Raw genomic sequence first — 57,671 nt, forward strand, 5'->3', positions numbered from 1 at the left:
AGATCGACACGGCAGCGCCGCCCGATGTTGCCCGGGCGGATGTCAACCTGCGCGATCGTCGCGTCCTCCGGATAGAACTGGCGATACGGGAAATCCGTGCCGAGCATCAGCAGCGTGTCGCAATCCTCCATCGCGTGGTAGCCGGAACTGAAGCCGATGAGGCCCGTCATGCCCACGTCGAACGGATTGTCGTACTCCACGAATTCCTTGCCGCCCAGCGCGTGCACGATCGGCGACTTCAGCGCCTCCGCGAGCGCGATCAGCTCGTCGTGCGCGCCCGCGGTGCCGCGACCGCAGAGCAGCGTCACGCGCTTGCCGGCATTGAGCAGGTCGGCCAGCGCGTCGAGTTCCCGCTCGCCCGGGACCACCTTCGGCGCCGGGGGCAGCAGGCCCGCGGCCGGCGTCACCTTCTTCACGGGCGACTTGCGCATCGCGACGTCGCCGGGAATGACCACGACGGCGACACCGCGTTGCCCCACCGCCGCGCGGATGGCCGACTCCAGCACGTGCGGCATCTGCGACGCGTCCGAGACCATCTCGCAGTACACGCTGCACTCGCGGAACAGCTCGGTCGGATGCGTCTCCTGGAAATAGCCGCTGCCGATCTCGCCGCTGGGGATGTGCGCCGCGATGGCGAGCACCGGCGTGCGCGAACGATGGCAGTCGAACAGGCCGTTGATCAGGTGCAGGTTGCCCGGGCCGCAGCTACCGGCGCATACCGCGAGCTCACCGGTCAGCTGCGCTTCGCCGCCGGCGGCGAACGCGGCCGATTCTTCGTGACGCACGTGGACCCAGTCGATGGCCCCCCGCTCGCGCAGCGAGTCGGTGATGGCGTTGAGGCTGTCGCCCACCAGGCCATAGATGCGGCGGACGCCGGCTTCTTCGAGCGTCGCCGCGATGAGGTCGGCGAGATTGGAGATCGACATGGACAGGGGCTCCGGTCGGTGACGTGAAGCCCCATGTTATGCGCCTCGATCAGTCAACGACCTGTCGTCGGACCCGACCACTCGTACAGGTAATCCCACACACCGTGGCCGAGCCGCGTGCCACGACGCTCGAAATGGGTCTCGATGCGCCATGCCGGACGCTCGGCGACCGCGCCCGGCCCGATGCGGTTGCGCCAGCCCTCGGCGGCTTCCATCGTCTCGCGCATGTGCTCGGCGTACGCCTCCCAGTCCGTCGCCAGATGCAGCAGACCGCCCGGGGCCATGCGCGAGGCGAGCAGCTCCACGAAGGCCGGCTGCACGAGGCGACGCTTGTTGTGGCGCTTCTTGTGCCACGGATCGGGGAACCAGATGCGCACCTCGGACAGGGTGCCCGGCGGGATCTCGTTCTCCAGCACCTCGACGGCGTCGTGCTTGTACAGGCGCACGTTCGACGCGTCGCGTGCCGCGAGCGCGTTCATCAGGCGGCCAACGCCAGGACCGTGCACTTCCACGCCGATGTAATCGCGGGCGAGATCGTGCTCGCTCGCCCAGGCCAGCGCTTCGCCGTTGCCGAAACCGATTTCCAGCACGCGTGGCGCGCCACGGCCGAACGTCGCGTCGAGATCGCGCGCGTCGCCCGTGTAGTCGAGCCCGAAGCGTGCCCAGTGGTCGTCGAACGCGCGCTGCTGCGCGGGCGTCATGCGTCCCTCGCGCAGCACGAAGCTACGGATGCGGCGATGGAACGGGCCGTCGCCCGGGGTGCCTTCGTCGTGCGTCATCGTCAACGCTCCGACGAAGTGAAGAGGCGACCGACGAGCGAGCCGTCCGCGGCGGGGGAAGAAAGGGTCATGGATGGTTCCGGTCGAAAAGGCGCGGCTCGACGGTCGGCAGGGGGAGCAAGGCGCGTACTCGCGCGCTCCACGCCTCCGGCGTCATCGGCATCCGCGAATTGTACGACCCATGCCCGCTCCGGGCGACATCGCGATCGCAAGGGCAGCCTAGCGGCCGTTCCCACGCCACCCGCCGGGCCCGCCCCGCATCGGAATTCCCGTACCGGGCTGATTCCCGCCCGACATGCCGGTTCCCGGTTGAGGCGCGCGGCTGTTCGTCATGCCGGTGCCCGGCTGCGCCGGCCGCGGGTACCCGTAGACACCCTGATTCCAGCCGCGATCCCCGTGCCCGGGCCGATCGTTCGACCGATCCGGCGACAACCGGACACCGCCTCCCGTGGCCATGCCGTGGCCGCCACCGCCCGGCGGTGCGGCCAGCGTCAGCGACCCGTTGTTACGTCCCGGTCCGTGGTCGTGATCATGGTCACCGCCATGACCGCCACCCGGCCCGTCGTGATCGTGCCCGTGCCCCGGACGGCCCCGGCCATCGCCATGGCCGCCCCGGTCATACCCGTATCCCGGCGGATAGCCATCGCCGTAGTAGAAGCCGCTGTCGACGACGGAGCCGTTCTCGTAGCTGGTCCGCTCCTGATAACCACCGCCTCCGGTCGACACCTGGCCACCCACGTAAAGGCGCGCCGGTTGGGGCAGGGTGCCGGTGCTCACCGTCTCCTTGCGAACCGGCGCCGAGGGGCCGGAGATGTAACTCACGCCCGGCCTGGGCATGTCGGCGGTCGACACGCTGCGCGACTGCGCGGTTGCTCCCCCGGCGACGAGCACCAGGGAGACGGCGATGGACAACGAAGACGAACGACGCATGATCCGGCCCTCGTGAGGATTCCCCGCCCCGATTATGCGCCCGGCCCTCGCGCAACGCTCAGGCCCCGGCGGACAGGTTCAGCCAGCCGCCACCTTTCCCCCGGCACGCCCGGCGTATTACCATCCGAGCCCGACGCGGGTGTAGCTCAATGGTAGAGCTGTAGCTTCCCAAGCTACTGACGAGGGTTCGATTCCCTTCACCCGCTCCAGCTCTTGTCCCCGGAGCTAGACGCTTCCTCGGCAAAGTGTCTCTGGTCGGCACTCAAAGAGCGCCATGGGTCATCACAGGCCCTTGCGACGGCGCCTGCTGCTGCGCCACCTGCTGGCTTTGTTCCTGCTGTCGAGCCTGCGCCTGTTCGAACTGCTGCATGGCCAGCGGCCACTTGGCTCCGCTCTGTTCCATCGGCGTCATCGCTTCCGCCGTGGGGACACTCGTGCGCAGGTCGAACAAATGGTCCGTTCGCCCAGGCGGGGTCTGCACGCCCCATAGCCGCTGGCCGTCGGTCGACAGGGCCACCATGTCGATGCGCTGTAAGCCATCCGCCCGAGCTTGCACGGCGGCTGCGGACGCCAACTGGTCGCTGTGAACATCCGGGGTTCGGCCCAGGCTTTGGTCCAGCGAGACCACGTGCCCACGCGCTTGCTGGTAAAGCGCATGGTCCGGGTGCGACGGGTCATCCAGCCGCTGTGGCGCCACGGGCACGTGCTGGTACTGGTGCGGACCGTCCGCGGTGTGGTCGAAGGTATGCGGCACGGCCGGCTGCGAGCTGCTGTCGAGATACGGGATGGATTGCTGCGACGGCGCCAGGTTGAGACCTGCCTGTTCCATCATGTCCTCGTGCAACCCGACGTGCTTCATGTTGATCTGGATTTGCGGGGCAGGGCCTCGGCCGTGTGTGGCGGCACGTTCTTCCGAGCCAATGACGGCGATTGCCCATCCCGCGTAGTAATTCGGATAGTCCTCGATACCACCGTGGGCCAAACGCATGGCCTGACGGTTGTCTTCTGGCGCTGGATTCACTGGGCGGTCGAAGTAGTTGTAGCCCATGGCAGCTATGTTGGACGGCGTGTGCGCCATCGAGAGGTCGGCGTCGAGCTGCACATTGGCCCGCGGTACGAGTGCCCCGTTCCTGACCTCGAGGAAATCGGCGGCACGCGAGTGGTTCGCGCGGTCAATGGCCGCCAGACTCACGCTTCCGCGTTCATGCTCGACTCGACTGCGCAGCGCATTCCATCCGGAGATGTGGGCGCTCGCTTCATCTTCACGAGCAGCCTGAATGCGGCGCTCCACCAGTGCGGTGTAGTCATGTACGGGACCGGGTGTCGCAGCGAGCGCCCGCACGTCGGCGACGAAGCTCGCACGAGCTTGCGCCGCGGCTTGCGCATTGAACCCGTGCTGGACTTCGTGTCCGATAACGAACGTCAAATCGTAGGGGTCATAATGCCCCGTCCCGCCTGGAGGTGTGGCGCTCATCAACCGCTCGCTGACAAGATTCATCGAATGCGTCGGCGCGCTGAAACTGCCGCCCACCCCCGCACCGGGGGCGGCGAATGTGAACGACTCGAGGATGCGGTGCTGCGGTTGCATCGGGTCGACCGTGGTGGCCGCGCGCTTGATGTCGGCGGCCAGGGCTGGTGAACCGTTGAGCGTGTCTTGCAAGTTCTTCAACATGTCCGCCGTGACCGGATGCGCGGCACCCGAAGCATCGGGATAGGTCTTGCCGGCGAAGTCCACCACCATCGCTTGCACCCTCAACACCGATCGCAGGTCCGTGCTCTGTCCCGAGATCGGGAACGCGGACGCGGGCAGGGTCATCGTCCGGGTCGTGGAATCGTATTCACCCACGGGGCGGTCGGGCGAGCTGGGACCGGCAACGGCAAAACCGTGCAGCGCGCCGCGAGTCACCTCCGCGTCGAGACGTTGGTTCAAGCCCGGGTCCGACGACAGCGCTGCTCGGAGGGATGCCACGTGGGCCGGGGTAACGCCCGGCTGCTGCGCGAACTGGTCAACCGCGGCGTCAAGTGCAGGGTGAGGCGTAGCCATAGACAAGTCCTTTCTGATCAGCGCGCGTCTGCCGTTTGCAGCGACAGCACACACGCGGCGCCATGCACCTCCGCGCCATCGCGCGCGCTCAATGTCAGCACCATGTCGGCCTTCGCGAACTCGATGGCCTGGACACCGCCGATTTCCGAAGGAACGGACCGTTCAGCCCAACCATGCGCCGTCAAGGTGCTGCGTAGCTGCTCAAGAGGCAGTGCACACACCGGCGCGGCATCGGCAGAACGGTCGGGGTGGTCGAACCAGAAGCGGAACCCGGGTTTCAGGGTGGCCTCGCCTGCCGCGAACTGGACCCAATAGCTCCAGCCCTGACCCAGGTCGGGGCTGTGGTAAATCGCCCAGCCCGGGTCGTTGTTCGGGTCCGGCCCCAAGCTGACCCTCATAGCGTTCCCGATGCTCGCTGGCGTGAACGAGGCCGTCGACGAGACAGTCGACAGGAAGGCCAGTACGCGAGCCGCGGCGTCGCGCGCCCCAGGTAGCGCGTGGGCATCATCGGAAGGCGGCATGACGTGATCCTGGCTGGAAGAGTGAGCAGGGGTAACGGTGTTGCGCGGCGCGACTTGATGAGCCGGTGTGGCGCAAGCGACCAGGGTCGTGGCCAGAAGGCTAGCCATCAGGGTGGCAGGGTGCGTCATCGAAGCATCGTCCATGGCTCCTGTGGGGTGGGCCGCCTTGCGAGCGGCCGCTCCATCTTAGCGAACTGTCCGCACGCATTTGTATGGCATGGCGCACGGAAGCACCGCACGCTGATCACCGGACGCGACGCCTTATTCCAGCCGCACCGGCAACGACGCCTTGCCCGCCTGCGTCCACGTGCCGGTGAATCCGCCTTCCGCCGCCGCGGTCAGATCGAACGTCTCGAGCACGTCCTTCTTATCGTCCTTGCGCTCCAGCACCCAATGTCCCGGTGTCGTCGTTCGTGCGGTGAGTGCGATGGACTCGCCGTAACGGTCGTAGAGGTAGATGAGTGAGTCGTCTTGCGTGAGCAGCGAAATGGCTGTCTTGCCGATCGTGCCGCGCCAGACGCCGGCCGTCGGGCGCACGTCGTCCCGCTTGCAGTTCGCCTTACGATCGACGAGCAGGCAGCGCCCGAACGGGGTCATGCGATCCGCGAGCGATGCGTAGGACGCCGTCCACGTCTTTTCGCCGGCATCGTCGAGTGCCTGGATGACGTGGGGAAACATGCAGCCGCGCGAGACAGTGAGCTGGGCGCCCCACTGGAACGTGGTGTTCCAGTCGTGCCGCGCCATGTCGCCGATGCACTCGTCGTACTGCTCGCGCTGAGCGCGCATGTCGTCCTGCGCTTCGGTCGCGTTGTCACCGAAGCGTGCCGGATCCTGGTGATCGAGGACGTCGCGGATCCCCGCGCGCAAGGCCTTGTCCACGGCCTTCTGGCTTGATGCGATGCCGGTTGGCGTGAGCATGTCGGATGTCGCGATCGGTTGGCCGGTCCGTGTTTCGAACGTCATCCACGTGTGGCCCGACGACGGGTGCGCGCCCATGTACTCGCCCTGGATGTCGAGCGTCACGATCTGTTCGTCCGCGCGGACCACGGTGAACGAGAGGCTCGTGGTGCGGGCGGTCATCGAGTCATCCGGAAACATCGGCTGGCGATAACGACCGGGCACGATGCCGAGCAGCGGATACTGGATCGCGAGATTGATCCTGGCGGCCGCTCGTGGATCGACGCCGGAGATGACCGGCACCTCGAAGTCCTCGGCATGTTTCGTGCCGGACGGAAACGTGAGCTTGTCCACGCGGACCTGGGCGACTCCCGCCAGCGGCACGAGCATGGCGGCGGCAAAGACGAACGATCGCAACATCCCTGGTGATCCCCTGTCGAGTCGCGGCATCGTAGCAGGCTCTCGCGGCCCGGGCCCTCCCTGGCCCGGCCGATGCGCCCGGGTATCAGGCGACGTCGCAGGCGAGGACGACCATCGCGCGTGGAGGGCAGACGAAGGACGTGCCACTGCTGGCGGCGACGCCCGGTGCGAGTTCGGGCGCGGTCGAAAGAACGACTTTCCAAGCGTCGCAGCTCACGTCCCCGGGCAGCTGGAACGCCACGCCTTCCGTCCATGCGTTCAGCAGCACGAGAAGGCTGGTATCCGTTCCGGGGCGTTTCACGCCCGATTGCTGCGCGCGGCCATCGATGAGCGCGGCGATCGAGCGGGCGCTGGGATCGGTCCACTGCGCTTCGCCGGCCTCCGAGCCGTCGGGCGCGAGCCATACGATGTCCCTCGTGCCGCTCGCGTCGTCGTATCGGCCGTCGAGGAACCTGCCGCGACGGAGCAGGGGGTAGCGCTGGCGCAAGTCCGTGAGCTCGCGCACGAAGTCCGTCAGGCGGCCTTCGGTCGGGTCGCGCTCCCAATCGATCCACGCGATCTCGCTGTCCTGTCCGTACGTGTTGTTGTTGCCGCCCTGTGTCTGCGCTCGCTCGTCGCCCGCCAGGAGCATGGGCGTGCCCTTCGACAGGAAGAGGGTCGCCAGGAGATTGCGCATCTGCCGTTCGCGCAAGGCCCGGATGCCGGCGTCTTCCGTTTCACCTTCCGCTCCGCCGTTCCACGAGTGATTGTTGTCGGACCCGTCCTTGTTGTCCTCGCCATTCGCTTCGTTGTGCTTCTGGTTGTAGCTCACGAGGTCGTACAGCGTGAAGCCGTCGTGCGCCGTGATGAAGTTGACGCTTGCCCAGGGACGTCGGCCGCGCTTGTCGAAGAAGTCGGCCGAGCCGGTGAGCCGCTTGCCGACGTCGGCGAGCTTGCCCTCGTCTCCCTTCCAGAACGCACGCACGTCGTCGCGGAACCGGTCGTTCCACTCGGCCCAGCCCGGAGGAAAATGGCCAACCTGATAGCCGCCGGGTCCGCAATCCCATGGCTCCGCGATCATCTTGACCGCCGCGAGCACGGGGTCCTGGGCGACCGCGTCGAGGATGCCGCCACGCTGATCGAAGCCCGTCGGTTCACGACCGAGGATCGTCGCGAGGTCGAACCGGAACCCGTCGACGTGCATCTCGGTGACCCAGTAGCGCAGCGAATCCATCACCATCTGGATGACGCGGGGGTGACTGACATTGAGCGTGTTACCCGTGCCCGTGTCGTTGATGTAGAAACGCGGATCCTCCGCAAGGCGGTAATACGAGAGATTGTCGATGCCGCGCAGCGAAAGTGTCGGACCGAGCTCGCTGCCTTCCGCGGTGTGGTTGTAGACCACGTCCAGGATCAATTCGAGGCCCCGCTGGTGCGCGGCCTTGACCAGGTCGCGGAACTCGTCGCGATGTCCGGTCGAGAGGTAACGTCGCTTGATCGCGAAGAACGCGATCGTGTTGTAGCCCCAGTAGTTCCTGCGACCGGCTTCGAGAAGATGCCTGTCGTCGAGGTAGGCATGCATCGGCAGCAGCTCGATGGCCGTGACTCCCAGCGAGCGGATGCCATCCAGCACGGCCGGGGTCGCCAGGCTGGCGCAGGTGCCGCGCACTGCCGCGTCGACGGCCGGGTGGCGCATCGTGTAGCCGCGGACATGCGTTTCCATGATGACCGTCTCGTCCCACGGAACCATGGGCGGTCGGTCGTCGCCCCAGTCGTAATCGTCGCCGACGACCACCGCCTTGGGGACGAATGGCGCGCTGTCGCGCTCGTCGAAGCTCAAGTCCTTGTCGGGATGCCCGACGGTGTAGCCATAAAGCTCGTCGCACCACACCAGGTCGCCTGCGAGCTCACGGGCGTAGGGATCGATGAGGAGCTTGTTGGCGTTGAACCGATGGCCCTGCGTCGGCTCATACGGACCGTGGACACGGTAGCCGTAAAGCTGTCCGGCTTTCACGTCCGGAAGATAGCCATGCCACACCTCGTCGGTGTATTCCGGCAGATCGATGCGCGTCTCGTTGCCCTCGTCGTCGAACAGGCATAGTTCGACCCGGGTGGCGTGCGCCGAGAAGATCGCGAAGTTGGTGCCGCTACCGTCGAAGGAGGCACCGCGCGGAAATGGCCGGCCCTCCGTGATGCGGATGGCCGGGTCGGTGGGGGTCTGCGTCATGAGCGTGGCGCCGGAGAAAGGTGGCCAAGCATTCAGAGGCCGGGGTGGACGCGGCGTTGACGGCAGGCGATGCGGACGTGCAGCCCCCCGTGGCGTGTCGGGCGATCAGTGCCGGACCTTGGCGCTCGCATCCACCGTGAGCAGCCGTTGCAGCCCGCCCTGCACGATCTCCGGGAACTTCTTCGGGTCGTCGTACGCGCGGGCGGTGAGCATCGCGCCGTAGACGATCGACATGAACGCTTCGGCTTCCGCGCTCGCCGGGCCCATGAGGCGGAAAACGCCCATCTGCGCGCCGGTGGTGAGGATCGTCTCGAGCCAGCGCGACAGATCGCGGAAATGCGCGCGCACCGATTCGGCGAGGCTCTGCGGCAGCGACGGCAGTTCGGCCGCGAGCATGCCGGCGACGCAGAAGGGCGCCGTGGCGTCCGCGATGCACTTCTCCCAATAGCCGGTGTAGAACCGCAGGCGCTCGACGGGATCGAAGGGCGCGTTCGCGATCAGCTGCGTCTGCGCGAGGATGCCCGTCCGCGATTCCTCGACGACGGCCTGCGCGAGGTCCGCCTTGGTCGGGAAGTGGTGGTGGATGCTGGCCTTGCGCACCTTCACTTCCTCGGCGACGTCGGCATAGCTGAAGCCGTTGTAGCCGCGGGTCTGGATCAGGTAGCGAGCCGAATCGATCAGTTTCTGTTGGGTGCTCATGCAATCAGCCTACCATTAGGTAGGTAGCTGAACAATAACGACCAGATCCCTTGACGCGCCTATCTACCTACTAGTAGGCTGGTAGCACTTATCGAGGATCCAGCCCATGAATTCCCTCCGTCAGTTCTACTATATGCGCGCCGTCGTCGCTTTCGCCTGGGTGGCGCTCGTGGTGCTGGTGTCCAACCTCGGCGCGCCTTCGGTGGTCGGTTACGCCCTTCTGCTCCTGTACCCGGCTTGGGACGCGCTCGCCAATCTGATCGACGCCGGCCGCAACGGCGGTCTGTCGAAGAACCCGGGCCAGCGCCTGAACTTGGTCGTCAGCCTCGTGACGGTCGTGGCGCTCGCCATCGCGCTGGCGAGCAAGGGCAATGCCGGTGGCCTGCTCGTGTTCGGCGTGTGGGCGCTGCTTTCGGGTGCGCTGCAGCTGTTCGTCGGCATCCAGCGCCGGAAGCTGGGCGGCCAGGTCTTCATGATGATCAGCGGTGGCCAGTCGGTGCTCGCCGGCGTCTTCATGGCGATGCAGGCATTCGGCGACGCGCCGACGATCGACAAGCTCGCGCCGTATGCCGCGTTCGGTGGTTTCTACTTCCTGCTCGCGGCGCTGCGCCTTACCTTCCGTCGCGAGCCGGCGCTGAAGGCCGGTCGTCTCGCCCGCTAAAGGTGCGCGGACGCGCTATCGCGGGACCAGCAGCTTCAGCAGGCCCGCGACCAGCGTGACCGCGGCGACGCCCCCGAGGTACAGCGCGACGAACCACATCGCCCGCCGCGCGCGCATCAGTGGTAGCCCTCGTCGCCCTGGCGCACCTTGCCGCGGAACACCCAGTACGCCATCGAGTTGTAGGTCAGGATGATCGGGATGATGATCACCGCGCCCACCAGCGTGAACAGCTGGCTGCTGCGCGGCGACGACGCCTCCCAGATGTCGACCGACGGCGGGATGATGTGCGGGAAGATGCTGATGATGAAGCCGGTGTAGCCGAGGAACAGGATCGCCAGCGTCAGCAGGAACGGCGTGTGATCGCGCGCCTGGTCGCGGCGCAGGCTGAGGAAGATGCCGACGAGCGCGGCGACCACCAGCACGGGCACCGGCAGGAAGAAGAGCAGGTTGGGCAGCGAGAACCAGCGCTGCGCGATCGCCGGCTCGCCGAGCGTCGTCCACAGGCTGACGACGCCGATGGTGAGCCCCAGCAGCACGGCCAGCGGCCACATCAGCAGGCGCACGCGGCGATGCAGGTCACCCTCCGTCTTGATCAGCAGCCAGCCGCAGCCGAGCGCCGCATAGGTGACGAGCAGGCCGAGGCCGCAGAACAGATTGAACGGCGTGAACCAGTCGAAGGCGCCGCCGGCGTATTCGCCGTTGGTGACCGGAATGCCCTGGAGCAGCGTGCCGAGGATCACACCCTGCGCGAACGTCGCCACGGCCGAGCCACCCATGAACGCGAGGTCCCAGAGGTGCTGGGTGCGTCGCGCCTTCGCGCGGATCTCGAACGCCACGCCGCGGAAGATCAGGCCGCACAGCATCGCGATGATCGGCAGGTACGCGGCGGGCAGCAGCACCGAATACGCCACCGGGAACGCCGCGTAGAGCGACGCGCCGCCCAGCACCATCCATGTCTCGTTGCCGTCCCACACGGGGGCGACGGTGTTGAGCATCACCTCGCGGTCGCCGGGTTCGTTGAGCATGGGGAAGACCAGCCCGATGCCGAGGTCGAAGCCGTCGAGCGCGACGTAGAGGAACACCACGAAGCCGATGAGTGCCGCCCAGATGACCGGAAGATCGATGACCATGGCCGTTACTCGTCGATGGCGTCGGTGGGACGGGAAAGGGGACGGTGATCGAAGCGATCGCGCCCGATGCCCGTGTCGGCGGCCTCGCCTTCCGCGACGTCGCGAGGCAGGTTCGGGCCCTTCGCCATCAGCTTGAGCATGTAGTAGATACCCGTGCCGAAGACGAGGAAGTACACGATCACGAAGATCATCAGCGACGTGCCCACCTGGTCCACCGTGAGCGGCGACACCGCGTCGCGCGTGCGCAGCACGCCGTAGACCACCCACGGCTGGCGCCCCGCCTCCGTGGTGATCCAGCCCGCGAGCAGCGCGATCAGGCCGGACGGACCCATGAACAGCACGAAGCGCTGGAACCAGCGAGCCTCGTAGAGCCGCCCGCCGCGCCGCAGCGCGAGCCCGAGCAAGGCCATGAGCAGCAGGAGCATGCCCATGCCCACCATCGTGCGGAAACTCCAGAACACGATCGTCGAGTTGGGCCGGTCCTCGGCGGGAAACGATTTGAGGCCCTGGATCTCGCCGTCCCACGAATGGGTGAGGATGAGGCTGCCGAGGTGCGGAATCTTCACGGCGTACTTCGTTTCTTCCGCCTGCATGTCGGGCCAGCCGACGAGGTTGAGCGACGTGCCGCCTTTCTCCGTTTCCCAGAGGCCTTCGATGGCCGCGATCTTCGCGGGCTGGTGCTCGCGGGTGTTGAGGCCATGCGCGTCGCCCGCCTCGATCTGGATGGGCACGACGATGAGCAGCATCCACAGCGCCATGGAGAAGGACTTCTTCACGGCTTCGTCCCTACGTCCGCGTAGCAGGTGCCATGCCGCGCAGGCGCCCACGATGGCGGCGGCGACGATGAACGCGGCGAGCGCCATGTGCACGAGGCGATAGGGGAACGACGGGTTGAAGACGATCTTCAGCCAGTCCACCGGCACGACGCGACCGTCGACGATCGCATGGCCCTGCGGCGTCTGCATCCAGCTGTTGGACGAAAGGATCCAGAAGGTGGAGATCAGCGTGCCGGTGGCGACCATGCAGGTGGCGAAGAAGTGGGCGCGCGGGCCGACCTTCGTCCAGCCGAACAGCATCACGCCGAGGAAGCCGGCCTCGAGGAAGAAGGCGGTCATCACCTCGAAAGCCAGCAGCGGCCCGGTCACCGCGCCGGCCACGGACGAGAATCCCGCCCAGTTGGTGCCGAACTCGTAGCTCATCACCACGCCGGAGACCACGCCCATGCCGAAGCCGACGGCGAAGATCTTCGACCAGAAGAAGAACAGCTCCTTGTAGACCGCTTTGCGCGTCTTCAGCCACAGGCCTTCCAGCACGGCGAGGTAGCTCGCCAGGCCGATGCTGATCGCCGGGAAGATGATGTGGAACGACACGGTGAAAGCGAATTGCCACCGCGCGAGGAGTAGCGCTTGTTCCGTCGTGGTCACACCCAGCCCCTTCGCCAATGACACGGCACGAGCGTGGCATGGCGGAACGTGCCGTGGCTTGGCGAAACGCGCCAGCCCCTCAGGACAATGGCAGGATCAACCGGGCCCGCAGGCCGCCGCCGGGCGCCGAATCCAGCACCACGTCGCCGCCGTGGGCGCGTAGCGCCGATCGGGCCGCCGCGAGGCCGAGGCCGACGCCACCGGTGGCCCGGTTGCGCGACGACTCGATGCGATAGAACGGGCGGAACACCGCCTCGCGCAACTCGGGTGCGATGCCGGGCCCCTCGTCCTCCACCTCGATCTCCACCGACGCCGGCGTGGTGCGAAGGGTGACGGTCGCGCGGCCACCGTACTTGAGCGCGTTCTCCACCACGTTGCTCAGCGCCCGGCGCAGGGCAAGCGGCCGGCCGGTATAAGTGATCCCGGGCCGCTCCTCGAAGACCACGTCGTGCCCCTCGTCGCGCAGGTCGTCGACCACGGTGCTCACGAGCTCCGAGAGCTTGAAACGCGTCGTGGGCTCGCGGTCGCTGTCGTCACGGAAGAAGCGTAGCGAGGCGTCGACCATGGCCTGCATCTCGTCCACGTCGCGAAACAGCTTGCGCTGCTGCTCGGCATCGGTGATGAACTCGCCACGGAGGCGCATACGTGTGAGGGGCGCGCGCAGGTCGTGCGAAATGGCGGCGAGCATCTCCGTGCGCGCGGTGACGTAGCGCTGCACGCGCTCCTGCATCTCGTTGAACGCCTGCGCCGCGACGCGGAATTCGAGGGGGCCGGACAGGTCCATCTGCGGCGCGTCCACGTCGCGACCGAAGCGCTGCGCCTGCCGGGCGAAGCGTTCCATCGGCCGGGCCAGGCGCCGGCTGGCCAGCGCCGCGACGACGAGGCTGCAGATGATGACGAACGCGGCGATCAGGGCGAAGCGCGCGCCGGCCGAAAGGCCCCAGCTACGTTGCGGTGCGATGAACTGCACCCACGAGCGATCGGGGAGATCGATCGCGAGCACGTAGAAGGGGATCGGCCGGCCACCGATCCCCGGCTCGCCCGCCTCGTAGGCCAGCACGCGCGCATCCGGCCGGCCGAGCAGCTCGCGGACCTTCTTGCGGCCGGCGTGGAACGTGCCACCTTCGATCGGTATCGGCAGCGCCTTGTCGTCGGCATGCCACTGCACGATGAAGCCAGGGTTGCTGCCTGCTTCGGCGAGCCGCGAGCGCAGCGACGGCGGCGCACCCTGGATGACGCGCACCACGGCCGCCGCCTGATCCACGATACCGATGTCGAAGAGTCCCGGCTTCGCCCACACACCGGCGAACTGCACGAACGCCGCGTTCATGGCGGCCGCGACGACGACGGCCACGACGATGTTGATCGCGATCCAGCGGCCGATCGTGTCGCGTCCGAAATGCCGCCACCGCATCAGGCGGCCTCCACCTTCGCGGCGAAGATGTAACCCACGTTGCGCACGGTGCGGATGAGCTCGGGGTCGCTGGGGTCCTCCTCGATCTTGCGGCGGAGTCGGCTCACCTGGACGTCGATGCTGCGGTCGAACGCCTCGTAGCCACGGCCGCGGGAGAGGTCGATCAGCTGCTCGCGCGTGAGCACGCGCTGCGGATGCTGCGCGAACGTCACGAGCAGGGCGAACTCGCCGCCGGAGAGCGGGGTCAGCGTGTGGTCGGACGAGCGCAGCTCGCGCCGGATGATGTCGAGCCGCCAGCCGCTGAACGTCAGCGCCAGGTTCGCGTTCTCGGCCTTGCCGGTGCCGGCGCTTCGACGGAACACCGCGCGGATGCGCGCGAGCAGCTCCCTCGCGTCGAAGGGCTTGGTGACGTAGTCGTCCGCGCCGAGCTCCAGGCCCACGATGCGATCGGTGGTCTCCGTCGCGCCCGTGAGCATGATGATCGGCACCTTGTGGTTCGCGCGCAGTCGCCGGCACAGACTGAAGCCGTCCTCGTCGGGAAGCATGACGTCGAGGATGATCAGGTCGAACGTCGTGGTCGCGAGCCGCGCGTCCATCTCCGTGCCGGACGCCGCCGTCTCCGCCCCGAATCCGTGGTTCATCAGGAACCGACGCAGGAGCGCACGGATTTCGTCGTCGTCGTCGACTATGAGGATGCGCTGCATGGTGGTGCGAACCAGAGTCCAGGGCAGCCCGTTATAGACGGTCGCGGCGGGGAAGTGTCAATTGTTTCCAGGCTGAAATGTCGTTGCCGGGCCGTTACGAAGCGGACAAACGCAGCACGCAATGATCCCGCAGCCTCTGCCGGCATCCCCACCCGGAGTCCCGTCATGCCAGCAGTCCGCGCCGTTCCCCCGTTTCCGCCGCGCGAGTCCGTCGCGGGCACGTTGCTCGTCCAGGCCGGCCGCGCCGGCCTCATCCTGGGCGCGCTGGTCGTCGCGGGATGCGCTCAGCAGGCGAAGCCTTCCGGCGATGCCGGAGCGGTCGTCGCGCCCGCGAACGACGAGCCGATCAACCGCAAGGTCTTCGCCTTCAATCGCGGCGTGGACAAGGTGGTCCTTAAGCCCGTGGCGCGCGGTTACTCGCATCTGCCGTCGGGCGTGCGCCGGGGCGTGCGTCATTTCGTCTGGAACCTGCAGGAGCCGATCGTGTTCGCAAACGATCTGCTCCAGGCGAATTTTCTGCGTTCGCTCAACACCGCCGGGCGCTTCATCGTGAATTCCACCGTTGGCGTCGCCGGCATCTTCGATGTGGCAGGGAAGTGGGGCATGCCTCATCATGGCGCCGACCTCGGCCAGACGTTCGGTGTCTGGGGTATCGGCCCGGGCCACACGGTGGAGCTGCCGCTGTTCGGCTCGTCGAACGTGCGCGACACGGTGGGCCGCGTACTGACCGCCGGGCTGTACAAGCTGGGCGACAACTCCGACACGGTGCAGACGCTGGAGACGGTGCGCACCGTGGGTGGCATCGTCGACGGTCGCGCGCAGGCGCTTCCGCTGACCGATCGCCTCGAGACATCGCCGGACTACTACGCCGCGTTGCGCGACAACGCCGCGGCGCGGCGGGCGCAGCTGGTGGAGGAGGGGCGGCGCGGCGACGTCCATGTCGAAGAGTCACCCGCCGAAAGCCGCGCCGCGACCGGCCTCCCCATGAATCCGTGAGGAACATCGCGATGACGCAGTCGCAGGAGAAAGCGCGTGTGCTCGCGGCGGCGAGCGACATCGAGCCCGATGCCGGCCGGCGTCTCGAATGGTACGCGCACGTGCCGATCCGATGCTTCGGCGAGCGGACCGCCGCCGAAGTAGTGGCCGCCGGCGAAACCCGCCGACTCATCGAGATGATCCGCGATATCCGACGTGCCGAAAAAGAGTGGCGATAGTCGCCGCGTGATGGGTCGATGCGACCCATCTTTCTCACGCGGTTCACAACCGTGCACGCTTTTTCACGCGTGATCACGGGTTGACTCGCAACTTGCCTAGTTTGTGCATCGACGCCTTGAGGCGCTCGCTTAGTCTCAGGCCGCAGTTAAAACACCGTTCCCGAAACGTCGTCTGGCGAAACGCCGGACCAGCGAAGTGCGGCCCGCGTTTTTCGAACGCGATCCGCCGTGGCGGCGAAGGAACACCACCTGCGGCTTCTGGGGATGATAATGAGCAAGCGTCGTGTGGAGTCGGTTCGTCGCAACACCCTTACCCGTGGCATCTATCTCGCACTGACGTCGGTGCTTGCGACACCACTTCTTACAACGCCCGCCGAGGCCGCCTGCTCGCAAACGGGCGTGATCATCACCTGCCCGACCGGCTCTTCCACCACGAATCTCGTGGATGCCACGAACGGCGTCACCGTGAACGTGGAGAGCAACGCGCTCGTGAGCGTTCCCCTGCTCGCTGGCGGGACGGCCATGCGCCTTTCCGGCAACGGCATCACGCTGAACAACGCGGGGACCATCGATCCGTCGCTCACGGGTGGCCTCAGCGTCGCGGCCGCCGGTGCCTATCTCGGCAACGCGTCGGGTGCGGCGAACACGATCAACGTCAACAACCAGGTGGGCGGACGGATCGCCGGAGTGTTCAACCTCGCTTCGCTGCTCGGCGTGGGCGGTCAGGCGCTGCTGGTGCAGAACGGCGCGGGTGGTGTGACGAACATCCGCAACGAAGGCCAGTTCGACATGTCGATCTTCGGCACGGGGATCCTCACGGTGTCGGATACGCCGGCGATCATCAGCTACGGCGGAGCGCAGACCAACGTCGTCAACCTGCGCACGGGCGATCTCTCCAACCCTCTGAATAACACCGGCAAGATCCGCGGACGCATAGGCTTTGGCGGATCGGCCGCGGGCAACACGTTCGTGAACGCGGGCATCCTCGACGGCAGCCTGTACATGGGCAACTCGGCCGGCGCCAACGTCTACACCGCCGTCTCCGGATCGAGCGTGCTCAACACGGGTATCGGTGTCGACACGGCGCTCGTCGACATCGGCATCAGTCTCGCTGGCGCGGGTACCGTCAATGGCGGCACGGGTAGCCTGACCAATCGCCTCGTGCTGCAGAACGCCGCCACCGGTACCGGGTCGGGCGCGACCGGCACCGTCACCACGATCGATGGTGCGCGTTTCTTCAACTTCCAGAACCTGATCGTCAACAGCGGCACCTGGAATCTGGTCAACACCGTGGGCAGCGGCGCAGGCACGCTCAGCACCACGTTGAACGACGGGCAGATCAACTTCAGCAGCGCCGCCAATTTCGGCACGGGCCTGTTCACCGCGAACGGCGGCGCGCTGGCCGCGTCCACGGCGGGGCTCACGCTCGCCAAGGACATCACGCTGGGCGGCAACGGCAAGCTCACGCTCGCGGGCGGCAACGCGTTCTCGATGACGGGCGTGCTCTCCGGAACGGGCGGCCTCACCGTGACGAATCCCGGCGTCACGCTCTCCGGAAACAATACCTTCGCAGGAGGCGTGAACCTCAACGCGACGAGCCTCACGTTGACCAACGCGAACGCGTTGGGCACCGGCGCCCTGGCGGTGGGCGCCAACGCGACGCTCGCGACCAGCGCGCCGCTTACGCTGAACAACGCGATCAGCGTCAACGCGGGCAACACGCTGACGTTGCCCGGCGCGCAGGCGCTGACGCTCAATGGAGGTCTTTCAGGGGCGGGCAACCTGACCAAGGCTGGTGCAGCGACGCTCACCCTCGGCGGCGCGAGCACCCTCACCGGTGCATTCTCGATCACAGGGGGATCGGTGGCGCTCGGCGCCGCGGGCAACCTCTCACCCACGGCGGCGATATCGCTCGCGGCGGGATCGGCGCTCGACATCTCCGGCGCCACGGCGAACCAGTCGATCGGTTCCCTCGCGGGCGCGGGAGGCACCGTGTCGCTCGGTGGCCGCACGCTCACGCTCGGAGGTCTCGGCGACACCGCGTATGCCGGGATCATCACGGGATCCGGTGCGCTGGTGAAGAACGGGACCGGTATCCAGACGCTCACGGGCACCAACACGTTCACGGGTGGCGTGACGCTCAACGCCGGCGGACTTCGTCTGGGCAGCGGCGCGGCGATCGGCGGCGGCCTGCTCAACGTGGGCGGTGCCGCGTCGCTCGACGGCACGACGGCGGCGCTGTCGCTCGGCAACACGATCAACATCGGCACGGGCTCGTCACTGATTCTGCCGGGCACGCAGGACATCACGCTCGCCGCTCCGATCACCGGCGACGGCGGCATCGTCAAGAGCGGCGCCACGGCGCTGACGCTCAACGGCGTGAACACGTTCACCGGCGGCGTCGCGGTCAACGGCGGAACCGTGACGCTCGGCAACAGCAACGCGCTTGGCACGGGACTCTTCAGCGTCAATCAGAGCACGACGCTGACCGGGAGCGTCGGGCTGAACCTCGCGAACGCCATGAACATCGCCAGCGGCGCGAATCTCACCTATCTCGGGACGCAGCCTTCGACGTTCAGTGGCGTGCTCGCCGGGCAGGGCGGCCTGATCAAGTCCGGCACCGGGACGCTGACGCTGACCGGTGCGAACACGTTCACCGGTGGCCTCAACGTCGCCGCCGGTACGCTGGCCATCGGGGCGGGCGGAAGCCTCGCGTCGACCGGTGCCGTCAACCTCTCCGGTGCCGGGGCGGTGTTCGACATCGCGGGTGCGACGACCGCGCAGACCATCGGCTCGCTGGCCGGCGTCGGGGGAACGACGGTCTCCCTCGGTGCCAACACGCTCACCTTCGGCGACGCGACGAACCAGACCTTCGCCGGCACGATCGGCGGCACCGGCGGCCTGGTGAAGACGGGCACGGGCGTGCAGACCCTGACGGGTGCGAACACGTTCACCGGCGGCGTGAACCTCGCCGCGGGCGGCCTCGTGCTCGGCAACAGCGGTGCCATCGGATCGGGCACGCTGAGCGTGACCGGTGCCGGCACGCTGGACAGCACCGCGGCGCTCAATCTGGCGAACAACGTCGATCTCGCAGGCGGTGCCCTGAACCTCTTGGGCAGCCAGAACGTCACCCTCGGTGGCACGATCAGCGGCAGCGGCAGCCTGATCAAGAATGGCGGCACGCTGCTGACGCTCAATGGAGCGAACAGTTACAGCGGCGGCACCACGGTCAACGCGGGTGGGCTGCTGCTCGGCAACAGCGGGGCGCTCGGTACCGGCGCGCTGAACGTCGGTGGCGCCGTGACGCTCGACGGCTCGACGGCGCTCAATCTCGGTAACGCCGTGGCGCTCGGCACCGGTGCGTCGCTCAACGTGCTCGGCGGACAAAACGTGACGCTCGGCGGCATCGTGTCCGGCGCGGGCAACCTCGTGAAGAACGGCAGCGCCACGCTCACGCTCGATGGCGCGAATACGTACGCCGGCGGAACGACGGTGAATGCCGGCGGCCTGGTGCTCGGCAACAGCGGCGCACTCGGCACCGGCGCGCTCAACGTCGGCGGCGCGGTGACGCTGGATGGCTCAACCGCGCTCAACCTCGCCAACGGCATCGCGCTGGGCGCCGGCGGTTCGCTCAACCTGCTCGGAAGCCAGGACGTGACGCTCGGCGGTGTCGTCTCCGGCACCGGAAGCCTGACGAAGAACGGCGCGTCCGTGTTGACCCTCGGCAACGCGAACACCTTCAGCGGTGGCGTGAACCTCAACGCCGGCACGCTCGTGCTCGGCAACGGAAGCGCGCTCGGTACCGGTGCGCTGAACGTCGCCGGCAACGCGACGCTCGATGCGAACGCGCCGGTCGCGATCACGAACACGATCGGTATCGCGGCCGGTACCAACCTCGCGCTGGGCGGCAGCAACGCGCTGACGCTCAGCGGCGCGATCGGCGGCACGGGCGGCCTGGTCAAGAACGGCGCCGCCACGGTGACGCTCGGCGCCGCGAACACCTATACCGGCGGCACGACGATCAACGCCGGAACGCTCGCAGTGGGCGCGGGCGGCAGCCTCGCCGCGACCGGTGCCGTCAATCTCGCCGGCCCCGGCATCCTCGACCTTTCCGCCGCGACGAATCAGACCGTCGGCGCGCTGTCGGGTGTCGCGGGAAGCGGTCTCGTCCTCGGCGGCAGCACCCTGACCTTCGGCGATGCGTCCAACCAGACCTTCGACGGCGTCATCAGCGGTGGCGGCGGACTGGTGAAGTTGGGCGCCGGCGTCCAGACGCTGGGCGGCGCCAACACCTTCGGCGGCGGCGTGAACCTGGTCGGCGGCGGCCTCGTCGTCGGCAACGACGCGGCGCTGGGCACCGGCGGGCTGACCATCAGCGGCGCGGTCACGCTGGACTCGACCGGCCCGGTCACCCTCGCGAACGACATCCTGCTCAACGCGGGACTCACCGTGCTCGGCAGCAACGCGCTGACGCTCAACGGCCAGTTGACGGGCGCGGGCGGGCTGACGAAGGACGGCGCCGCCACGCTCACGCTCAATGGCATCAACAGCTACACGGGCGGTACCGACGTCGTCGGCGGCACCCTCGCGCTCGGCGCCGGTGCGAGCCTTTCGGCGGCCGGCATCGTGAACCTCGGGGCGGGTACCACGCTCGACCTTTCGGCAGGCAACGGGACGCAGACCGTCGGCACGCTCACGGGATCGGGCTCCGTGAACCTCGGTGCGAATTCCATCACCGTGGGCGATGCGATCGACGGTATCTTCAGCGGCTCCATCGCCGGTACCGGCGGACTCGTCAAGGTCGGTGCGGGCACGGAGACGCTCACCGGCACGAACACTTATACCGGCGGTACCCTCATCAACGCCGGCACGCTCGCCATCGGGGCGGGTGGCAGCCTTTCGTCCGTGGGCGCGGTCACGCTAGCGGCACCGGGCACGGGCTTCGACATCTCGGCCGGTGGCGACCAGACCATCGGCCTGCTCAACGGTGTCGCCGGGAGCACGGTGACGCTCGGCGGCAACACGCTCACGCTTTCGGGCATCGCCAACGGCGCGTACGACGGACTGATCGCCGGTACGGGCGGCCTCGTGAAGAACGGCGCGGGCATCCAGGAACTGGGCGGCGCCAACACGTTCGCCGGCGGCGTCACGCTCAACGCGGGCGGGCTGGTGCTCGGCAACGCGGGTGCGCTCGGCACCGGCGCGCTCACCGTCGGCGGCAACGCGTCGCTCGACACCACCGGCGCGTTAAACGTGACCAACGACATCGATCTCGCGGGCGGCGCGAACCTCGATATCCTCGGTTCCAACGCGCTCACGCTCGGTGGCGCGATCACCGGCGCCGGCGGTCTGATCAAGAACGGCGGTTCGGTCCTCACGCTCACCAACACCAACACGTACACGGGCGGCACGACGATCAACGCCGGCACGCTCGCCATCGGCGCGGGCGGCAGCCTCGCGTCGACGGGCGCGCTCAACCTCGCCGGCCCGGGTTCGTTCGACATCTCGGCGGGCGGTGCGCAGACGATCGGTTCGCTGGCCGGCGTCGCCGGAAGCACCGTGGCGCTCGGTGCCAACACGCTCACGCTGGGCGGCACGGGCGATGCGACCTTCGCCGGAACGATCGGCGGCAGCGGCGGCATCGTGAAGGACGGCGCGGGCGTGCAGACGCTCACGGGCGCCAACACGTTCAGTGGCGGCGTCACGTTGAACGCGGGCGGCCTCGTCGTCGGCAACGACGCCTCGCTGGGTACGGGCGCGCTGACCGTCGGCGGCGCGTCCACCCTCGACGCGCTCACCGCCGTCACGCTTGCCAACGACATGACGCTGAATGCCGGGCTCACCGTGCTCGGCACGAACGACATGACGTTCAACGGCGACCTCTCGGGCACGGGCAGCCTGACCAAGGAAGGCCTCGCCACGCTGACCTTGAACGGCACAAATACCTATACCGGCGGCACCTTCATCAACGCCGGCACGCTGGCTCTCGGCGCGGGCGCGAGCCTCTATGCGCAGGGCACCGTCAACCTCGCGACGAACGCGACGTTCGACCTCTCGGCGGGCGCCGGCACGCAGGTGTTCGGCACGCTGATCGGCGACGGCACCGTGAACCTCGGCGGCAACACGCTCACCATCGGTGGGCCGACCGACGGCACGTTCGGCGGATCGATCGGCGGCACGGGCGGCCTGATCAAGGAAGGCACGGGGACCGAAACGCTCACGGGCACGAACACGTTCACGGGTGGCACGACGATCAACGCGGGCACGCTCGCGATCGGCCCGGGCGGCAGCCTGTCGCCGGTGGGCGCGGTGACGCTGGCGAACGCGGGAACGACGTTCGACATCTCCGGCGGCGGCAACCAGGCGATCGGCTCGCTCGCGGGCGTCGCGGGAAGCGACGTCACCCTGGGCGCCAACACGCTCACGCTCAATGGCATCGGCAACACCAACTACGACGGCGTCATCTCCGGCACCGGCGGCCTGATCAAGAACGGTCCGGGCACGCAGGGCCTGGGCGGCGCGAACACGTTCAGCGGCGGCGTCGTTCTCAACCAGGGTGGCCTGCTCGTCGGCAACGACGCGGCGCTGGGGACGGGCACGCTCACCGTCGCCGGCAACGGCACGCTCGACGCGAGCACGCCGGTGACACTCGCGAACGCCATCGCGCTCGACGCCGGCCTGACGATCCTCGGCAGCAACGACCTGACGCTGGGCGGCGCGATCACCGGGGCGGGAAGCCTGACGAAGGACGGCGCCGCGACACTGACCCTGACGGGTGCGAACACGTACACCGGCGGCACGACGATCAACGGCGGCACGCTCGCGATCGGCGCGGGTGGGAGCCTGGCGGCGGGCGGGGCGGTGAACCTCACCGGTGCCTCGACCTTCGACATCTCCGCGGGCGGCGACCAGACGATCGGCTCGCTCGGCGGCGTGGTGGGCAGCAACGTGACGCTCGGTGCCAACACGCTCACGCTCGGCGGCGATACGGATTCCAGCTTCGACGGCGTCATCGACGGCACCGGCGGACTGGTGAAGAACGGCGCGGGCACGTTGGGACTCGGCGGCGCGAACACGTTCAGCGGCGGCGTGACGCTCAACGCGGGCGGCCTGCTCCTCGGCAACGACGCCGCGCTGGGAACCGGCGACCTCACCGTCGGCGGCGCGGCATCGCTGGACACGACCGGGGCGCTGACGCTCGCCAACAACATCGTGCTCAACGCGTCGCTCGCGCTGCCCGGAGGTAACGACCTCACGCTCGACGGCGACATCTCCGGCGCGGGTGGGCTGACCAAGGGCGGCGACGCGACGCTGACCCTCAACGGCGACAACAGCTACGCCGGTGGCACGACGGTCAACGGTGGCACGCTCGTGGTCGGCAGCGACACGGCGCTCGGCACCGGCGGCCTCGCGATCGACGACGCGGCCCTCGAAGCGGGCACCGCGGTCACGCTGGCGAACAACGTCGCGGTCGGGCCCAACGGCGTCACCGTGCAGGGTGCGGAGGATCTCACGCTCAACGGCAATCTTTCCGGCACCGGCCTGCTCGACAAGAACGACACGGGCAGCCTCACCCTCGGTGGCACGCTGGCCGGGTTCACCGGTGGCATCAACGTCAACGGCGGCATCCTCAACGCGAGCAATCCGTACACCGGCGGCATCTCGGTCGGCGCGAACGCGACCGCCAACCTCGACGGCACGGGCAACATCCTGAATCTGATCGGGCCCATCGCCGGTACGCTCAACATCGGTGGCGGCAGCAACCTCGATCTGGATTACGACGAGCTGCCCGATGTGACCGGCACGGTGAACGGCACCGGGCCGGGAACGACGCTCAACATCACGGGCGACGGCGAAGGCACGCTCGCGAACGGCGTCTTCAACGGCATCGACAACCTGACGACGGCGGCGGGTACGTTGTCCGTGAACGCGGGCACGTCCGTGACGTTCGCGGGCGGCAGCACGATCGGCGGCAACCTCGTGGTCAACGGCACGTTGGGCGGTCCGGTGACGGTGAATCCAGGCGGCGGTGTCGTCGGTGGCGGCACGATCGACGGTCCGGTCACCGTCGACGGCGGCACGATCGCACCCAGCGGCATCGACGGCGCGACGGGCCCGGCGGGCGGAACCGGCACGGCCGGCACCACGCTCACGACCGGCGGCCTCACGCTGAGCGGCGACTCGGTCACGCAGATCCGGGTGAACGGCACCGGCGCCGGCGACAGCATCACGGCGAACGGTCCGGCGACGGTGGGCGGCAGCCTGGTCGTCCTGCCCACCGGCAGCACGTTCGGTCCCGTGAACCGGTACACCATCCTCAACGCCAGCGGCGGCATCACCGGCACCTACGGAAACGTCACGCAGGGCCTGTTCCCGTTCCTCGACACGGGCGTCGTTCAGTCGGGCAACCAGCTGATCCTCACGCTGTCGCAAGCCGGTAGCGGTCTGGGGACGGGCGGTATCCGCTTCGACCAGTTCCCGGGCCTCAGTAACAATCAGGCCAACATGGCGACGGCGCTGCAGACCATCGCCACGTCGGGCGGCGACCCGCTGCCCACGCTCCTCGGCACGGTGCGCGGACTGCGTGCTGACCAGGTGGTGCGGGCGTTCGATTCGCTGACCGGCGAGACCTACGCCTCGGCGGCGACCGCGGAACTGACGGGGCAGAGCCAGTATCAGGACACGGTGTTCTACCGGCTCAAGCTGCAGCGCGATACGGGCGAGCAGGGCACGGCGGTATGGGCGGTGCCGTACACGTCGAGCAGCGACCTCGATCGCAACGCGAACGTCGCCCGCGCCGACTACCGGATCCACGGCGTCGTGGTCGGTACCGACGCCGCGCTGACACCGGACCTGCGTGTCGGTGTCCATGCCAACTTCGCGAATTCGCGCACGGAAGTCGACCAGCGTGGCGACTACACCGACGTCGACCAGTACGGCATCGGTCTGCACGCGCTCTACTTCAACCAGCAGCGGTTCTGGGTCGAGGGCCTGGCCTCGTACGGGCATCTCGACGCGGACAGCTCGCGCCGCATCAGCGTGGGCGCGTTCACGCCGCAGGCGACCGGGCGCTACGACGGCAAGGCCATCAACGCGTCGATCGAGGGCGGCTACCGCTTCCAGCTGAGCGACACGATGCATCTCGAGCCGTTCATCGGCGCGTACTACACGAAGGTGAAGTACGACGGGTTCACGGAGAAGGGGGCGGGCGACGCGGATCTTCGCGTGGGCCAGGCCGAGGCGCGCAGCATGCAGTACGGGATCGGCGCGCGGCTGGTGGGTGACGTCGATCTCGGCGTGCAGGGCACCAAACTCCATCCCATCGTGATGGTTCGCTACCTGCACAACACCAAGGACGAGGACATCTCGGTGAACAACGCGTTCGCCGGTGCTCCCGCGACACCGTTCACGGTGCAGGGCTCGCGCCCGATGCGGAACCACTGGCAGGCCGGTGTCGGCGTGAGCTTCGACATCACGCCGAAGGCCAGCACGTTCGTGTACTACAACGCGGATCGTGCCGAGCACACGAAGAGCGACTCGGTGAACCTCGGCGTGCGCTGGACGTTCTGAGGTAGGAGCGCGCCCTGCGCGCGACAGCGTCTCGCGATGAGCCACAGGGCCTGTGGCTCATCGCGAGACGCTGTCGCGCGCAGGGCGCGCTCCTACGTCGTGGGTCTTACCGCGTCTTCAGGTCGAAGCGGTCGAGGTTCATCACCTTGACCCATGCCGCGACGAAATCCTTGACGAACTTCGCTTCGGATCCCGCTTCGGCGTAGACCTCCGCCAACGCGCGCAGGATGGAGTTCGAGCCGAAGATCAGGTCGACGCGGCTCGCCGTCCATTTCAGCGCACCCGTCTTGCGGTCGCTGCCTTCGAACGATTCCCGCGCCGGCGACGCCGGCTTCCAGACCGTGCCCATGTCGAGCAGGTTCCGGAAGAAATCGTTCGTCAGCTGTCCGGGACGATCGGTGAAGACGCCTTGTCGCGTACCGTCGACGTTCGTTCCGAGGACACGCATGCCGCCGACGAGGGCCGTCATTTCCGGCGCGGTGAGCGTCAGCAGCTGGGCCCGGTCGATCAGCAGGTGCTCCGCGGGCACGCTGTAACGTGCCTTCAGGTAATTGCGGAAGCCGTCGGCCTTGGGTTCGAGCGCGTCGAACGATTCGACGTCCGTCTGTTCCTGGGTCGCATCGGTGCGGCCGGGAGCGAAGGGCACGGTGACGTCGTGTCCCGCATCACGCGCGGCCTTTTCGACGGCGGCGCTACCCGCGAGCACGATCAGGTCGGCCAGCGAGATATTCTTGCCGCCCGCCGCGGAGCCGTTGTACTCGTCGCGGATCGCTTCCAGCTTCGCCAGCACCCGCTCGAGCTGCTCCGGCTGGTTCGACTTCCAGCCCTTCTGCGGTTCGAGACGGATGCGCGCGCCGTTCGCGCCGCCGCGCTTGTCGCCGCCGCGGAACGTCGACGCCGACGCCCATGCGGTCGAGACGAGCTCGGACACCGTGAGTCCCGACGCGAGGATCTTCGCCTTCAGCGCGCCGATGTCCGCATCGTCCACGAGCGGATGATCGGCCTTCGGCAGCGGGTCCTGCCAGAGGAGTTCCTCGGCGGGGACCTCGGGACCGAGGTAGCGCGAGCGCGGCCCCATGTCACGGTGCGTGAGCTTGTACCACGCGCGGGCGAACGCGTCGGCGAACTGATCCGGGTTCTCGAGGAATCGACGCGAGATCTTTTCATACGCCGGATCGAGCTTCAGCGAGAGGTCGGTGGTCAGCATCGTCGGCTTGCGCTTGCCGTCGCCGAACGGATCGGGAATGGTCGCCTCGGCCCCGATGGCCGTCCACTGATTCGCACCCGCCGGGCTCTTCGTGAGTTCCCATTCGTTGTCGAAGAGGATGCGGAAGAAATCGTGGCTCCACTTCGCGGGGGTCCGGGTCCACGTGACCTCGAGGCCGCTGGTGATCGTATCGGCACCGACGCCGGAACCGTGCGCGTTGCGCCAGCCCAGGCCCATCTGTTCGAGTTCCGCCGCTTCGGGTTCGAGGTCGACGTTCTTGGCGTCGGCCGCGCCGTGCGTCTTGCCGAAGGTGTGACCGCCGGCGATCAGGGCGACGGTCTCTTCGTCGTTCATAGCCATGCGCGCGAAGGTCTCGCGGATGTCGTGCGCCGCCGCGATCGGATCGGGTTTGCCTTCGGGGCCTTCGGGATTGACGTAGATGAGGCCCATCTGCACGGCGGCCAGCGGGTTCTCCAGGTGGCGGCCGCCTTCGGTGCGATCCTGCTCTTCGCCGTGCAGGTGCGGATCGGCCACGAGCGTGCCGTCGCCCTTGTAGCGATGGTCGCCGCCGAGCCACTCTTTTTCGTTGCCCCAGTAGACGTCGTTGTCCGGTTCCCAGGTGTCCTCGCGTCCGCCGGCGAAGCCGAACGTCTTGAACCCCATCGACTCCAGCGCGACGTTGCCGGTGAGGATGAGCAGGTCGGCCCACGAGATGCTCTTGCCGTACTTCTGCTTGATGGGCCAGAGGAGGCGACGCGCCTTGTCGAGGCTGACGTTGTCCGGCCAGCTGTTCAGCGGCGCGAAGCGCTGCTGGCCACGCCCGCCACCGCCGCGCCCGTCGCCGATGCGGTAGGTGCCGGCGCTGTGCCACGCCATGCGGATGAAGAGGGGACCGTAGTGGCCGAAGTCGGCCGGCCACCATTCCTGGGAGTCGGTCATCAGCGCGCGGAGGTCTTCCTTCAGCGCCTTGTAGTCGAGCTTGCCGAACGCTTCGGCATAGTCGAAGTCGGGATCGAGCGGATTGGACTTCGACGAATGCTGGCTGAGCAGATCCACCCGCAAGCGGTGGGGCCACCAGTCGCTGTTGGTCGTGCCGCCTCCCGCGGTGTGTTTGAAGGGGCACTTCGCTTCGTTCGACATGCGTGCTACTCCTCTGGCTTGCCGGGGCCCGGTATGGGACCAGCGACTGGGACATCGACGCTTCTTCCACGGATCATAGACATCGGCGGCGGATAGCGGCAATCGATTGATCCTATGAAGTCCAGAGGCTCGATCTATCGTCCCGGTATTCGCATGCAAGCGTCGCGGTCGCTTGACCCTTCCGGCTCCGTGCCAGCTAAATAGCCGATGGCACCTCCGTCCTCCCCCACGAACGAACGCATGAGCACGACGACCGCAGACACCGATATCGCCAACCGCCGCACGCTCGGCCGGAGCGACGCGAAGACCCTGATCCTTTCCGCCCTCGGTGGTGCCCTCGAGTTCTACGATTTCGTCATCTTCGCGTATTTCGCCAAGACCCTCGGGCATCTGTTCTTCCCGCCGGGTACCTCGGACTGGGTCGCGCAGTTGCAGGCCTTCAGCATCTTCGCGGTGGGTTACCTCGCTCGCCCGCTCGGCGGGCTGGTGATGGCGCACTTCGGCGACCGCGTCGGGCGCAAGCGCATGTTCACGCTCAGCGTGTTCCTCATGGCGGTACCCACGCTGATCATCGGCGTGCTTCCGACCTACGCCACGATCGGCGTCCTCGCGCCGATCCTGCTCACGCTGATGCGCGTGGTGCAGGGCATCGCGATCGGCGGCGAAGTGCCGGGCGCGTGGGTGTTCGTCGCCGAGCACGTGCCGCCGCGCCGCGTCGGACTCGCCTGCGCGAGCCTCAGCTCGGGCCTCACCGTCGGCATCCTGATCGGCTCGCTGGTGGCGGCCGGCATGAACGCGCGCATGTCGCCCGAGGCGATGCTCGACCATGGCTGGCGCATCGCGTTCCTCCTGGGCGGGATCTTCGGGTTCCTCGCGGTGTACCTGCGCCGCTGGCTGAGCGAGACGCCGGTGTTCGCGCAGATGCGCGAACGCAAGGAACTGTCGACCGAGCTCCCGGCGTGGGTCGTCGTGCGCGATCACCTGCCCGGTGTCGCGCTGTCGATGGTCGTCACATGGGTGCTCACGGCGGCGATCGTCGTGGTCATCCTGATGACGCCGACGCTGATGCAGACGGCGTTCCGCATCGACGGGTCGCGCGCGTTCACCGCCGGCAGCCTCGCCGCGCTCACGCTCTGCATCGGTTGCGTGCTCGGCGGACTGCTGGTGGACTGGCAGGGCAAGGCGCGCGCCATGCTCGTCGCGTCCATCGGCCTGGCGGCGGCGACCTATGCCCTCTACGCCGACCTGAGCACGGGCGGCGTCCATCTCTACGTGCTGTATCCCATCGCGGGTCTGTTCGCCGGTGTCGCGGGCATCGTTCCGGCCGTGATGATCGCCGCGTTCCCGCCCGCGATCCGCTTCTCGGGCATCTCGCTGTCGTACAACGTCGCCTATGCGATCTGCGGCGCGGCCACGCCGGTACTCGTGGGTTATCTCGCGAAGTCGGCGGGTGGACTGGGTCCCGCGCACTACGTCGGCCTGGTCGCGTTGGTCGGCGTGGGCAGCGCGCTCTACATGATGGCCAGGGCGCGCCGCGCGGGCCGATCCTCCGCGACGCGTTGACGGATATTTCATCGGCGTGACGACGCCGGGGCGGCATCGGCCATCGCGGCAGTTGCACGCGCCCGGTACCTTCGGCATCCTTTTCCCATCGTGGCGAGCCGCCGCGAACTACGGGTCGTTCCCCGCGTCCCATCGTCGTCCCCCCACACCGTCGCTCCAGACCCATGACTGATGTCATCACCCTCGGCTGGCGCGAACGGCTCGCACTTCCGTCGCTCGGCGTCTCCGTCCTCAAGGCGAAGCTCGACACCGGCGCGCGCTCGTCGGCGCTGCATGTCGAATGGCTGGAAGTGGACGAACGCGAGTCGGGCACGTGGCTGCGTTTCCAGGTGCGCACGACCCGCCGCGGTGGCCTTTCGGCGCCTTGCGAGGCGAGGGCGACCGGCCGCAGGACGGTGACGGACTCCGGTGGGCACAAGTCGGTGCGCTGGTTCATCGAGGCCGAGGTCGAACTCGCCGGCCGCCGTTTCCTCGCGGAAGTGAACCTGACCGACCGGCGGCACATGCTGTTTCCCCTCCTGCTTGGCCGGACGGCGCTCGACGGGCGCTTCCTGGTCGACCCTTCGCTTTCCTACTCGCAGACGCCGCGCCGGGCCGTCCGGGACCCTTCATGAAGATCGCCATCCTGTCGCGCAACGCGCGGCTCTATTCCACCCAGCGCCTCGTCGAGGCCGCGCGCCGGCGCAAGCACACCGTCCGGGTGATCGACCCGCTGCGTTGCTACATGAGCATCGCGCCGGCGTCGTTCGCCATCCACTTCAAGGGCAAGCCGCTGGGCCCCGTCGATTGCGTGATTCCGCGCATCGGCGCGTCGAGCACGTTCTACGGCACGGCCGTGCTGCGCCAGCTGGAACTGATGGGCGTCTTCACGCCGAATCCGTCCGACGCCGTGCTGCGCGCGCGGGACAAGCTGCGCTGCCTGCAGATCCTGGCGGTGCAGGGGATCGACATGCCCGTGACCGCGTTCGGTGACAACCCCGACGACACGTCGGACCTGCTCGCGATGCTCGGCGAGCCGCCGCACGTCATCAAGCTCAACGAGGGCACGCAGGGCACCGGCGTCGTGCTCGCCGAGAAGCGCTCGGCGTCCAAGAGCGTCATCGAGGCCTTCCGTGGCCTTTACGCGAACTTCCTCGTCCAGGAGTTCATCAAGGAAGCCAACGGCCAGGACCTGCGCTGCTTCGTCGTCGGCGACCAGGTGGTCGCGTCGATGCAGCGCTCCTCGGCTCCGGGCGAGTTCCGCGCCAACATCCATCGCGGCGGCACCGCGGCCGCGGTCGAGCTCACCGACGAGGAGCGCAGCGTCGCCATCCGGGCCGCCTCGGCGCTCGGGCTGGAGGTCGCCGGCGTGGACCTGCTCAGGTCGTCGCGCGGGCCCTTGCTGCTGGAAGTGAACGCCTCCCCGGGCCTCGAAGGCATCGAGGGCAGCACCGGCGTGGACGTGGCCGGCGCCATCGTCGCCCATTGCGAGGCGCGCCTGGCCGACCGGCCGGTCGTGCCGAAGCCCCGCCGTGCCCGGGCCGTGAAGGGGTTAACGGCGATTTAAAGGGCGGTCCCCTATAAAGGTGCCACTGTGATTCCGCGACGCGGGGTGACGGTATCGGGGCAGTAGTTCTTTCGGCCCGGGCGGGGTTCCTCGCCCGGGCCTCTCTTTTAGGCGCCGCCCCGCCCGGTGCTGTCCGCTTCACGCATTCCCCGTTAAGCTTGCAGTCGCAATACTCATAAGACTCAAAGCGACCGCACAATCGGAGTGCCCCGCATGCGCGTTCTGGTCATCGAAGACAATACCGACATCGCGACCAACATCGGGGATTACCTCGAGGATCGCGGCCACGTCGTCGATTTCGCCGGCGATGGCGTCACCGGGCTGCACCTGGCCGTCGTCCATGACTTCGACGTGATCGTCCTGGACCTCACCCTGCCGGGCATGGACGGCCTGGACGTCGCGAAGAAGCTCCGCCACGAGGCCCACAAGCAGACCCCCGTGCTGATGCTCACGGCCCGCGACTCCCTGGAGCACAAGCTCACGGGTTTCGAGTCCGGCGCCGACGATTACATGACCAAGCCGTTCGCCCTGCAGGAACTGGCCGCGCGCCTGGAAGTGCTGGCGCGTCGCGGCAAGGGCCCGCAGAGCCGTGTTCTGAAGGTCGGCGGACTCACCTATAACCTCGACACCCTCACCGTCACCCGCGAAGGCAAGTCGATCCAGCTGAACCCCATCGGCCTGAAGCTCCTGCAGGCGTTGATGGAGGCCAGCCCGTCGGTCGTCACGCGCCAGGACCTCGAGCAACGGGTCTGGGGCGAGGAGCTTCCGGATTCCGACTCGCTGCGCGTCCATATCCACGGCCTGCGCGCGGCCATCGACAAACCCTTCGAGAAACCGCTGATCCACACGCGTCACGGTATCGGATATCGCATGGTCGATCCGGATGCGGTCCAGACGTAAGCTCCGTTTCCGCCTGATCGTCACGTTCACGCTGTTCGGCTTCGGGCTGAGCGCGCTCTTCGCGTACGCGGCGCTCAACATCCGCGAGCGCGTCGAGGAACAGCTGATCAACTCCGCGCTGCAGGACGAGGTCGATTCGCTCAACGCGAAGGTGCGCGCGAACCCGAACGAGCGACCGCCGTTCGAGATCGTCAAGGGCGCGACGTTCAGCGATCGCACGATCTACAAGGCGCCGCTCAACTGGCAGTCGCTGGAGACGGGCGTGCACGACCTGCACGAGACCGGTAGCGACGGCAAGAGCCATCACTACAAGGTGGCCGTGCGGCGCGAGGGCGGCATCATCAGCTTCCTGCAGTTCGACGTGTCGCGCGACGAACTCGGCAAGCGGCAGCTGCTCACCAGCGTCATCGCGGCGGTGTTCCTCTTCGGCCTGCTCTCGCTGGTGATCGGTGTCTGGCTGTCGTCGCGCGTGCTGCGTCCCGTCACCGATCTGGCGAAGCGCCTGCGCGATTTCCGCCGCGTCGGCAAGGCCGAGGCGCTCGCGCCGCATTTCGCCGACGACGAGGTCGGCGAGCTGGCGGTGGCGCTCGACGAGTACGCGATGCGCCTGACCTCGGTCGTTGAACGCGACCGCGAATTCAATTCCGACGTGAGCCACGAGCTGCGCACGCCGCTCGCCGTCATCGCGAGCACGACCGAGCTCCTACAGGGTTCGCCCGACCTCACGGACAAGCTGCGCGAGCGCCTGAAGCGCATCGAACGCGCGTCGCGGCAGGCGACCGAGCTGATCGAGGCGCTGCTGCTGCTTTCGCGCGCCGAGCGCCGCGGCCCGACGCGCGGTGAGACCACGGATGTGGCGAAGGTGGCCGCGGACGTGATCGAGAGCCAGCGGCCGCAGATGGGCGGCAAGCCGATCGAGATCGAACTCATCGCCGATGGCTCGGTCACGGTCAACGCGCCCGCGTCGGTGCTCTCCGTGGCGCTGACCAACCTGATCGGCAACGCGATCAAGTACACGATGGAAGGCATGGTGACCGTGCGCGTCATGGACGGCCGCATCGACGTCATCGACACCGGACCGGGCATCAAGCCGGAGGACGCCGAGAAGCTGTTCCAGCGCGGCATCCGCGGCGAAAGCGCCACGGGCGGCGGTGCCGGCCTCGGCCTCGCGATCGTGCGCCGCCTGTGCGAGCTGTACGGCTGGGACGTCTCCCTGCGCCCGCGCCCCGAGATGGCCGGCGCCATCTCGACGATCGATTTCCGCTAATCTGCAATTAATTGTCTGTATTGATTGACTTTTCTTCATCGCCTGCATCCTTCCGTCGGGCGCTGGCAGTGGGTGAGGGCTTGTCCGACAGCATGGGGCCTGGGCTGGTAGTACCATTTCGCCCTGAGCGCTCTCTGCGCTCAAGTCATCTGTGTATTTGTTCCTGCATCAAGGAGTGCCGTCATGGGTGCGATCAAGAAGGACACCAAACGCAGCGGTTACTTCGCGGCCACAAAGAACTCGTATGCGAGATTCGACGGGTCTGGCATGTCCGTAGATGTGGAGAGCTTTCTGCGCACGGAAGACGGCCGACGCCGGTTCAGAGAATTAACGAAGTCGGCATTTGGCTCGAAGGCCAAGCCTCCTGTGTCTAAGGCAAAGAAGTAGTGCGGCGAGGCAAGGACGCGTGCCATTCAACCAGCTGATCCTTCCGCTCCTCGGCGGATACATATTTGTAAATCATACCTATCTGACGTGTTACTGGGCTTCGCGCCATCCGAAAGAACACATGGTGTTCTTGTCCGCTGTAGCGGGTGCGGTACTGCTTGTCATAGCAAGGACGATCGCCTTCTTGCTCGCCCTCACCGAATTTGGCCAGGCATGCTGGGCTAAACTCCATAGCGTCGTGCCCTTTCCTGGTATCGGTACTGCGGTACTGGCGTTCATCCTTGGCTTCGTCCTTCGGCATTGGTTTAACAAGGCGTGGACGAAGTCGCGAGCACCACTCTGGCTGTACGCGGCTGGCCAATTCAACAAGCTCGAAGAGGTTCTCTTTAGGAGCGCCTATCCGGTCAAGCCGAGCCACGCGGTAAGGCGCCATCCTTGGCGACATCTCGCGCTAGGCCTTATTGGATGGCATAGAATTCAGGGGCTACTGTCACGGCTTCCGTTCGTACGAGTGCCATCTGCTTACTTGGTCGAAAGTGAGCATGTCTCGCCTCAGCCCGTGATGATCTGCATGAAGAATCGTAAGGTCTACGTGGGTTTTATTGAGTTCGCGCTTCCTATGCGCGCTGAAGTCAAGACGTTTATTACGCTGCTTCCAGCTTGGAGTGGCTATCGGGACAAGGACACTTTGGCGGTGATCCCGACTACCGACTACGAAGAAACCTATGACTACATTGTCAACGCGGCGGCGGGCGGAGACGCGCTCGATCTCGGCAAGTTCCTGAAGGCACTATGTATCGACGACGTTGAGACAGTGAATCTATACGACGATGACGCATTCGTTGCGTTCAGTCCGCCGGATGATAGCGAACCCGGTGATGCGCAGAATAATGCCCACGAGACTCCTGACTGGAGCGTCATGTAGGTCCGTGAATGGGACGGATTAATTGATCCCTGAAGAGAGCACCGGGCGCTCGGCGTCGCCCTCCGCCCCGCCGCCCGAGGTGGTCGCGATCGATTTTGGCTAGCGACAGCGAACCGTCATCCCGGCTGTCATCAGGATTTCATTTGGACGTCCGACCATGCACCGCTTCACGGCGCGTGTCGGGCAGGCTCAGGGGAGCGACGCCGCAGCGCGCCAGCGTGAGAAGGGACGTCGCTCTTGTTCAAGCCCACCATCCTGGCCGCCGCTCTCGGCATGGCCTTCGCTTCCGGCGCGTTCGCGACGGACACCGATACCACCGCCGACGCCTCGATGGCCAAGCGGGACAAGGCGCAGGAGCTCGACGCGGTCTCCGTGATCGGCACCGGCGAAACCCGCCAGGTGCAGCGTCTACGTCCCGCGGAGCAGAAGGTGCTTCCGCCCGGCACGAGCCTGCAGAAGGTGCTCAACACGCTGCCGGGCGTGAACGCGCAGTCGGTCGATGCCCTGGGCACGAACGAGCAATCGCTGACCCTGAGCCTGCGCGGCTTCAGCGGCACGCGTCTCGGCTACACGCTCGACGGCATGCCGCTCGGCGACAGCGCATACAACAACTACAACGGCCTCTCGATCAGCCGCGCGCTCATCTCCGAAAATTTCGGCGGCGCGGAGCTCTCGGAAGGCATCGGCAACCTCGGCACGCCGTCCACCAGCAACCTCGGCGGCACCATCGCGTACACGTCGAACGATCCGTCGAAGACGATGGGCGGCCGTGTCGCGCAGACGTTCGGCAGCGACCATAATCGCCGTACGTACGCGCGCTTCGACAGCGGTGAATACGACGGCTTCTCGCTGTACCTGTCCGGCGCGCGCACCGAGTCGGATCTGTTCAATCACCAGAGCGCCTACAACCAGTCCACCACGAAGCAGTTCAACGGCAAGGCCGTCTGGGACTTCGACTGGGCCCGCCTGACCGGCTTCGCGGACACCTCGCGAACCACGCAGGCGGACTATTTCTACCTGTCGAAGAGCGAGCTCGCGCGCGGCCTCGGCTGGGACTGGGGCGGCTACGCGCCGAACTGGCAGCGGGCGGTGGGCAAGGCGTACTGCAACAGCGGCACGTTCAATGCGCGCCTGTGCGATCGCAGCGGTCCGGACACCGACGCGGACGGCGCGTTCACCGCGGGCCAGATCCTCCGCGACGACGATCTCTACTACCTCGCCGGCGATTTCTTCCCCAGCGACGCGGTCACCATCCACGCCCAGGTCTACCACCACGAGGACGCGGGCGAGGGCCACAACTGGAACAGCGGCACGTATTCGTACCCGGGCACGGCCCGACAGCTGCCCATCATCTTCCGCAACACGCTGTACACGATCAACCGCTCGGGTGCGATCCTGTCGGCCGCATGGGACGTCGCCAACCAGCACATCGAAGGCGGCGTCTGGTACGAGCACAACGTCTCCAGCGCGTCGCGCTACAGCAGCTACGTGACCGGTCCGCGCGACCTCAGCGGCCGTATCGACGAGACGCCGAACATCGGCGTGTTCGACCAGCGCACCGTGTGGAACACGCGCCAGGCGTTCCTGCAGGACACGATCCGCTTCCTCGACGACGCGCTCACCGTCGACGTCGGCGTGAAGAGCCCCCACGTCACGTCGCAGGCGACGGCGCTGCCCGGCGTCGCGCTGACCCCGATCAGTCCCACGTCGAACAACCAGTTCGCCAGCGGCAAGCTCAGCGCGAGCAAGGCGCTTCTCCCGCAGTTCGGCGCGCGCTACAAGCTCGCCGAAGGCCAGGAAGTGTTCGCGAGCTTCGCCAAGAACATCGCCATGTTCCAGGGTGGCTTCAAGCTCGGTCCGCAGGCCGTGAGCCAGGCCATCTGGAATGCGCAGGGCGACCTGAAGCCCGAGAAGTCGCGCAGCCTCGAAGCGGGATATCGCATCGAGAGCGGCCCGGTGGCGGCGTCGCTCGCGGCGTACAAGGTGCGTTTCGACAACCGCCTCCTCCAGTACAACCCGTGCGACTCCCGCCAGCCGGTCGGTCCGCGTTGCGGGAACCGCTTCTACAACGTCGGCGGCGTGGACAGCCACGGCGTGGAACTGACGTTCGTCTGGACGCCGACGGATCACCTGCGCTGGTACAACTCCGCCTCGCTCAACCGCTCGACCTATGCGAGCGACTACACGCAGGCCGGTGTCGTCCAGCCTACGAAGGGCAAGATCCAGACGGACACGCCGAAGAAGCTCTTCGCGACGCAGATCGACTGGACCCAGGGCGCGTGGTTCGCGTCGCTTCGGGGCAAGTACACCGGCGAGCGTTTCTACACGTACACCAACGACCGGGGTTTCGGCGGCTTTACCGTGTGGGATCTCTCGGGTGGCTACGACTTCGGCGCGACCTCGTTCGCGAAGAGCGTCCGCCTTTCGCTCAACGTCACCAACCTCGGCGACAAGCGCTACGCGAGCAATCTCGACTCCAGCGTGTTCGCGCCCACCGACCCGACCGGCACGATCTACGTGTTCCATGCGTCGGCACCGCGCCAGTACTTCGCCACGCTGGACGTGCGCTTCTGATGCGGCGCGTCCTCGCCGGGCTCGCCGCCATCGTCGTGATCGGCAGCGCCTCGGCGCAGGCCATCGAGGTTCGCTGGCCGGATATCGCCTCGACGCCGCTACCGCGGTCCGTCGAGGCGGGCGGCACGGTCTACGTGGATCGCGGTCTCGTCGCCTCGGGCTCGCTCGCGGCCGGCACGGTGGATCTCCTCGGCGACACGCTAGGCTCGTTCTCGTCGCTGAGCATCGAGCCGGGCACGTGGAAGCGTGAGGGCGACACCTATACCGGCGTGCTCTGGACGCTTCCCGATCGCGGCCGCAACGATCCCGAGCACGACGTCTTCTTCGATTACCGCGGACGCATGCATCGTTTCCGCGTACGCCTGTCGCTCGCGAGCGACGGCAAGGGTCGTTTCGACCTCGTGCCGGAGGGCGGCACGGTGTTGCGCGATTTCAACGGGAATCCGTTCACCGGTGCCGAGCCGCGAGGCGGTACCCTCCGCGAACGTGGCATCGTTCTTCCCGCGCCGGCCAGCGGCATAGGCGCGGGCAAGGTATCGCTCGACGCGGAATCGCTGCAGTTCACGCGCGATGGCGGCTTCTATGTCGGCGACGAGTATGCCGCCAACGTGTACCGCTTCGGTGCCGACGGTCGGCTCGACGGCGTGATCGTTCCGCCGCGTGCCGTGCAACCGCTCGATGCGAACGGCAAGCCCGACTTCACGTCGCTGCGGCCGCCCGCCACGGGTCGTCGCAACAACCAGGGCGTCGAAGGCATGGCGATGTCGCCCGACGGCACGCGTCTGTTCGTCGTGCTGCAGAGCGCGCTCGTGCAGGACAGCGCTCCGGGCGATGCCTCGGGGCGCGCGCTGACTCGCGTGCTCGTCTACGACACGAGCCGGAACGCCGTGCCCTCGCGCCCGATCGCGCACTACGTCGTCCGACTCCCGGTGTACGACGACAAGGGCGCCGGCGGCACGCCGAACCGGACCGCCGCGCAGAGCGAGATCCGGGTGCTCGACGACCATCGCTTCCTGATGCTGGCTCGCGACGGGGCGGGATGGGGTGCCGAAGGCGATCGTCCGATCGTGTTCAAGAGCGTGCTGCTCGTGGATACCTCGGGCGCGACGAACCTCGCCGGCACCGCATACGAGACGGCGACCACGTCGGTGCGCGTCGCCGGTGGCGACCTGCGTCCGAATATCCGTCCCGCCAGCTCCACGCCGCTGGTCGATCTGCTCGATCCCGCGGACCTGGCGCGGTTCGGCCTCGCGATCGACGCCGCGTCGCCGGGCAAGGCGCTTCTGTCCGAGAAGTGGGAAGCGATGGACCTGGTGTCCGCGCTCGATCCCGCACATCCGGACGAGTGGTTCCTCATCGTCGGCAACGACAACGATTTCGTCGCGAAGCACTGCGTCATGGATGGCCAGCGCTGCGACTCGGCCATCGACAACGACAACCGCATCCTCGTGTACCGGCTCACCTTGCCGGGCATGCGTTCCACCGCCGCCTCCCACCACCACTGAAGGGTCATGCGCATGATGAAACGTACGGTTCTCTCCCTGCTGTCCGCCACCCTGCTCCTCGGCGCGGCCACCAGTCACGCGAACACCCCGGCCTATGTCGACAGCAAGGAGTACAAGGTGCTCCTCGACGCGTCGCGTTTCGCGTCCAATCCGTCGACCGCCGCGGCGCAGCTGCTCAAAGACGTGTCGACGCGCCTGACGGCGCTGAAGTTCGACAAGACGATCTCGGGCAATTTCAGCGCGGGCGATCGCGACACGCTGGCTTACTACGACACCGCGCACAGCTGCTCGCTCTACGGCCGCGGCTACACGGTGCGCACCCGTGCGGGCGATCATTCGGACATCCAGTTCAAGTTCCGTCATCCCGACGAGGAACTCTCGTACTGGACCGACGTGTCGGGTGCCGGCAAGAACAAGTCCACCAAGCTCGAAACCGACGTGACGCCGGGCAGCCTCGTGCTCGCGCACTCGACGAAGCAGGATGCGACCACGACGCCGACGACGGTGTCGGCGCTGATCAAGCAGTTCCCCGGCGCGTCGGCCCTATCGGACATCTCGACCGCCACGCTCTCGCCGGTGGCCGGCGTGACCGTCACGCAGCAGGAGTACGACGGTCCCGAGGCGGATATCGGTCAGTCGGTCGCCGAGTTCACCCTGACGCTGTGGTACATCAACAACGCGTCGACACCGTCGGTGGCGGAGCTGTCGTTCCGCGTCGACGCCGACGCCGACGACTACTTCACGACGCCGGTGCTCACGCGCTCGCAGACGCTGAACACCGCGATCGGCTCGATCGGCAACGGCTGGAACATCGCCAACGACGGCGGCAAGACGAGCTGGCTGTACGCCTATCGCTCGTCGTCGTACCCGAACGGGTTCTGCAACTAAGGTCGTTGGAGCGGACCTGGCCGCGACGGCTTTTCGCGAAGAGCGACAGTTCCTGCCCCTCTTTCGCCAACGGCGTCGCGGCCAGGGCCGCTCCCACGTGCTGCCTGCGGTTACAGCGGTTCGAGCCAGCCCCAGCGGTCGGCCGTCTTGCCGTTGAACAGGCCGAAGAACAGTTCCTGCAGGCGGCGGGTGATCGGACCGGCCTGGCCGCTGCCGATCTTCTTGCCGTCCACCGAGCGGATCGGCGTGACCTCGGCGGCCGTGCCGCACATCAGGATCTCGTCGGCGAGGTAGAGGTATTCGCGCGGCAGGTCGCGTTCGATCACGTCGATGCCTTCCTCGCGGGCGAGCGTCATCAGCGTGTGGCGCGTGATGCCCGTGAGGATCGAGGCGCTGGCCGGCGTCGTGTGCAGCGCGCCGTCGAAGACGAGGAACAGGTTCTCGCCCGCGCCTTCGCTAAGGAGGCCCGTGTTCGCGAGCGCGATGCCTTCGCCGAAGCCGAGGCGACGCGCTTCGCGCGCGATCAGCTGGCCGGAGAGGTAATTGCCGCCGGCCTTCGCGCCCGCCGGGATCGTGTTCGGAGCGAAGCGCTGCCAGCTCGACACGCAGGCGTCGATGCCGTTCTGCAGGGCCTCGGGTCCGAGGTACGGGCCCATGGGCCAGGTGGCGACGGCGACGTCGGTGGGGCAGTCGGCCGAGAGGCCGAACCCGCCGAGACCGCGGAACGCGACCGGGCGCAGGTAGGCGGCCTTGAGCTTGTTCCTGCGGATCACCTCGCGGCAGGCTTCCGCCAGCTCGTCCATCGAGTAGGGGATCTCGATGTCGTAGATCTTCGCGGAGAGGTACAGGCGCTTGAGGTGGTCCGTCAGGCGGAAGATGGCCGCGCCGTCGGGCGTTTCATAGCTGCGGATGCCTTCGAACACCGACGAGCCGTAATGCAGCGCGTGCGCCATCACGTGGACGGTGGCATCGCGCCAGGGCTTGATCTGCCCGTTCTGCCAGATCCATTCGGGGTAGTTCTGCGACATGGGTACGCTCCGTAGGGGACCGCCCATGATACCGGGTACGTTGGGGCGCCACATGGCGCGATGCAGTATGTGGGAAGCCCGCTGGCGGGCATCCCACAGTGTTTCCGGCAGGTAGACCTGGCTCAGCCCGGAGGGCGCAGCCAGAGGCAGCCGGCATCGCGGACCACCGCGAAATGCGCGCGGCGGGTGGGGCCTTGCGCGCCGGGAGGGGCCGTCACGGCGTCGATGCCGGAGCCCTCGCCGCCTTCCAGCGCCACGAGCGATTGCCGCACCAGGGACTCCATGGCGCGCAGGTTCTCGACGGTGCCCGCGCTCCCGTAGCCGTTCCAGAGCACGAGGCCGCCGATACGGTTGGCGCTGCGGGCGGCAAACGCCTGGGCCATGCCCTCGCGCAGCTCACCGATGTCCTTGGCGCAGAGGAGGCCCGCGGTCGGCACGCCCGGCGTGCTCGCGGCGGACGAGGGGGTGGGCAGGAGGGACGCCGCGCCCACCGCGCTGCACGGCTGGTCGCTGAACACCGGCCGCCCGTCCTGGCCGACGCATCGATGGATCGCCGTTTGCGCGGCGGCGGGCAGGGCGAGGCAGAGCAGGAGCAGCAGGGCGATGGCGCGGATCACGGGGGCGGCGCGGTGGCGAACGGTGCGCCATCATCCCGTTCCGCGCATGCGCGGAGGGTGACGGCGCGCACGTTCTCAACGCGCGGCGAGGCGCTCCAGCACCGACGTCGTCGCCCGCGCACGGTTGATCGTATAGAAGTGCAGGCCGGGCGCTCCGCCGTCGAGCAGCCGCTGGCAGAGTTCGGCCACGACATCGGCCCCCAGTTCGCGCACCGCGCCCGCGTCGTCGCCGTGGGCCTGCATGCGCTTGACGATCCAGCGCGGGATCTCGGCGCCGCACTGATCGGAGAAGCGGCGCAGCTGGCTGAAGTTCGCGATGGGCATGATGCCCGGCACGATGGGGATGTTCACGCCGAGCTTCGTGACGTCGTCGACGAAGCGGAAATAGGCGTCCGCGTTGAAGAAATACTGCGTGATCGCGCCATCGGCGCCGGCATCCACCTTGGCCTTGAAGTGGCGCAGGTCGGCGAGGGCGTTCTCGGCCTGCGGGTGCATTTCCGGATAGGCCGCGACCTCGATGTGGAAATGATCGCCGCTGTGCTCGCGGATGAAGGCGACGAGCTCCGCCGCGTAACGGAAGTCGCCCGGCGTGGCCATGCCGGACGGCAGATCGCCGCGCAGCGCGACGATGCGTCGGCAGCCGGATGCTTTGTACGCGTCGAGCAGGGCGCCGATCTCCGCGCGGGTGCCGCCCATGCACGAGAGATGCGGCGCGACGGAAAGCGCGTGCTCCGAGCGCAGCCGGCGCACCGTTTCGTCCGTGTAGCTGAGCGTCGAGCCACCGGCGCCGAACGTCACCGAGACATAGTCGGGAGCATGGCCCTTGAGGCGCCCCACGGCGCTATCGAGCTGCTGGCGCTGCTCGTCGGTCTTGGGCGGGAAGAACTCGAAGCTGATGGCGGGCATGGCGCGACCTCGGAGGGATGGCCAAAGTATATATCTTTCCATCCAGATGGAAAGATGGCTAGCCGTCTCCGTAGGAGCGCGCCCTGCGCGCGACAGCGTTTCGCGAAGCGCATCAGGCCGTGTGGCTCCTCGCCTCAAAACATGTCGCGCGCAGGGCGCGCTCCTACGGACGGCGAAAAAAAAGGGCGCCCCGAGGGCGCCCTTGTCGATCCGGGGAAATCCCCTCGATCAGTAGCGGTAGTGGTCGGCCTTGTACGGGCCTTCCACCGGCACGCCGATGTAGTCGGCCTGGTCCTGCGTCAGCACCGTCAGCTTCACGCCGATCTGCTCGAGGTGCAGGCGGGCGACTTCCTCGTCGAGCTTCTTCGGGAGGCGGTAGACCGTCTTCTCGTAGGCGTCCTTGTTCTTCCACAGGTCGATCTGCGCCAGCGTCTGGTTCGAGAAGCTGTTCGACATGACGAAGCTCGGGTGGCCGTGGGCGCAGCCGAGGTTCACCAGGCGGCCTTCCGCCAGCATGTAGATGCTGTTGCCCGTGGCGCCGAAGGTGTAGCGGTCGACCTGCGGCTTGATCGTCTCGCGGCTGACGTCCTTCGCGTTGTTCAGGCGGTCGATCTGGATCTCGTTGTCGAAGTGGCCGATGTTGCAGACCAGGGCGTTGTTCTTCATCTTCGCCATGTGTTCCAGCGTGATGATGTCCTTGTTGCCCGTGGTGGTGACATAGATGTCGCCGATACCGAGGGTGTCTTCGACGGTGGTGACCTGGAAGCCTTCCATCGCGGCCTGCAGGGCGTTGATCGGATCGATCTCGGTCACGATCACGCGGGCGCCGAAGCCCTTGAGCGAATGCGCGCAGCCCTTGCCCACGTCGCCGTAGCCGCAGACGACGGCGGTCTTGCCGGCGATCATGAGGTCGGTCGCGCGCTTGATGCCGTCGGCGAGCGACTCACGGCAACCGTAGAGGTTGTCGAACTTGCTCTTGGTGACCGAGTCGTTGACGTTGATCGCGGGCACGAGCAGCTTGCCGGCCTCGGCGAGCTGGTACAGGCGATGCACGCCGGTGGTGGTCTCTTCCGACACGCCCTTCCATTCGGCGGCGATCTTCTTGAACCAGCCCGGACGCGCGGCGGCGGTCTTCTTGACGAGGTCCTTGATGACCTGCTCTTCGTGATTGCCGCTCGCGGTGTTGACCCAGTCGCTGCCGTCTTCGAGTTCGACACCCTTGTGGATGAAGAGGGTGGCGTCGCCACCGTCGTCGACGATCAGCTGCGGGCCGAGCTCGCCCGGATGGGTGAGCATGTCGAGCGTGCACTCCCAGTACTCTTCGAGCGTCTCGCCCTTCCACGCGAAGACCGGCAGTTCGCCCGCGGCGAGCGCGGCGGCGACGTCGTCCTGCGTCGAGAAGATGTTGCAGGAAGCCCAGCGCACCGAGGCGCCCAGCTCGCGCAGCGTCTCGGCGAGCACGGCGGTTTCCTTGGTGACGTGCAGCGAGCCCGAGAGGCGGACGCCCTTGAGCGGCTTCTCGCCGGCGTAGCGGGCGCGGATCTGCATCAGGCCCGGCATTTCCTCTTCCGCCATGCGGATGCGGCGGCGGCCGAGGTCGGCCAGCGACATGTCGCGGACCTTGTAATCCTGGAAGGCGGTGTCTTTGGTGACGGCGTTCATCTGGCGTAGCTCCGGAGATTCACGGGGGCGCCGTTTGGTGGGACGCCGCGCCGAGCCTGGCCTATGGGTCGAACCCACGGTCGCAGCGCCCCTCGGCGGGCAAAACGGTCCGGCGATTGTATCGCGGAATCCGGATGCAGGGATGAACACATCTTTTTCGGTACTCTCGGGGTTTCGATACCACGTGAGACACCGATGGAAGCCGCACGCGATCCCGAGTTCCTGCCCCACGACGGTCCCCTGCGCGAGGACGTACGCCGCCTCGGCGCCCTGGTCGGCCAGATGCTCGCGGAGCAGGGCGGCCAGGCGTTTTTCGAGCGGGTGGAGCACGTCCGGACCGCCGCCATCCACCGCCGGCGCAGCGGCGCCGCCGTGGATGCCCTGGCGGACTCGCTGACCGGGCTGGACGCCGCCGACGCCGAATCGCTGGCCCGCGCCTTCGCCACGTATTTCCAGGCGGTGAACACGGCCGAGCGCGTGCACCGCATCCGCCGCCGTCGCGACTACCAGCGCGAGGGCGGGGCACCCCAGCCCGAATCGCTCGCCGCCGTGCTCGCCCTGCTGAAGAAGGACGGCGTCACGAAGGAGGAGCTATCGCGGCTGCTCGACCGCCTGGACGTCGAACCCGTGTTCACCGCCCATCCGACCGAGGCGGTGCGCCGCTCGCTGCTGGAGAAGGAACAGGAGATCGTGCGCGCGCTCGTCGACGAGTTCGATCCGACGCGCACGCCGCAGGAGCTCCGCGACGACGACGCCCGCATCCTCATGGCGCTGTCCGCCGGCTGGCAGACCGCCGAGGCGTCGCCGGTGCGGCCGAGCGTGCAGGACGAGTTCGACCACGTCGGTTTCTACATCTCCCGTCCGATCTACCGCGTGCTGCCCGCCCTCTACGAATCGATGCAGCAGGCGATCGCCGATACCTATGGCGAGGACGTCGTCGTTCCGCGACTCCTTCGCTTCGCCACCTGGGTGGGCGGCGACATGGACGGCAATCCGAACGTCAACGCGGAAACGATCGCGGCCACGCTCGCCGCGCAGCGCACGCTGGTGCTGGAGCGCTACGTCGAGGACATCGTCGCGCTCGGTCGCCTGCTCAGCCAGACGCAGGATCGCGTGACGCTCGACGACCGGCTGCAGCGCCGCATCGAGGACTACCGCGAGCGCCTCCCCGAAGCAGCCGCGCGCATCCGGCCGCGCCATGGCGACATGCCGTACCGCGCGTTCCTCACGTTCGTCGCCGCGCGCCTCGCGGCCACGCTCGACGAAGGCGAGGAGGGCTACGCCACCGCCGCCGAATTCATCGACGACATCGCGCTGATCGAAAGGAGCCTGGTCAACCACAGCGGCCGGCACGCGGGTGCCTACGCCGTCGGTCGCCTGCTCTGGCGCACCCGCACGTTCGGTTTCCACCTCGCGCGCCTCGACGTGCGCCAGGATGCCCGCGTGCACGACGAGGCGCTCGCCGCGCTGCTCGATGACGCCGACTGGCAGAACCGCGACACCGCGGCGCGCGTGAAGACGCTGCGGCCCTTCGCGGCCGGCGAGCGCAGCTTCGTGGCGGGCGAGGGACACGAGGCGGCGGGGATGCTCCGCGACGTGTTCGCCACGCTGGCCGACTCGCGCAAGCGCTACGGGCACGAGGCGACCGGCCTCTACATCATCAGCATGGCGGAGACCGCCGCCGACGTGCTCGCGGTGCTCGCCCTCGCGCGCCGCGGCGGCCTGCTCGAAGACGGCCGCGTGCCGCTCGACGTGGCGCCCCTGTTCGAGACGATCGACGACCTCCGCGGCGGCGCGCAGACCCTGCAGGCGTTGCTCGACGATCCTGTCTACCGCGCGCACCTGAAGGCGCGGGGCGATCGCCAGTGGGTGATGCTTGGCTACTCCGACAGCGGCAAGGACGGCGGTACCGTCGCCTCGAAGTGGAGCCTGCAGCGCGCGCAGGTGGAACTGCTCGAGGTCGCGGCGAAGGCGGGCATCCGCGTCGCGTTCTTCCACGGGCGCGGCGGGTCGGCGAGCCGCGGCGGCTCGCGCATCACGCCCGCGCTGATGGCCTCGCCGCGCGGCTCCGTCGCCGGCACGCTCCGCGTGACGGAGCAGGGAGAGGTGATCCATCGCAAGTACGGCATCCGCGCGCTAGCGGTGCGCAATCTCGAGCAGACGCTCGGCGCCGTGATGCGCGCCTCGCTGCGTCCGCGCGACGCGGAAGCGCGCGAGGCGGGCTGGAAGGACACGATGGCGCGCCTGTCGGACGAGAGCCGCAAGGCCTACCGCGCCTTCGTGGATACCGAGGGCTTCGTCGACTACTTCCGCGGCGCCACGCCGATCGACGTGATCGAGCGGATGACCCTCGGCTCCCGTCCCGCGCGCCGGCGCAGCATGAAGGGCGTCGAGGACCTCCGTGCCATCCCCTGGGTGTTCTCGTGGACGCAGTGCCGCGCGGTACTCACCGGCTGGTACGGGCTGGGCTCGGCCCTGGACGCGGTCGCGAAGGACTGCGGCGAGGACACTCTGGTGAAGATGGCGCGGGACTGGCCGTTCTTCTCCACGATGCTCGACGACGTCGAGATGGTGCTGGCGAAGGCCGATATCGACATCGCCGAGGCGTTTTCGGTGTTGGCCGGGCCGCTCCACGAGCGCTTCTTCCCGATGGTCCGCGCGGAATTCGAGCGCACCGTGCGCTGGGTGCTGAAGCTGAAGGGGGCCGACGAACTGCTGGCCGGCGACCCCCGGCTGGCGACCTCCATCCGCCTGCGCAACCCGTACGTGGACCCGATGAGCCTGCTCCAGGTCGACCTGCTCCGGCGCTGGCGCGCCACGGGCGGCAAGGACGAGGCCCTGCTCAAGGCGCTGGTCGCGTGTGTGAACGGCGTCTCACAGGGGCTTCAGAATACGGGCTGAGGCCTAAAGACCGGCCCGGACCTGCCGTAACAGCCGGTTCGGGGCACCGTCGCGTGCCCGTCTGGTCTGAAGGCTTTCCATGAACGAGAACGGTGATCGCGCCCTCCGGCGCGGCATGAGCGTCGGCGCGCGGCTGAACCTGCTGGTGGTGGGCATCGTCGCCGTGGGCATCGCGCTGCTGACGGTGGTGACCACGACGATGGCGTCGCGGGAACTGGAGGCGCGGGCGCGCGAAGACCTCGCGCGCGGCAACCGGGCCATCATCGCCCTGGTGAACACGTTCGGCGGCGCGCTGCTGGCCGAGTCCGACCGTTTCCTCGACGTCTACAAGAGCTACTACCCCGGCCGCTTCACGGTGGACGACACGCACCGCGTGACCATGGCCGGCCATACGGTGCCGCAGCTGTTGCATGACGGGAAACCGCTGAACAACGACTTCACCCTGACGGACGAATTCTCCGCGCGTGCGCATGTGGTCGCGACGCTCTTCGTCCGCGACGGCAACGACTTCATCCGCGTGACGACGTCGCTGAAGAAGGAGGACGGCTCACGCGCGGTCGGCACGTCGATCGACCATGCGCATCCCGCCTTCCCGCTGCTGCTCACCGGTGCGTCGTACGGCGGCCCGGCGGTGCTGTTCGATCGTCCGTTCGTCACCCGCTACGAGCCCATCAAGGACCAGGCGGGTCACGTGCTCGGCGCGTTCTTCATCGGCGTGGAGATCGGCAAGGAGATGAAGGCGCTGCAGGACGAGATCGCGGGGATCCGCATCGGCCGCAACGGTTACTACGCCGTCGTCGACGCCGCGGCGGGCAAGCGCTACGGCACGTTCGTGGTGGATCCGTCGCTCAAGGGCGCCCCCGCGGTGCCGGGCGCCGCGCTGAAGGTGCTCGATGCCGAGGGTCAGCCGGTCTTCGGCCGGATGCTGTCGGGGAGTACCGGCGAGCTGCGCTACAGCCTCGACGCGGACGGCACGCGCGTCGAATGCCTGGCCGTCTACGCGACCGATCCGGCGTGGCACTGGCTGGTGGCCGGCATCGCCGACATGGACGAGCTGTACGCGCCGGTGCGTCGCATGCGCGGTATCGCCGCCGCGACCAGCATCGCGCTCGTCGCCGTGCTGGCGGTGCTCGTCTTCGTCGCCATTCGCCGTCGGGTCACGCAGCCGCTCGCGCAGGCCGTCGAAGCGGCGCGCCGGCTCGCGGAAGGCGACCTCACGGCACGGCTCGACTCCACGCGGCGCGACGAGATCGGCCAGCTCATGCGTTCCATCGACGGCATCGGCGACGGGCTTGGCGACATCGCGCGCTCCGTGCGCAAGGCGGCGGCCAGCATGGCGGGCAGCACGTCCGAAATCGCGGCGGGCAACGCCGATCTGTCGACCCGCACCGAAGCGCAGGCCCACGAACTGCAGCTCACCGCGGCCAGCCTGGATCAGCTGACGCGCACGGTGCGCGACAACGCCGGCCATTCGGCGCGAGCCAGCGCGCTGGCGACCGACGCGAGCGTGGCGGTCCAGCAGGAGGCCGGTGCCATGCAGGAGGCGGTCGACGCGATGAACGGCATCCAGGCGTCGTCGCAGCGGATCGCCGACGTCGTCGACATCATCAACGGCATCGCCTTCCAGACGAACATCCTCGCGCTGAACGCGGCCGTGGAGGCCGCGCGCGCCGGCGAGCAGGGCAAGGGCTTCGCGGTCGTCGCGGAAGAGGTGCGCAACCTCGCGCAGCGCAGTTCGTCGGCGTCGAAGGAGATCGCCTCGCTCATCGGCGAATCGGTCGGCCGCGTCGACGCGGGCCACGGCCTCGTGACGGAGGCCGGACGGAACATGGCGATCGTGATCGGCCGCATCCGCGATGTCGCGGAGCTGATGGGCAACATCAGCCGCGCGTCGGGCGAGCAGTCCGAACAGATCGGCCGGATCAACCACGCGGTGTCGCGCATGGACGATTCCACGCAGCAGAATTCCGCGCTCGTGGAAGAAGCGGCCGCGGCGGCGAAGAGCCTGGAAGACCAGGCGGCCGAGCTCTCGCGGGTGGTCGAGGTGTTCCGCCTTTAGCGCGAAACCCGTAGGAGCGCGCCCTGCGCGCGACAGTTTTTCGCGAAGAGGATCAGGCCCTGCGGCTCCTGGCCTCGAAACATGTCGCGCGCAGGGCGCGCTCCTACGAAAGCCTGCCGCCTCAGCCCTCGAGCTCTTCCCAGCGCGCGAACGCCGCATCGAGTTCGGCCTGCAGCTTCGCCAGCTCGTCGTTGCCGCGCGTGATGGCCGCGGCGTCCTGCTGGAAGTATTTCGGATCGTTCATCGCCTCGGTCCGGCGGGCGATTTCCGATTCCAGCGCTTCCAGCTTCGCGGGCAGCAGCTCCAGCTCGCGCTGTTCCTTGAACGAAAGCTTCTTCTTCGCCGCGGCCACGGCCGGCGCGGGAGCCGGAGCGGGCGCCGGCGCGGCGGCCTTCGCCGCCTGGCGGGCCGCCGCCACGACGGGCTTCTGTCGCAGCCAGTCGCTGTAGCCGCCGATGTACTCGCCGACCTCGCCGTCGCCCTCCAGCACCAGCGTGCTCGTCACGACGTTGTCGATGAAGTCGCGGTCGTGCGAGACGAGCAGCAGCGTGCCGGTGTACTCGTTGAGCAGTTCTTCCAGCAGCTCCAGCGTCTCGACATCGAGGTCGTTGGTCGGTTCGTCCATCACCAGCAGGTTGGACGGCTGCGCGAACAGCTTCGCGAGCAGGAGACGGTTGCGCTCGCCACCGGAGAGGCGCGTGATCGGCGCGCGGGCGCGCTCGGGCGAGAACAGGAAATCCTGCAGGTAGCCGATGATGTGCTTGCGCTGTCCGTTGAGCTCGATGTATTCGCGGCCTTCGGCCACGTTGTCCAGCGCGTTCATGCGGTCGTCGAGCATGGAACGGTGCTGATCGAAATACGCGATCTGCAGGCCCGTGCCCAACGTGACCTCGCCGTCCTGCGGCACCAGCTCGCCGAGCAGGATCTTCAGCAGCGTCGACTTGCCGGCGCCGTTCGGACCCATGATGCCGACGCGGTCGCCGCGCATGATGGTGGTCGAGAAATCGCGCAGCAGCGTGCGGCCGCCATAGGCCTGGGTCACGTGCTTCGCGTCGATCACCTTGCGGCCCGACGCCTGCGCGGTGGCCAGCGTGATCTTCGCGTTGCCCGCCTGCTCGCGGCGCTCCATGCGCTCGCGACGCAGCGCCTTCAGCGCGCGGACGCGACCCTCGTTGCGGGTGCGGCGTGCCTTGATGCCCTGGCGGATCCAGACCTCTTCCTGCGCCAGCTTGCGGTCGAAGTGCGCGTTGGCCTGGGCTTCGGCGTGCAGGCGTTCCTCGCGCCGGCGCAGGTAGTTGTCGTAGTCGCCGGGCCAGCTGGTGACCTGGCCACGATCGATCTCGACGATGCGCGTTGCGAGCGAGCGCAGGAAGCTGCGGTCATGGGTGATGAAGACGATGCTGCCGCCGAAGCTCTTGAGGAAGCCCTCGAGCCAGGCGATGGCCTCGATGTCGAGGTGGTTCGTCGGCTCGTCGAGCAGGAGCAGGTTCGGATCGCGCACCAGCGCCTGGCCGAGCAGCACGCGACGCTTCATGCCGCCCGACAGCTCGGAGAAGTCGCTGTGCGCGGGCAGCTCCAGCCGCTCGATGACCTGCTCGATGCGCGAGTCCAGATCCCAGGCGTTCTGCGCCTCGATCTTCGCCTGGACATCGCCGAGGGCGTCCATGTCACCCTGCTCGATCAGGTGGTGGTAGCGCGCGAGCAGATGGCCGAGCTCGCCCAGGCCGTCCGCCACCACGTCGAAGACGCTGCCCGTGGTGTCCTGCGGCACTTCCTGCGTGAGCCGCGCGATGCGCGTGCCGCCCTGCAGGCGGATCTCGCCGTCGTCGGGATGCAGCTCGCCCGCGATCAGCTTCAGCAGCGTGGACTTGCCGGCGCCGTTGCGGCCGACGATACAGACGCGCTCACCGGTATCGAGGGAAAGATCGACCTGTTCGAGCAGGAGCGGGCCGCCGACGCTGAAGTCGACGTTGAGCAATTGGATTAATGACATGCGGGCATTGTAATGCCCGCCGCCGCCCGTAGGAGCGCGCCCTGCGCGCGACATGTTTTGAGGCCGTGACCCCGAGCTGGCGCGCCAGCTCGCAGCTTCCGCGAACACATGTCGCGCGCAGGGCGCGCTCCTACGAGGGGGCGATCAGGGCGTATCGACCCTGTACCGCGTGTGCTGGCGCCAGACCACGCCCGGCCGCAGGATCGCGCCGTCCGCGTCCGGCCCGTTCACCTGGTCCGGGAACGCCTGGGCTTCGAGCGCGAATCCGGCGAACGGCCCGTACGTGTCGCCATGGCGGCCCGTCTGGCCGGTCAGCTTCTGCCCGCTGTAGAACTGCAGGCCCGGGCGGTCGGTGTCGATGGTCAGGCGGCGTCCGCTGGAGGGCTCGGTGACGACCGCCACGGTGCGCAGCGTGCCCGCCGGACCCCGCGGGACGTAGCAATGGTCGAAGCCGCCCACGAGGCGCAGCTGCGGGTCGGGCCAGTGCAGCCGCGAGCCGATCGGCGCGGGCTCACGGAAATCGAACGCCGTGCCGGCCACGTGTTGCCTGCCGACGGGAATGGCGCCGGCGTCGATTGCGAGGAACTCGTCGGCGTCGATGCGGATCACGTGATCGCGGATGTCCGGGCGCCGGTCGTTGAGGTTGAAGTACGGGTGCGCGGTGAGGCTAAGGGGCGTCGGCGCGTCGCTGGTCGCCTCGTAGCGCAGGTCCAGCGTCCCGTCGTCCTCGAGCCGGACGCGCAGATCCACGCGCACCTCGCCCGGAAAACCGCCGTCGCCCTCGGGCGACACCAGCCGCAGGACCAGATCGTCGCCATCGGTATCGGCGTCCCAGCGATGGCGATGGAACCCGTCGTGGCCACCGTGCAGGTGATTGCCGCCGTCGTTGCGGTCGACCTTGTAGTCGATGCCGTCCAGGCGGAATCGGCCGCCGCGGATGCGGTTGGCCCAGCGCCCGACCACGGCGCCCATGTACGCGTTGGAATCGAGGTAATGCTGCGCGGTGGGGTGCCCGAGCACCACCTCGCCCAGGCGGCCATGGCGATCGGGCGATTGCCACGAGAGCAGCGTGGCGCCGAGGTCGCTTATCTCGACCTGGCCGCCGCGCGCGTTGCGCAGGGTCCAGCGGTGCAGGGGTGTGCCGTCGGGAAGCTGGCCCCAGGCGGTGGCGGTGGAAACGGGCATGGAACGATCCGTGGAGGCGGTCAGGTGGCCGCCGCCTTGCGATGGAGGTCGAGGTACTGGCGCGGCGTGCAATCGTACTCGCGCCGGAATACCGCATACATGTATTGCAGCGACGTGAAGCCGCAGCGCAGCGCGACGTCGGCCAACGGTGTGTCGGTGTTCGCGATGAGGTCGCAGGCGGTGTCGAGCTTGTGCTTGAGGATCACCTGGTGGACGGTCTGCTTCAGCTCCCGCTTGAAGTGCTCTTCCAGCACCGTGCGCGAGACGCCGACATAGTCCGCCACCTGCTCGGTCTTGATGCCGAGGCATCCGTACTGGCGGATGTAGTGGCTGGCGCGCATCACGTGCGGGCTGCGCATCGGCTGGTAGCGGCTCGAGACCTGCACGTTCATGCCGACCGGGGGCACGAGCACGCGCGTGGTCGAGCAGTCCACGCCACGCAGCATCTGGTGCAGGAGGTGCGCCGCGGTGCGACCCATCTCTTCCGCGCCCTGGATCACCGAGGTGAGTGGGATGCGCGTCAGCAGCTGCGCCATGGGATCGTTGTCGATGCCCACGATCGCGATCTGTTCCGGCACCGCGAAGTCGCCGATCACGCAGGCCTGCAGCAGCTGGCGGGCGCGCGCATCGGTGGCCGCGACGATCCCGATGGGCTTGGGCAGGGCGTCGAGCCACGCGACCAGCGCCTCGACGGCCTCGCCCCAGCCGCCGGCGCTGGTGGACGCGCCGTCGTAGACCACGGCGTCGACGGCTTCCTCCGCGACGATCGCGCGGAACGCGTGCTCGCGTTCCTGCGCCCAGCGGCTGCCGGGATGCGGGGGGATGCCATAGAACGCGAAACGGCCGAGGCCCTGCTCGATGAGGTGATCGTAGGCGAGCCGCACCAGCCGGGCGTTGTCGGTGGCGATGTACGGAATGCCGACCGGGTACGCGGACGGGTCGTGGTAGGAGCCGCCGACCGCGACGACCGGGATGTGCAGGTCGCGCAGGGCTTCGGGGGCTTCCGGATCGTCGAAGTCCGCGATGATGCCGTCGCCGCGGAATTGCTGGATGTCGCGCATGCGGGTGCGGAAATCCTCTTCCATGAAGAGGTCCCATTCCACGCGCGTGCTGTTCAGGTAATGGCCGATGCCGGCGATCACCTGGCGGTCGTAGACCTTGTTGGCGTTGAACAGCAGGGCGATGCGGTGCGGTTTCATGACCGATGAAAGTAGCAGGGATCGCCGCCGCCGACCATGACGCAGCGCGGCATTGAAAATGCTTTTCGCCCCAGCGGAAATCGCAATTGCGCGCGCAGGCCCCGGATCGTCAGGATCGTCGGGATTCGTCCCCACGTTCGTCAAGGAATTGTTATGTCGTACTTTTCCAGCATCGCCCCGATCCGTTACGAGGGCACCGGCAGCGAGAACCCGCTCGCCTTCCGCCACTACGATCCGAAGAAGGTCGTGCTCGGCAAGACCATGGCGGATCACCTGCGCCTCGCGACCTGCTACTGGCACACCTTCGTGTGGCCGGGTTCGGACGTGTTCGGCGCCGGCACCTTCGAGCGCCCGTGGCAGCAGGCCGGCGAGCCGATGGCGAAGGCGCGCGAGAAGGCCGACGCCGCGTTCGATTTCTTCACCCGTCTCGGCACGCCGTTCTACACCTTCCACGACACCGACGTCGCGCCGGAAGGTAACGGCCTGGCCGAGTACCGCGAGAACTTCGCGGCGATGGTCGACGTGCTGGAGCGCAAGCAGTCCGAGACCGGTGTGAAGCTGCTCTGGGGGACCGCCAACCTGTTCAGCAATCCGCGCTACGCCGCGGGCGCCGCCACCAGCCCGCAGCCCGACGTGTTCGCTTACGCGGCCACGCAGGTGCGCCACGCCATGGAAGCGACGCATCGCCTCGGTGGTGCCAACTACGTGCTGTGGGGCGGCCGCGAGGGCTACGACACGCTGCTCAACACCGACCTGAAGCGCGAGCGCGAGCAGATGGGCCGCTTCTTCCGGATGGTGATCGAGCACAAGCACAAGATCGGCTTCAAGGGCACGATCCTCATCGAACCCAAGCCGCAGGAGCCGACCAAGCACCAGTACGACTACGACACGGCGACCGTGTACGGCTTCCTCAAGGAGTTCGGCCTCGAGAACGAGGTGAAGACGAACCTCGAGGCGAACCACGCGACGCTCGCCGGCCACTCGTTCCACCACGAGGTCGCCACGTCGATCGCGCTCGGCGTGTTCGGCTCCATCGACGCCAACCGCGGCGATCCGCAGAACGGCTGGGACACCGACCAGTTCCCGAACAGCGTCGAGGAACTCACGCTCGTCACCTACGAGATCCTGAAGGCCGGCGGCTTCACCACCGGTGGCTTCAACTTCGACACGAAGGTGCGCCGCCAGAGCCATGCGGCGGAAGATCTCTTCCACGGCCACATCGGCGCGATCGACGCGCTGGCGCTGAGCCTGGAGCGCGCGGCGAAGATGATCGAGCGCGACGCGCTGGCCGACTTCAAGGCGAAGCGTTACGCCGGATGGGACGATGCGTTCGGCAAGAAGATCCTGGAAGGTGGATTCACGTTGGCTTCGCTTTCGGACGATGCGGTCGCGCGCGACATCCACCCGAAGCATGTGTCGGGGCAGCAGGAGTTGCTCGAAAACATCGTGAACCGTTATATCTACGGTTGATATGGAACCCGACATGGAAGCGCAGGAACGCATGTACCTCGGCATCGACCTGGGCACGTCATCGGTGAAAGCCGTCCTCATGGACGAGGCGGGAGCGGTGCGCGCCACCGCTTCCAGCCCGTTGCAGGTGTCGCACCCCCATCCGCGCTGGTCCGAGCAGGATCCCGCGGCATGGTGGGCGGCCACCGAATCGGCCGTTGCGGATGTTCTCAAGGGCGTCGATGCGCGCCGCGTGGCGGCGATCGGCCTGTCCGGGCAGATGCACGGCGCGACGCTGCTCGACGCGTCCGACAACGTCCTGCGCCCGGCGATCCTCTGGAACGACGGCCGCTCGGACGTCGAGTGCGCCGAGCTCGAGCGTGTGCCGGGTTTCCGCGAGATCACCGGCAACCTCGCGATGCCCGGCTTCACCGCGCCGAAGCTCGCGTGGGTCCGCCGCCACGAGCCCGACGTGTTCGCGCGCGTGGCGAAAGTGCTGCTGCCCAAGGATTACCTGCGCCTTCGCCTTACGGGCGAGTACGCGACGGACGCGTCCGACGCGGCCGGCACGTTGTGGCTCGACGTGCGGCGCCGGCAGTGGAGCGACGCGATGCTGGCGGCGACGGGCCTCGACCGTTCGCACATGCCCGAGGTGTTCGAAGGCAGCCAGCCGACCGGCCGCCTGCGTCGCGAACTGGCGGACCGCTGGGGCATGGATACCGTGCCCGTCGCCGCCGGCGGTGGCGACAACGCCGCGGGCGCGGTGGGCGTCGGTATCGTGCGCGACGGTCAGGCCATGCTCTCGCTCGGCACGTCGGGCGTGTACTTCGCGGTATCGGATGGCTTCCGGGCCAGTCCCGAACAGGCCGTCCACAGTTTCTGCCACGCGCTGCCCGATACCTGGCACCTGATGTCGGTGATGCTCAACGCCGCGAGCTGCCTCGATTTCACGGCGCGCCTCACGGGGTTGCCCGATGTCCCAGCGTTGCTCGCCGAGGCGGAAGCGCGGGGACTCGCCAAACACGGTCCGCTGTTCCTGCCCTACCTCACGGGCGAACGCACGCCGCACAACGACGCCCACGTCCGTGGCTCGTTCACGCACCTGGGGCCCGACACGGATCGCGCGGACCTCGCCAACGCCACGCTCGAAGGCGTGGGGCTGGGCCTGCTCGACGGCCTCCTGGCCGTGGAGTCGACGGGCCTCGTCGCCGACGAGATCACCGTGATCGGCGGTGGCTCGCGCAGCGCCTACTGGACGCAGATGCTGGCCGACATCCTCGGCAAGCGGCTCGTGCTGCGCAGCGGCGGAGAGGTCGGCCCGGCGCTCGGCGCCGCCCGGCTGGCGCGCCTGGCGGTCGAACCCGGCGCGTCGCTCGACGACGTGTGCCCGATGCCCGCGATCACCGCCGCGCGCGAGCCCGATGCAGCGCGTCATGCTTATTTCCTGCAAACGCGCCACCCTTTGTTCCGCCGATCCTACGAACGACTGAAGCCGCTATACGCCGACGCCATTCCCGGCGACGATTTCCGCCCGCACTGACGGGCGATTCCATAGACCCATGGAGACGAGCATGAAGCAGAAGGCCCTACACACGGTGCTTGCCGTATCGATGATCGCCGCCGGCGTATTCGCGACGCCGCAGGCGCATGCGAGCAAGGACAAGCCCGTCATCGGTTTCTCCATCGACGACCTGCGCGTCGAACGCTGGACGCGCGATCGCGACTACTTCAAGGCCGCGGCCGAAGCGAAGGGCGCGACGGTCTCGGTGCAGTCCGCCGACGCCAACGAGCAGAAGCAGATCCAGCAGATCGAGAACCTCATCTCGCGCAAGGTGGACGTCATCGTCATCGTGCCGTTCAACGCCAAGACGCTCACCACCGTGGTGGCCGAGGCGAAGAAGGCCGGTATCAAGGTGATCTCGTACGATCGCCTGATCCTCAACGCCGACGTCGACGCGTACATCTCGTTCGACAACGACAAGGTCGGCCAGATGCAGGCGCAGGGCGTCGTCAACGCGACGGGCGGCAAGGGCAACTACTTCCTGCTCGGCGGCGCGCCCACCGATAACAACGCCAAGATCCTCCGCGAGGGCCAGATGAAGGTGCTCGATCCGCTGGTCAAGAGCGGCGCGGTGAAGATCGTGGGCCAGCAGTGGACGAACGAGTGGCTCGCGACGAACGCGCAGACGATCGTCGAGAACGCGCTGACCGCCAACAAGAACAACATCCAGGGCATCGTCGCCTCGAACGACGGCACCGCCGGCGGCGCGATCGCGGCGCTCAACGGCCAGAAGCTCGCCGGCAAGGTCGCCGTGTCGGGCCAGGATGCCGACCTCGCCGCGATCAAGCGCATCAAGGCCGGCACGCAGACGATGACCGTCTACAAGCCGATCAAGGCGATCGCGACGGACGCCGCGAACCTCGCGGTCGACCTGGCCAAGGGCGGCGCACCGAAGTTCACCTCGAAGATGAACAACGGCAAGAAGGATGTCGATACCATCCTCCTGACCCCGACCGAACTGACCAAGGCGAACGTCGACCTCGTGGTGAAGGACGGCTTCTACACCCAGGCGCAGGTCGGCCCGTAAGTCAGGCGATACCGGCGGCGCCCCGCATTCCGCGGGGCGTCGCTCGTGAAAGAAGGAAGAACGCGGTGAGCGAATACCTGTTCGAGATGCGCCAGATCGTCAAGGAGTTCTCCGGCGTGCGCGCGCTCAATGGCATCGACCTGGCGGTACGGCCGGGCGAATGCGTCGGCCTGTGCGGCGAGAACGGCGCCGGCAAGTCGACCCTGATGAAAGTGCTCTCCGGCGTGTACCCGTACGGCACCTGGGAAGGCGAGATCCTGTTCGACGGCAAGCCGCTCAAGGCGTACTCCGTGCGCGACAGCGAAGAGGCCGGCATCGTCATCATCCACCAGGAACTCATGCTGGTGCCGCAGTTGTCGGTGGCGGAGAACATCTTCCTCGGCAACGAGATCCGCAAGTTCGGCGGCGTCATGGATTACGACGCCATGTACGCGCAGGCCGAGGCGCTGCTCGCGCGGCTGAAGCTGAAGGACGTCAACGTGGCCGCCCCGGTGATGAACTACGGCGGCGGGTACCAGCAGCTCTTCGAGATCGCCAAGGCGCTCGCGAAGAACGCGCGCCTCCTCATCCTGGACGAGCCCTCGTCGTCGCTGACCTCCGCGGAGACCGACACGCTGCTGTCGATCATCGAGGATCTCAAGCG

General features: G+C 67.7%; 39 protein-coding genes, 1 tRNA gene and 1 riboswitch (2 of these 41 running past the window's edge). Of the genes, 20 read left to right on the top strand and 20 right to left on the bottom strand.

Going from position 1 to position 57,671, the window contains the following annotated elements; genetic code table 11:
* The 3 genes from poxB to BMW54_RS18545 all read right to left on the bottom strand — a co-directional run.
* A protein-coding gene (poxB, locus tag BMW54_RS12355; RefSeq protein WP_175472849.1) for a ubiquinone-dependent pyruvate dehydrogenase crosses the window boundary here: on the bottom strand, positions 1 to 926 show its 5' portion. Its footprint begins 808 nt before the window's first position; 926 of the gene's 1,734 nt are visible here — the first part of the coding sequence; it begins with the start codon at positions 924 to 926; its stop codon lies off the left edge, out of view.
* A 53-nt stretch (positions 927 to 979) separates the two neighbouring features.
* Complete coding sequence (gene trmB / locus BMW54_RS12360) at positions 980 to 1,705, bottom strand: tRNA (guanosine(46)-N7)-methyltransferase TrmB (RefSeq protein ID WP_090056375.1); 726 nt, start codon at positions 1,703 to 1,705, stop codon at positions 980 to 982.
* Positions 1,706 to 1,924: 219 nt separating this feature from the next.
* Complete coding sequence (locus tag BMW54_RS18545) at positions 1,925 to 2,635, bottom strand: hypothetical protein (protein WP_139206099.1); 711 nt, start codon at positions 2,633 to 2,635, stop codon at positions 1,925 to 1,927.
* Positions 2,636 to 2,770: 135 nt separating this feature from the next.
* On the opposite strand from BMW54_RS18545, the gene BMW54_RS12365 reads away from it, so the two are divergent.
* A tRNA-Gly gene (locus tag BMW54_RS12365) sits at positions 2,771 to 2,844 on the top strand.
* Positions 2,845 to 2,897: 53 nt separating this feature from the next.
* Here the strand turns inward: BMW54_RS12365 and BMW54_RS12370 are convergent.
* From BMW54_RS12370 to BMW54_RS12390, 5 genes are all read right to left on the bottom strand, one after another.
* Positions 2,898 to 4,565 carry an XVIPCD domain-containing protein gene (locus BMW54_RS12370; protein WP_139206100.1) on the bottom strand — a complete coding sequence of 556 codons (1,668 nt, stop codon included), beginning with the start codon at positions 4,563 to 4,565 and terminating at the stop codon, positions 2,898 to 2,900.
* Between the two features lie 131 nt (positions 4,566 to 4,696).
* Positions 4,697 to 5,344, bottom strand: a complete 648-nt coding sequence (locus BMW54_RS12375) for a hypothetical protein (protein WP_139206101.1) — start codon at positions 5,342 to 5,344, stop codon at positions 4,697 to 4,699.
* Between the two features lie 117 nt (positions 5,345 to 5,461).
* Positions 5,462 to 6,517, bottom strand: coding sequence for a hypothetical protein (locus BMW54_RS12380; protein WP_090056385.1), 1,056 nt, complete (start codon positions 6,515 to 6,517; stop codon positions 5,462 to 5,464).
* An 85-nt stretch (positions 6,518 to 6,602) separates the two neighbouring features.
* On the bottom strand, positions 6,603 to 8,723 hold the full coding sequence (gene glgX, locus BMW54_RS12385; RefSeq protein ID WP_090056388.1) for a glycogen debranching protein GlgX: 2,121 nt from the start codon (positions 8,721 to 8,723) through the stop codon (positions 6,603 to 6,605).
* A 105-nt stretch (positions 8,724 to 8,828) separates the two neighbouring features.
* On the bottom strand, positions 8,829 to 9,422 hold the full coding sequence (locus tag BMW54_RS12390) for a TetR/AcrR family transcriptional regulator (protein WP_090056391.1): 594 nt from the start codon (positions 9,420 to 9,422) through the stop codon (positions 8,829 to 8,831).
* A gap of 106 nt (positions 9,423 to 9,528) precedes the next feature.
* Here BMW54_RS12390 and BMW54_RS12395 point away from each other — a divergent pair, with 106 nt between their 5' ends.
* On the top strand, positions 9,529 to 10,083 hold the full coding sequence (locus BMW54_RS12395; RefSeq protein WP_090056393.1) for a hypothetical protein: 555 nt from the start codon (positions 9,529 to 9,531) through the stop codon (positions 10,081 to 10,083).
* Between the two features lie 116 nt (positions 10,084 to 10,199).
* Here BMW54_RS12395 and cydB read toward each other — a convergent pair whose 3' ends face one another.
* The 4 genes from cydB to BMW54_RS12415 all read right to left on the bottom strand — a co-directional run bounded on the left by cydB (position 10,200) and on the right by BMW54_RS12415 (position 14,755).
* The gene (gene cydB, locus BMW54_RS12400) at positions 10,200 to 11,213 is read right to left on the bottom strand and encodes a cytochrome d ubiquinol oxidase subunit II (RefSeq protein ID WP_090056396.1); all 1,014 of its coding nucleotides are present in this window, start codon (positions 11,211 to 11,213) and stop codon (positions 10,200 to 10,202) included.
* Between the two features lie 5 nt (positions 11,214 to 11,218).
* On the bottom strand, positions 11,219 to 12,637 hold the full coding sequence (locus BMW54_RS12405) for a cytochrome ubiquinol oxidase subunit I (protein ID WP_090056399.1): 1,419 nt from the start codon (positions 12,635 to 12,637) through the stop codon (positions 11,219 to 11,221).
* A gap of 79 nt (positions 12,638 to 12,716) precedes the next feature.
* Entirely contained in the window at positions 12,717 to 14,051 is a 1,335-nt protein-coding gene (locus tag BMW54_RS12410; protein WP_090056401.1) for an ATP-binding protein, read from the bottom strand.
* On the bottom strand, positions 14,051 to 14,755 hold the full coding sequence (locus BMW54_RS12415) for a response regulator (protein WP_090056403.1): 705 nt from the start codon (positions 14,753 to 14,755) through the stop codon (positions 14,051 to 14,053). Before BMW54_RS12415 ends, BMW54_RS12410 begins: the two co-directional genes overlap by 1 nt.
* 165 nt (positions 14,756 to 14,920) lie before the next feature.
* Here BMW54_RS12415 and BMW54_RS12420 point away from each other — a divergent pair, with 165 nt between their 5' ends.
* The 3 genes from BMW54_RS12420 (at position 14,921) to BMW54_RS12430 (ending at position 25,539) form a co-directional block, all read left to right on the top strand.
* Complete coding sequence (locus BMW54_RS12420) at positions 14,921 to 15,751, top strand: MlaA family lipoprotein (protein WP_090056405.1); 831 nt, start codon at positions 14,921 to 14,923, stop codon at positions 15,749 to 15,751.
* An 11-nt stretch (positions 15,752 to 15,762) separates the two neighbouring features.
* The gene (locus BMW54_RS12425) at positions 15,763 to 15,969 is read left to right on the top strand and encodes a hypothetical protein (protein WP_090056407.1); all 207 of its coding nucleotides are present in this window, start codon (positions 15,763 to 15,765) and stop codon (positions 15,967 to 15,969) included.
* A gap of 270 nt (positions 15,970 to 16,239) precedes the next feature.
* On the top strand, positions 16,240 to 25,539 hold the full coding sequence (locus tag BMW54_RS12430) for an autotransporter-associated beta strand repeat-containing protein (protein ID WP_175472850.1): 9,300 nt from the start codon (positions 16,240 to 16,242) through the stop codon (positions 25,537 to 25,539).
* A gap of 106 nt (positions 25,540 to 25,645) precedes the next feature.
* Here BMW54_RS12430 and katG read toward each other — a convergent pair whose 3' ends face one another.
* Positions 25,646 to 27,886, bottom strand: a complete 2,241-nt coding sequence (katG, locus tag BMW54_RS12435) for a catalase/peroxidase HPI (RefSeq protein ID WP_090056411.1) — start codon at positions 27,884 to 27,886, stop codon at positions 25,646 to 25,648.
* Positions 27,887 to 28,126: 240 nt separating this feature from the next.
* Between katG and BMW54_RS12440 the strand changes: the two genes are divergently transcribed.
* From BMW54_RS12440 to BMW54_RS12485, 9 genes are all read left to right on the top strand, one after another.
* A complete protein-coding gene (locus tag BMW54_RS12440) occupies positions 28,127 to 29,449 on the top strand; it encodes an MFS transporter (RefSeq protein ID WP_090056413.1) in 1,323 nt (440 codons plus the stop codon).
* Positions 29,450 to 29,613: 164 nt separating this feature from the next.
* Positions 29,614 to 30,063: an ATP-dependent zinc protease family protein gene (locus BMW54_RS12445; protein ID WP_090056415.1), complete on the top strand. Its 450-nt coding sequence runs from the start codon at positions 29,614 to 29,616 to the stop codon at positions 30,061 to 30,063.
* The gene (gene rimK, locus BMW54_RS12450) at positions 30,060 to 30,995 is read left to right on the top strand and encodes a 30S ribosomal protein S6--L-glutamate ligase (RefSeq protein ID WP_090056416.1); all 936 of its coding nucleotides are present in this window, start codon (positions 30,060 to 30,062) and stop codon (positions 30,993 to 30,995) included. The genes BMW54_RS12445 and rimK overlap by 4 nt, the downstream gene beginning before the upstream one ends.
* A 213-nt stretch (positions 30,996 to 31,208) precedes the next feature.
* Positions 31,209 to 31,895, top strand: coding sequence for a response regulator transcription factor (locus tag BMW54_RS12455; RefSeq protein WP_072322110.1), 687 nt, complete (start codon positions 31,209 to 31,211; stop codon positions 31,893 to 31,895).
* Complete coding sequence (locus tag BMW54_RS12460) at positions 31,879 to 33,162, top strand: sensor histidine kinase (RefSeq protein WP_090056418.1); 1,284 nt, start codon at positions 31,879 to 31,881, stop codon at positions 33,160 to 33,162. Before BMW54_RS12455 ends, BMW54_RS12460 begins: the two co-directional genes overlap by 17 nt.
* Before the next feature lie 406 nt (positions 33,163 to 33,568).
* Positions 33,569 to 34,474: a hypothetical protein gene (locus BMW54_RS18555; protein ID WP_139206103.1), complete on the top strand. Its 906-nt coding sequence runs from the start codon at positions 33,569 to 33,571 to the stop codon at positions 34,472 to 34,474.
* Positions 34,475 to 34,747: 273 nt separating this feature from the next.
* Positions 34,748 to 37,048 carry a TonB-dependent receptor gene (locus BMW54_RS12475; RefSeq protein ID WP_090057083.1) on the top strand — a complete coding sequence of 767 codons (2,301 nt, stop codon included), beginning with the start codon at positions 34,748 to 34,750 and terminating at the stop codon, positions 37,046 to 37,048.
* Positions 37,048 to 38,553 carry an esterase-like activity of phytase family protein gene (locus tag BMW54_RS12480; protein WP_090056425.1) on the top strand — a complete coding sequence of 502 codons (1,506 nt, stop codon included), beginning with the start codon at positions 37,048 to 37,050 and terminating at the stop codon, positions 38,551 to 38,553. Before BMW54_RS12475 ends, BMW54_RS12480 begins: the two co-directional genes overlap by 1 nt.
* Positions 38,554 to 38,565: 12 nt before the next feature.
* Positions 38,566 to 39,441, top strand: a complete 876-nt coding sequence (locus BMW54_RS12485; RefSeq protein WP_139206104.1) for a hypothetical protein — start codon at positions 38,566 to 38,568, stop codon at positions 39,439 to 39,441.
* Positions 39,442 to 39,551: 110 nt separating this feature from the next.
* Here BMW54_RS12485 and BMW54_RS12490 read toward each other — a convergent pair whose 3' ends face one another.
* The 4 genes from BMW54_RS12490 to ahcY form a co-directional block, all read right to left on the bottom strand.
* A complete protein-coding gene (locus BMW54_RS12490; protein WP_090056430.1) occupies positions 39,552 to 40,469 on the bottom strand; it encodes a branched-chain amino acid transaminase in 918 nt (305 codons plus the stop codon).
* A gap of 122 nt (positions 40,470 to 40,591) precedes the next feature.
* A complete protein-coding gene (locus tag BMW54_RS12495) occupies positions 40,592 to 41,086 on the bottom strand; it encodes a DUF4124 domain-containing protein (protein WP_090056433.1) in 495 nt (164 codons plus the stop codon).
* Between the two features lie 75 nt (positions 41,087 to 41,161).
* The gene (gene metF / locus BMW54_RS12500; RefSeq protein WP_090056435.1) at positions 41,162 to 41,992 is read right to left on the bottom strand and encodes a methylenetetrahydrofolate reductase [NAD(P)H]; all 831 of its coding nucleotides are present in this window, start codon (positions 41,990 to 41,992) and stop codon (positions 41,162 to 41,164) included.
* Positions 41,993 to 42,220: 228 nt separating this feature from the next.
* Positions 42,221 to 43,654: an adenosylhomocysteinase gene (gene ahcY / locus BMW54_RS12505; protein WP_090056437.1), complete on the bottom strand. Its 1,434-nt coding sequence runs from the start codon at positions 43,652 to 43,654 to the stop codon at positions 42,221 to 42,223.
* 18 nt (positions 43,655 to 43,672) lie between these two features.
* A riboswitch (S-adenosyl-L-homocysteine riboswitch) is annotated at positions 43,673 to 43,754 on the bottom strand.
* A gap of 95 nt (positions 43,755 to 43,849) precedes the next feature.
* Between ahcY and ppc the strand changes: the two genes are divergently transcribed.
* On the top strand, positions 43,850 to 46,555 hold the full coding sequence (gene ppc / locus BMW54_RS12510) for a phosphoenolpyruvate carboxylase (protein ID WP_090056440.1): 2,706 nt from the start codon (positions 43,850 to 43,852) through the stop codon (positions 46,553 to 46,555).
* Positions 46,556 to 46,634: 79 nt separating this feature from the next.
* The gene (locus BMW54_RS12515; RefSeq protein ID WP_090056443.1) at positions 46,635 to 48,614 is read left to right on the top strand and encodes a methyl-accepting chemotaxis protein; all 1,980 of its coding nucleotides are present in this window, start codon (positions 46,635 to 46,637) and stop codon (positions 48,612 to 48,614) included.
* A gap of 121 nt (positions 48,615 to 48,735) precedes the next feature.
* On the opposite strand, the gene BMW54_RS12520 is transcribed toward BMW54_RS12515, so the two are convergent.
* The 3 genes from BMW54_RS12520 to BMW54_RS12530 all read right to left on the bottom strand — a co-directional run bounded on the left by BMW54_RS12520 (position 48,736) and on the right by BMW54_RS12530 (position 52,991).
* Positions 48,736 to 50,607 carry an ATP-binding cassette domain-containing protein gene (locus BMW54_RS12520; RefSeq protein ID WP_090056446.1) on the bottom strand — a complete coding sequence of 624 codons (1,872 nt, stop codon included), beginning with the start codon at positions 50,605 to 50,607 and terminating at the stop codon, positions 48,736 to 48,738.
* Positions 50,608 to 50,751: 144 nt separating this feature from the next.
* Positions 50,752 to 51,792 carry an aldose epimerase family protein gene (locus BMW54_RS12525; RefSeq protein ID WP_090056448.1) on the bottom strand — a complete coding sequence of 347 codons (1,041 nt, stop codon included), beginning with the start codon at positions 51,790 to 51,792 and terminating at the stop codon, positions 50,752 to 50,754.
* Between the two features lie 20 nt (positions 51,793 to 51,812).
* Positions 51,813 to 52,991: a XylR family transcriptional regulator gene (locus BMW54_RS12530; protein WP_090056453.1), complete on the bottom strand. Its 1,179-nt coding sequence runs from the start codon at positions 52,989 to 52,991 to the stop codon at positions 51,813 to 51,815.
* A 153-nt stretch (positions 52,992 to 53,144) separates the two neighbouring features.
* On the opposite strand from BMW54_RS12530, the gene xylA reads away from it, so the two are divergent.
* From xylA to BMW54_RS12550, 4 genes are all read left to right on the top strand, one after another.
* Positions 53,145 to 54,461 carry a xylose isomerase gene (xylA, locus tag BMW54_RS12535; protein WP_090056454.1) on the top strand — a complete coding sequence of 439 codons (1,317 nt, stop codon included), beginning with the start codon at positions 53,145 to 53,147 and terminating at the stop codon, positions 54,459 to 54,461.
* Between the two features lie 13 nt (positions 54,462 to 54,474).
* A complete protein-coding gene (gene xylB / locus BMW54_RS12540) occupies positions 54,475 to 55,980 on the top strand; it encodes a xylulokinase (protein ID WP_343124117.1) in 1,506 nt (501 codons plus the stop codon).
* Positions 55,981 to 56,011: 31 nt separating this feature from the next.
* Positions 56,012 to 57,028, top strand: a complete 1,017-nt coding sequence (gene xylF / locus BMW54_RS12545; RefSeq protein ID WP_217642657.1) for a D-xylose ABC transporter substrate-binding protein — start codon at positions 56,012 to 56,014, stop codon at positions 57,026 to 57,028.
* 65 nt (positions 57,029 to 57,093) lie between these two features.
* Positions 57,094 to 57,671 carry the start of a xylose ABC transporter ATP-binding protein gene (locus BMW54_RS12550; RefSeq protein WP_090056459.1) on the top strand. 970 nt of this gene lie beyond the right edge of the window, so the window shows 578 of its 1,548 coding nt (coding positions 1-578); its start codon is at positions 57,094 to 57,096; its stop codon lies beyond the right edge, outside the window.

The organism is Luteibacter sp. 329MFSha, assembly GCF_900111665.1.
Classification (GTDB): Bacteria; Pseudomonadota; Gammaproteobacteria; order Xanthomonadales; family Rhodanobacteraceae; genus Luteibacter.

Coding starts and splice junctions, on each gene's coding strand:
- trmB (WP_090056375.1), bottom strand. CDS start 1,705: ATGACGCACGACGAAGGCACCCCGGGCGACGGCCCGTTCCATCGCCGC.
- BMW54_RS18545 (WP_139206099.1), bottom strand. CDS start 2,635: ATGCGTCGTTCGTCTTCGTTGTCCATCGCCGTCTCCCTGGTGCTCGTC.
- BMW54_RS12375 (WP_139206101.1), bottom strand. CDS start 5,344: ATGGACGATGCTTCGATGACGCACCCTGCCACCCTGATGGCTAGCCTT.
- BMW54_RS12380 (WP_090056385.1), bottom strand. CDS start 6,517: ATGTTGCGATCGTTCGTCTTTGCCGCCGCCATGCTCGTGCCGCTGGCG.
- glgX (WP_090056388.1), bottom strand. CDS start 8,723: ATGACGCAGACCCCCACCGACCCGGCCATCCGCATCACGGAGGGCCGG.
- BMW54_RS12390 (WP_090056391.1), bottom strand. CDS start 9,422: ATGAGCACCCAACAGAAACTGATCGATTCGGCTCGCTACCTGATCCAG.
- BMW54_RS12395 (WP_090056393.1), top strand. CDS start 9,529: ATGAATTCCCTCCGTCAGTTCTACTATATGCGCGCCGTCGTCGCTTTC.
- cydB (WP_090056396.1), bottom strand. CDS start 11,213: ATGGTCATCGATCTTCCGGTCATCTGGGCGGCACTCATCGGCTTCGTG.
- BMW54_RS12410 (WP_090056401.1), bottom strand. CDS start 14,051: ATGCGGTGGCGGCATTTCGGACGCGACACGATCGGCCGCTGGATCGCG.
- BMW54_RS12415 (WP_090056403.1), bottom strand. CDS start 14,755: ATGCAGCGCATCCTCATAGTCGACGACGACGACGAAATCCGTGCGCTC.
- BMW54_RS12420 (WP_090056405.1), top strand. CDS start 14,921: ATGCCAGCAGTCCGCGCCGTTCCCCCGTTTCCGCCGCGCGAGTCCGTC.
- BMW54_RS12425 (WP_090056407.1), top strand. CDS start 15,763: ATGACGCAGTCGCAGGAGAAAGCGCGTGTGCTCGCGGCGGCGAGCGAC.
- BMW54_RS12430 (WP_175472850.1), top strand. CDS start 16,240: ATGAGCAAGCGTCGTGTGGAGTCGGTTCGTCGCAACACCCTTACCCGT.
- katG (WP_090056411.1), bottom strand. CDS start 27,886: ATGTCGAACGAAGCGAAGTGCCCCTTCAAACACACCGCGGGAGGCGGC.
- BMW54_RS12440 (WP_090056413.1), top strand. CDS start 28,127: ATGAGCACGACGACCGCAGACACCGATATCGCCAACCGCCGCACGCTC.
- BMW54_RS12445 (WP_090056415.1), top strand. CDS start 29,614: ATGACTGATGTCATCACCCTCGGCTGGCGCGAACGGCTCGCACTTCCG.
- rimK (WP_090056416.1), top strand. CDS start 30,060: ATGAAGATCGCCATCCTGTCGCGCAACGCGCGGCTCTATTCCACCCAG.
- BMW54_RS12455 (WP_072322110.1), top strand. CDS start 31,209: ATGCGCGTTCTGGTCATCGAAGACAATACCGACATCGCGACCAACATC.
- BMW54_RS12460 (WP_090056418.1), top strand. CDS start 31,879: ATGCGGTCCAGACGTAAGCTCCGTTTCCGCCTGATCGTCACGTTCACG.
- BMW54_RS12475 (WP_090057083.1), top strand. CDS start 34,748: ATGGCCTTCGCTTCCGGCGCGTTCGCGACGGACACCGATACCACCGCC.
- BMW54_RS12480 (WP_090056425.1), top strand. CDS start 37,048: ATGCGGCGCGTCCTCGCCGGGCTCGCCGCCATCGTCGTGATCGGCAGC.
- BMW54_RS12485 (WP_139206104.1), top strand. CDS start 38,566: ATGATGAAACGTACGGTTCTCTCCCTGCTGTCCGCCACCCTGCTCCTC.
- BMW54_RS12490 (WP_090056430.1), bottom strand. CDS start 40,469: ATGTCGCAGAACTACCCCGAATGGATCTGGCAGAACGGGCAGATCAAG.
- metF (WP_090056435.1), bottom strand. CDS start 41,992: ATGCCCGCCATCAGCTTCGAGTTCTTCCCGCCCAAGACCGACGAGCAG.
- ahcY (WP_090056437.1), bottom strand. CDS start 43,654: ATGAACGCCGTCACCAAAGACACCGCCTTCCAGGATTACAAGGTCCGC.
- ppc (WP_090056440.1), top strand. CDS start 43,850: ATGGAAGCCGCACGCGATCCCGAGTTCCTGCCCCACGACGGTCCCCTG.
- BMW54_RS12515 (WP_090056443.1), top strand. CDS start 46,635: ATGAACGAGAACGGTGATCGCGCCCTCCGGCGCGGCATGAGCGTCGGC.
- BMW54_RS12520 (WP_090056446.1), bottom strand. CDS start 50,607: ATGTCATTAATCCAATTGCTCAACGTCGACTTCAGCGTCGGCGGCCCG.
- BMW54_RS12525 (WP_090056448.1), bottom strand. CDS start 51,792: ATGCCCGTTTCCACCGCCACCGCCTGGGGCCAGCTTCCCGACGGCACA.
- BMW54_RS12530 (WP_090056453.1), bottom strand. CDS start 52,991: ATGAAACCGCACCGCATCGCCCTGCTGTTCAACGCCAACAAGGTCTAC.
- xylA (WP_090056454.1), top strand. CDS start 53,145: ATGTCGTACTTTTCCAGCATCGCCCCGATCCGTTACGAGGGCACCGGC.
- xylB (WP_343124117.1), top strand. CDS start 54,475: ATGGAAGCGCAGGAACGCATGTACCTCGGCATCGACCTGGGCACGTCA.
- xylF (WP_217642657.1), top strand. CDS start 56,012: ATGAAGCAGAAGGCCCTACACACGGTGCTTGCCGTATCGATGATCGCC.